Annotated in this window: 52 protein-coding genes, 1 tRNA gene and 2 pseudogenes (1 of these 55 only partly in view); 16 read left to right on the top strand and 39 right to left on the bottom strand. The window is 66.0% G+C overall.

Going from position 1 to position 55,209, the window contains the following annotated elements:
* The 9 genes from ACFQ4E_RS11245 to ACFQ4E_RS11205 all read right to left on the bottom strand — a co-directional run.
* Positions 1 to 2,313, bottom strand: partial view of a baseplate multidomain protein megatron gene (locus ACFQ4E_RS11245; protein ID WP_386803554.1) — the 5' portion only. Its footprint begins 1,653 nt before the window's first position; only the first 2,313 of its 3,966 coding nucleotides appear in the window; its start codon is at positions 2,311 to 2,313; the stop codon falls past the left edge of the window.
* 9 nt (positions 2,314 to 2,322) lie between these two features.
* Positions 2,323 to 2,757, bottom strand: coding sequence for an NlpC/P60 family protein (locus tag ACFQ4E_RS11240; RefSeq protein WP_386803553.1), 435 nt, complete (start codon positions 2,755 to 2,757; stop codon positions 2,323 to 2,325).
* Complete coding sequence (locus tag ACFQ4E_RS11235) at positions 2,754 to 3,638, bottom strand: DUF2163 domain-containing protein (protein ID WP_386803552.1); 885 nt, start codon at positions 3,636 to 3,638, stop codon at positions 2,754 to 2,756. The genes ACFQ4E_RS11240 and ACFQ4E_RS11235 overlap by 4 nt, the downstream gene beginning before the upstream one ends.
* A complete protein-coding gene (locus ACFQ4E_RS11230) occupies positions 3,635 to 4,261 on the bottom strand; it encodes a phage distal tail protein, Rcc01695 family (RefSeq protein ID WP_386803550.1) in 627 nt (208 codons plus the stop codon). The genes ACFQ4E_RS11235 and ACFQ4E_RS11230 overlap by 4 nt, the downstream gene beginning before the upstream one ends.
* Positions 4,261 to 6,678 (bottom strand): phage tail tape measure C-terminal domain-containing protein, encoded by a 2,418-nt coding sequence (locus ACFQ4E_RS11225; RefSeq protein WP_386803548.1) that lies wholly within the window; start codon positions 6,676 to 6,678, stop codon positions 4,261 to 4,263. Before ACFQ4E_RS11225 ends, ACFQ4E_RS11230 begins: the two co-directional genes overlap by 1 nt.
* The gene (locus tag ACFQ4E_RS11220; RefSeq protein ID WP_154449671.1) at positions 6,671 to 6,829 is read right to left on the bottom strand and encodes a DUF7697 family protein; all 159 of its coding nucleotides are present in this window, start codon (positions 6,827 to 6,829) and stop codon (positions 6,671 to 6,673) included. The genes ACFQ4E_RS11225 and ACFQ4E_RS11220 overlap by 8 nt, the downstream gene beginning before the upstream one ends.
* Before the next feature lie 68 nt (positions 6,830 to 6,897).
* A complete protein-coding gene (locus ACFQ4E_RS11215; protein ID WP_386803545.1) occupies positions 6,898 to 7,335 on the bottom strand; it encodes a hypothetical protein in 438 nt (145 codons plus the stop codon).
* 2 nt (positions 7,336 to 7,337) lie between these two features.
* Positions 7,338 to 8,279 carry a phage tail tube protein gene (locus tag ACFQ4E_RS11210; RefSeq protein WP_386803543.1) on the bottom strand — a complete coding sequence of 314 codons (942 nt, stop codon included), beginning with the start codon at positions 8,277 to 8,279 and terminating at the stop codon, positions 7,338 to 7,340.
* Positions 8,280 to 8,303: 24 nt separating this feature from the next.
* On the bottom strand, positions 8,304 to 8,723 hold the full coding sequence (locus tag ACFQ4E_RS11205) for an acyl-CoA transferase (RefSeq protein WP_386803541.1): 420 nt from the start codon (positions 8,721 to 8,723) through the stop codon (positions 8,304 to 8,306).
* Between the two features lie 238 nt (positions 8,724 to 8,961).
* Between ACFQ4E_RS11205 and ACFQ4E_RS11200 the strand changes: the two genes are divergently transcribed.
* Positions 8,962 to 9,567, top strand: a complete 606-nt coding sequence (locus ACFQ4E_RS11200; RefSeq protein WP_386803539.1) for a hypothetical protein — start codon at positions 8,962 to 8,964, stop codon at positions 9,565 to 9,567.
* A 33-nt stretch (positions 9,568 to 9,600) separates the two neighbouring features.
* On the opposite strand, the gene ACFQ4E_RS11195 is transcribed toward ACFQ4E_RS11200, so the two are convergent.
* From ACFQ4E_RS11195 to ACFQ4E_RS11160, 8 genes are all read right to left on the bottom strand, one after another.
* Positions 9,601 to 10,230, bottom strand: coding sequence for a DUF6441 family protein (locus tag ACFQ4E_RS11195; RefSeq protein WP_386803537.1), 630 nt, complete (start codon positions 10,228 to 10,230; stop codon positions 9,601 to 9,603).
* Positions 10,227 to 10,538, bottom strand: coding sequence for a head-tail joining protein (locus ACFQ4E_RS11190; RefSeq protein WP_386803535.1), 312 nt, complete (start codon positions 10,536 to 10,538; stop codon positions 10,227 to 10,229). The genes ACFQ4E_RS11195 and ACFQ4E_RS11190 overlap by 4 nt, the downstream gene beginning before the upstream one ends.
* Complete coding sequence (locus tag ACFQ4E_RS11185; RefSeq protein ID WP_386803534.1) at positions 10,538 to 10,873, bottom strand: DUF2190 family protein; 336 nt, start codon at positions 10,871 to 10,873, stop codon at positions 10,538 to 10,540. Before ACFQ4E_RS11185 ends, ACFQ4E_RS11190 begins: the two co-directional genes overlap by 1 nt.
* A gap of 77 nt (positions 10,874 to 10,950) precedes the next feature.
* Positions 10,951 to 13,005: a prohead protease/major capsid protein fusion protein gene (locus ACFQ4E_RS11180; RefSeq protein WP_386803532.1), complete on the bottom strand. Its 2,055-nt coding sequence runs from the start codon at positions 13,003 to 13,005 to the stop codon at positions 10,951 to 10,953.
* 4 nt (positions 13,006 to 13,009) lie between these two features.
* On the bottom strand, positions 13,010 to 14,557 hold the full coding sequence (locus ACFQ4E_RS11175; RefSeq protein WP_386803531.1) for a phage portal protein: 1,548 nt from the start codon (positions 14,555 to 14,557) through the stop codon (positions 13,010 to 13,012).
* Positions 14,557 to 14,766: a phage head-tail joining protein gene (locus ACFQ4E_RS11170; protein ID WP_386803529.1), complete on the bottom strand. Its 210-nt coding sequence runs from the start codon at positions 14,764 to 14,766 to the stop codon at positions 14,557 to 14,559. Before ACFQ4E_RS11170 ends, ACFQ4E_RS11175 begins: the two co-directional genes overlap by 1 nt.
* Before the next feature lie 2 nt (positions 14,767 to 14,768).
* A complete protein-coding gene (locus tag ACFQ4E_RS11165; RefSeq protein WP_386803527.1) occupies positions 14,769 to 16,775 on the bottom strand; it encodes a phage terminase large subunit family protein in 2,007 nt (668 codons plus the stop codon).
* Entirely contained in the window at positions 16,723 to 17,319 is a 597-nt protein-coding gene (locus ACFQ4E_RS11160; RefSeq protein ID WP_386803526.1) for a hypothetical protein, read from the bottom strand. Before ACFQ4E_RS11160 ends, ACFQ4E_RS11165 begins: the two co-directional genes overlap by 53 nt.
* Before the next feature lie 110 nt (positions 17,320 to 17,429).
* Between ACFQ4E_RS11160 and ACFQ4E_RS11155 the strand changes: the two genes are divergently transcribed.
* Both ACFQ4E_RS11155 and ACFQ4E_RS11150 read left to right on the top strand, forming a co-directional pair.
* Positions 17,430 to 17,702 (top strand): hypothetical protein, encoded by a 273-nt coding sequence (locus ACFQ4E_RS11155; protein WP_386803525.1) that lies wholly within the window; start codon positions 17,430 to 17,432, stop codon positions 17,700 to 17,702.
* A 95-nt stretch (positions 17,703 to 17,797) separates the two neighbouring features.
* The gene (locus tag ACFQ4E_RS11150) at positions 17,798 to 18,370 is read left to right on the top strand and encodes a DUF3489 domain-containing protein (RefSeq protein ID WP_386803524.1); all 573 of its coding nucleotides are present in this window, start codon (positions 17,798 to 17,800) and stop codon (positions 18,368 to 18,370) included.
* 53 nt (positions 18,371 to 18,423) lie between these two features.
* Here ACFQ4E_RS11150 and ACFQ4E_RS11145 read toward each other — a convergent pair whose 3' ends face one another.
* The 19 genes and pseudogenes from ACFQ4E_RS11145 to ACFQ4E_RS11055 form a co-directional block, all read right to left on the bottom strand.
* Positions 18,424 to 18,813: a hypothetical protein gene (locus ACFQ4E_RS11145; RefSeq protein WP_386803522.1), complete on the bottom strand. Its 390-nt coding sequence runs from the start codon at positions 18,811 to 18,813 to the stop codon at positions 18,424 to 18,426.
* A gap of 74 nt (positions 18,814 to 18,887) precedes the next feature.
* Positions 18,888 to 19,106, bottom strand: coding sequence for a DUF7220 family protein (locus ACFQ4E_RS11140; RefSeq protein WP_386803520.1), 219 nt, complete (start codon positions 19,104 to 19,106; stop codon positions 18,888 to 18,890).
* Complete coding sequence (locus ACFQ4E_RS11135; protein ID WP_386803589.1) at positions 19,103 to 19,585, bottom strand: hypothetical protein; 483 nt, start codon at positions 19,583 to 19,585, stop codon at positions 19,103 to 19,105. The genes ACFQ4E_RS11140 and ACFQ4E_RS11135 overlap by 4 nt, the downstream gene beginning before the upstream one ends.
* 202 nt (positions 19,586 to 19,787) lie before the next feature.
* Positions 19,788 to 20,297 (bottom strand): annotated as a pseudogene (locus tag ACFQ4E_RS11130) (DNA cytosine methyltransferase); the annotation flags it as partial.
* Between the two features lies 1 nt (position 20,298).
* Entirely contained in the window at positions 20,299 to 21,675 is a 1,377-nt protein-coding gene (locus ACFQ4E_RS11125; RefSeq protein ID WP_386803519.1) for a site-specific DNA-methyltransferase, read from the bottom strand.
* A gap of 416 nt (positions 21,676 to 22,091) precedes the next feature.
* Positions 22,092 to 22,472 carry a DUF6362 family protein gene (locus ACFQ4E_RS11120; RefSeq protein WP_018303644.1) on the bottom strand — a complete coding sequence of 127 codons (381 nt, stop codon included), beginning with the start codon at positions 22,470 to 22,472 and terminating at the stop codon, positions 22,092 to 22,094.
* Positions 22,465 to 22,665, bottom strand: a complete 201-nt coding sequence (locus ACFQ4E_RS11115; protein ID WP_386803517.1) for a hypothetical protein — start codon at positions 22,663 to 22,665, stop codon at positions 22,465 to 22,467. Before ACFQ4E_RS11115 ends, ACFQ4E_RS11120 begins: the two co-directional genes overlap by 8 nt.
* A complete protein-coding gene (locus ACFQ4E_RS11110) occupies positions 22,662 to 23,201 on the bottom strand; it encodes a hypothetical protein (protein ID WP_386803515.1) in 540 nt (179 codons plus the stop codon). The genes ACFQ4E_RS11115 and ACFQ4E_RS11110 overlap by 4 nt, the downstream gene beginning before the upstream one ends.
* Positions 23,202 to 23,541: 340 nt before the next feature.
* On the bottom strand, positions 23,542 to 25,863 hold the full coding sequence (locus ACFQ4E_RS11105) for an AAA family ATPase (RefSeq protein ID WP_386803513.1): 2,322 nt from the start codon (positions 25,861 to 25,863) through the stop codon (positions 23,542 to 23,544).
* Entirely contained in the window at positions 25,860 to 26,627 is a 768-nt protein-coding gene (locus ACFQ4E_RS11100) for a PD-(D/E)XK nuclease family protein (RefSeq protein ID WP_386803511.1), read from the bottom strand. Before ACFQ4E_RS11100 ends, ACFQ4E_RS11105 begins: the two co-directional genes overlap by 4 nt.
* Entirely contained in the window at positions 26,627 to 26,833 is a 207-nt protein-coding gene (locus ACFQ4E_RS11095; RefSeq protein WP_045683641.1) for a DUF6511 domain-containing protein, read from the bottom strand. Before ACFQ4E_RS11095 ends, ACFQ4E_RS11100 begins: the two co-directional genes overlap by 1 nt.
* A gap of 207 nt (positions 26,834 to 27,040) precedes the next feature.
* Complete coding sequence (locus ACFQ4E_RS11090; protein ID WP_386803508.1) at positions 27,041 to 28,729, bottom strand: DEAD/DEAH box helicase; 1,689 nt, start codon at positions 28,727 to 28,729, stop codon at positions 27,041 to 27,043.
* 13 nt (positions 28,730 to 28,742) lie between these two features.
* Entirely contained in the window at positions 28,743 to 29,366 is a 624-nt protein-coding gene (locus ACFQ4E_RS11085) for a hypothetical protein (RefSeq protein ID WP_386803507.1), read from the bottom strand.
* Between the two features lie 101 nt (positions 29,367 to 29,467).
* A complete protein-coding gene (locus tag ACFQ4E_RS11080) occupies positions 29,468 to 30,343 on the bottom strand; it encodes an ATP-binding protein (protein ID WP_386803506.1) in 876 nt (291 codons plus the stop codon).
* Positions 30,343 to 30,678 (bottom strand): hypothetical protein, encoded by a 336-nt coding sequence (locus ACFQ4E_RS11075; RefSeq protein WP_386803505.1) that lies wholly within the window; start codon positions 30,676 to 30,678, stop codon positions 30,343 to 30,345. The genes ACFQ4E_RS11080 and ACFQ4E_RS11075 overlap by 1 nt, the downstream gene beginning before the upstream one ends.
* The gene (locus ACFQ4E_RS11070; RefSeq protein ID WP_090734972.1) at positions 30,678 to 30,872 is read right to left on the bottom strand and encodes a hypothetical protein; all 195 of its coding nucleotides are present in this window, start codon (positions 30,870 to 30,872) and stop codon (positions 30,678 to 30,680) included. Before ACFQ4E_RS11070 ends, ACFQ4E_RS11075 begins: the two co-directional genes overlap by 1 nt.
* An 84-nt stretch (positions 30,873 to 30,956) precedes the next feature.
* On the bottom strand, positions 30,957 to 31,679 hold the full coding sequence (locus ACFQ4E_RS11065; RefSeq protein WP_386803503.1) for an RNA polymerase sigma factor: 723 nt from the start codon (positions 31,677 to 31,679) through the stop codon (positions 30,957 to 30,959).
* A 99-nt stretch (positions 31,680 to 31,778) separates the two neighbouring features.
* Positions 31,779 to 32,024, bottom strand: coding sequence for a hypothetical protein (locus tag ACFQ4E_RS11060; RefSeq protein ID WP_386803501.1), 246 nt, complete (start codon positions 32,022 to 32,024; stop codon positions 31,779 to 31,781).
* Between the two features lie 78 nt (positions 32,025 to 32,102).
* On the bottom strand, positions 32,103 to 34,352 hold the full coding sequence (locus tag ACFQ4E_RS11055) for a hypothetical protein (protein ID WP_386803499.1): 2,250 nt from the start codon (positions 34,350 to 34,352) through the stop codon (positions 32,103 to 32,105).
* Between the two features lie 378 nt (positions 34,353 to 34,730).
* Here ACFQ4E_RS11055 and ACFQ4E_RS11050 point away from each other — a divergent pair, with 378 nt between their 5' ends.
* Genes ACFQ4E_RS11050 through ACFQ4E_RS11040 form a run of 3 tightly spaced genes read left to right on the top strand, consistent with a single transcriptional unit; the run spans position 34,731 to position 36,891 of the window.
* Positions 34,731 to 35,186, top strand: a complete 456-nt coding sequence (locus ACFQ4E_RS11050) for a DUF2924 domain-containing protein (protein WP_386803498.1) — start codon at positions 34,731 to 34,733, stop codon at positions 35,184 to 35,186.
* Positions 35,186 to 36,511, top strand: a complete 1,326-nt coding sequence (locus ACFQ4E_RS11045; RefSeq protein ID WP_386803496.1) for a recombinase family protein — start codon at positions 35,186 to 35,188, stop codon at positions 36,509 to 36,511. The genes ACFQ4E_RS11050 and ACFQ4E_RS11045 overlap by 1 nt, the downstream gene beginning before the upstream one ends.
* Entirely contained in the window at positions 36,508 to 36,891 is a 384-nt protein-coding gene (locus ACFQ4E_RS11040; protein WP_386803495.1) for a hypothetical protein, read from the top strand. The genes ACFQ4E_RS11045 and ACFQ4E_RS11040 overlap by 4 nt, the downstream gene beginning before the upstream one ends.
* A gap of 3 nt (positions 36,892 to 36,894) precedes the next feature.
* On the opposite strand, the gene ACFQ4E_RS11035 is transcribed toward ACFQ4E_RS11040, so the two are convergent.
* Both ACFQ4E_RS11035 and ACFQ4E_RS11030 read right to left on the bottom strand, forming a co-directional pair.
* A complete protein-coding gene (locus ACFQ4E_RS11035; protein WP_386803493.1) occupies positions 36,895 to 37,731 on the bottom strand; it encodes a DUF3883 domain-containing protein in 837 nt (278 codons plus the stop codon).
* A gap of 388 nt (positions 37,732 to 38,119) precedes the next feature.
* A tRNA-Ser gene (locus ACFQ4E_RS11030) sits at positions 38,120 to 38,209 on the bottom strand.
* Between the two features lie 314 nt (positions 38,210 to 38,523).
* Here ACFQ4E_RS11030 and ACFQ4E_RS11025 point away from each other — a divergent pair.
* From ACFQ4E_RS11025 to ACFQ4E_RS11000, 6 genes and pseudogenes are all read left to right on the top strand, one after another.
* Positions 38,524 to 39,807: a hypothetical protein gene (locus ACFQ4E_RS11025; protein ID WP_386803491.1), complete on the top strand. Its 1,284-nt coding sequence runs from the start codon at positions 38,524 to 38,526 to the stop codon at positions 39,805 to 39,807.
* 343 nt (positions 39,808 to 40,150) lie between these two features.
* Entirely contained in the window at positions 40,151 to 43,417 is a 3,267-nt protein-coding gene (gene hsdR, locus ACFQ4E_RS11020; RefSeq protein WP_386803587.1) for a type I restriction-modification system endonuclease, read from the top strand.
* Positions 43,399 to 44,915 (top strand): annotated as a pseudogene (locus ACFQ4E_RS11015) (N-6 DNA methylase). The gene hsdR and the pseudogene ACFQ4E_RS11015 overlap by 19 nt, the downstream one beginning before the upstream one ends.
* Positions 44,912 to 46,264: a restriction endonuclease subunit S gene (locus ACFQ4E_RS11010; protein WP_386803489.1), complete on the top strand. Its 1,353-nt coding sequence runs from the start codon at positions 44,912 to 44,914 to the stop codon at positions 46,262 to 46,264. The pseudogene ACFQ4E_RS11015 and the gene ACFQ4E_RS11010 overlap by 4 nt, the downstream one beginning before the upstream one ends.
* The gene (locus ACFQ4E_RS11005; protein ID WP_386803487.1) at positions 46,261 to 46,983 is read left to right on the top strand and encodes an HNH endonuclease; all 723 of its coding nucleotides are present in this window, start codon (positions 46,261 to 46,263) and stop codon (positions 46,981 to 46,983) included. The genes ACFQ4E_RS11010 and ACFQ4E_RS11005 overlap by 4 nt, the downstream gene beginning before the upstream one ends.
* Before the next feature lie 127 nt (positions 46,984 to 47,110).
* Complete coding sequence (locus ACFQ4E_RS11000; protein ID WP_386803486.1) at positions 47,111 to 47,776, top strand: DNA-binding protein; 666 nt, start codon at positions 47,111 to 47,113, stop codon at positions 47,774 to 47,776.
* Between the two features lie 115 nt (positions 47,777 to 47,891).
* Here the strand turns inward: ACFQ4E_RS11000 and ACFQ4E_RS10995 are convergent, their stop codons facing one another.
* A complete protein-coding gene (locus tag ACFQ4E_RS10995) occupies positions 47,892 to 49,580 on the bottom strand; it encodes a hypothetical protein (RefSeq protein ID WP_386803484.1) in 1,689 nt (562 codons plus the stop codon).
* Between the two features lie 455 nt (positions 49,581 to 50,035).
* Here ACFQ4E_RS10995 and ACFQ4E_RS10990 point away from each other — a divergent pair, with 455 nt between their 5' ends.
* The 4 genes from ACFQ4E_RS10990 to ACFQ4E_RS10975 all read left to right on the top strand — a co-directional run bounded on the left by ACFQ4E_RS10990 (position 50,036) and on the right by ACFQ4E_RS10975 (position 54,916).
* On the top strand, positions 50,036 to 50,386 hold the full coding sequence (locus tag ACFQ4E_RS10990) for a hypothetical protein (RefSeq protein WP_386803482.1): 351 nt from the start codon (positions 50,036 to 50,038) through the stop codon (positions 50,384 to 50,386).
* 248 nt (positions 50,387 to 50,634) lie between these two features.
* The gene (locus ACFQ4E_RS10985) at positions 50,635 to 50,994 is read left to right on the top strand and encodes a hypothetical protein (protein WP_386803480.1); all 360 of its coding nucleotides are present in this window, start codon (positions 50,635 to 50,637) and stop codon (positions 50,992 to 50,994) included.
* Between the two features lie 379 nt (positions 50,995 to 51,373).
* On the top strand, positions 51,374 to 52,498 hold the full coding sequence (locus tag ACFQ4E_RS10980) for a tyrosine-type recombinase/integrase (protein WP_386803478.1): 1,125 nt from the start codon (positions 51,374 to 51,376) through the stop codon (positions 52,496 to 52,498).
* 69 nt (positions 52,499 to 52,567) lie between these two features.
* Positions 52,568 to 54,916 carry a hypothetical protein gene (locus ACFQ4E_RS10975; protein WP_386803476.1) on the top strand — a complete coding sequence of 783 codons (2,349 nt, stop codon included), beginning with the start codon at positions 52,568 to 52,570 and terminating at the stop codon, positions 54,914 to 54,916.
* The last annotated feature ends 293 nt before the right edge of the window (positions 54,917 to 55,209 follow it).

The following is a 55,209-nucleotide window of genomic DNA, read 5'->3' as shown; positions in this document are numbered from 1 at the left end:
CGACACGGCACCCAGCCGCCCTGTCAGCCAGTGGCCGAGCCGCCAGTTCGCGCCGTCCGTCCAGACGTCGGTCAGCGCCGGGAAGAACGGATACGGTCGCGCGTCCCAGGTCCAGGCGGCACACTCGGGAACATGCACCATGCGACCACCGTAGACCGAGGACAGCGGGTTGTTCGCGGCATCGCCCCACCAGAGATACGTCGCCTCCAGATAGGCGCGCTGGATCGCATCGTCCCGCCAGCCCCGCGAGAAATGCGGCGTGAAGCTCTCCGACGATTTCGGGTCGAAGAAGACGTTCGGCTGGTTCGTACCCCGGTCGATTGCCGGGCAGCCGAGCTCGGTGAACCAGATCGGCTTGGACTCGGGCGCCCATGCGGTCGGCGTGCCAGCCTCGATGCCGCCCGGGCGGTCGTAGTGCGAATTCGACCACCAGGCGCGCAGATCCTTGTAGCGGAAGACCCACGGCTTAGCCGCCGAACCATCTGTGATCGGGGTCCGCACCTGCGCGGAGCGGTCCGCTGCGCTGGCATAGAACCAGTCGAAGCCTTCGCCCCCGGCGATGTTCGCCTGCAGATAGGCCCGGTCGTAGATCGCGGGCCAGCCTTCGGCCGCGTCCGCATGCTCGAAGCCGTCGCGCCAGTCCGACAGCGGCATGTAATTGTCGATCCCGACGAAATCGATCTCGGGATCGGCCCAGAGCGGGTCAAGATGGAAGAACACGTCGCCCGAGCCATCGCTCGGCTGGTGCCCGAAATACTCCGACCAGTCGGCGGCATAGCCGATCTTGGTGCCGGGCCCGAGGATGGACCGCACATCGGCGAGCAGGTCCCGATAGGCCTGCACCGCCGGATAGGCGCTGGCGCTCGAGCGGATCGTCGTCAGCCCCGGCATCTCGGTGCCGATCAGGAAGGCTTCGACACCGCCCGCCGCCGCGCAGAGATGGGCGTAGTGCAGCACCATGCGGCGCAGGCCCCAGTCGCCGGGCGATCCGGTCCAAGTGACGCTCTCGCCCGAGACGCTGAAGCTGGCAGGCGTGGCCGCGCCGAACAGCGCCGCGACCTCGCTTGCGGCCGTGGTTGTCTTGTCCACGGTCCCTGCGACCCCCGCTGCAGGCGAACAGGTGATCCGCCCCTGCCAGGGGAAAGCGGGCTGCCCCGTCTCGGCGGCGTTGTCGGAGTACGGGTTCGGCAGCGTGTTGCCGGGCGGCACGTCCATCAGGATGAACGGGTAGAAGGTGACCCGCAGCCCGCGCGCCTTCATCTCCTGGATCGCCTGCACCACGGCGAAGTCGGACGGCGTACCGCCATAGACGGGGCGGTCCTGGTCGTCGCGGCTGACGAGGAAGGCATTGGCGCGGCTCACGCCGTTGACCGACCAGCTGGCGGGCGTGGTGGATTTGGCCGACACCTCGACGCCCGGCCGGACCTTGCAGGAGCCCGCGCGCAGGTCGTCGCCGAACCACGCCACGACGAGGCTGACGCTCTCGACCGCAGGCGCCATCGCCTGCAGCCGGTCCAGCGCCTCCACCATGTCGGTGGAGGCGGCGAGCGCATTCAGGTTCTCCGGCACCGTTGCGCCGCCATCGGTCTTGCGGATCGCCTGCGTAGCGTAGGTGAATTCGCCGGATGCCGGGATCATGGTGACGGCGCGGGTCAGCCCTTCGGCAGTGTCGGGGTCGGCGAGCGGGCGGAACACCTCGAAGGAAAGCTGCGGCAGGCGGTTGCCATAGGTCGAGAGCGCCAGTTCCTCGAAGACCACATAGGCGGTGCCGCGATAGGCAGGCGTGCCGGCCACGCCCATCCTCGTGGCGATGAACGGATCGGCGGTCTGCGCCTCATCGCCGGGATACCAGCGCCAGGTCACGCCGGAGAGGTCCATCGGCTTGCCGTCGGCCCAGATGCGGCCGATGCCGGTAATCGGGCCTTCGCACAATGCGACCGCGAAGCTGGCGTAGTAGAGATACTCGGTCGTCTTGACCTTGCCGCCCCCGCCGCCCTTGCCGCCGCCCTGCGTGGTGGTCTTGGTCTCCTCGCGAAAATCCGTGGCCCAGATGATGTTGCCGCCCATGCGCATGCGACCGTAGAGCCGCGGGATGACCGCGCCTTCGGTGGCCGAGGTGATGCGCAGCGTGTCGAGCCGCGCGCCCTCAATGCGCTGCGTCGGCGCGAGCGACGAGATGATCCAGCTGTCGACGACAGAGCCGATGCTGGAGCCTATGAAGCCGCCGATGGTCGCGGCGCTGACGCCGAGGATCGCGCCGCCGATGCTGCCGCCAATGGCGGTGCCTGCGGCACCGAGGACAAGCATTGCCATGTCGGGGTCTCAGCGTTGCGGAAACAGGAAGGCGAAGGCGATGCGCCGCCGCCAGAATTGCGTGAGCGGCTCCTCGATTACGCCGAGCCGCTCATAGGCGTGGAGGAAGGTATCGGGCCCGGTGAGGATCCCGACATGCTTGGCGATGGCGCGGGGCTTCATGCGGAAGAGCACCAGCGCGCCGGGACCAGCCTCGGCGGGCGACTCCTCGACCATCATGCTCCGCGCGCCCTCGGCCAGAACCTCGCGCGGCCCGGTCTCGCCCCAGTCCCGGCTGTAGGGCGGGATCGGGAACGGCTCGGGGCCGACGACATCGCGCCAGATGCCTCGCGCGAGCCCGAGGCAGTCGCAGCCGACGCCCCGAAGGCTGGCCTGGTCGTGGTACGGCGTGCCGAGCCAGGACCGCGCTATGGCGATGACGCGGGTGGGATTAGCGGAGGTCACAGCACGGACCCCTCGTGGCCGCCATCCTTGGTGGCGTAGCGCAGCACCGCGTCCTGGCCGGGGATGTGCGGGAAACCGCGAAAGTTGGCGGTGTTCGCGAACTTCGCGCCACAGGTCTCGATCCGCTTGTCGCAGCCCGCACGGATTACGAAACCGTCGCCCTCGGTGATCGCGCGCACCGGCGCTTCGAGCAGCGTCAGCACAGCGATGCCGTCGGTGACGTCATGGCCCAGCACCTCGGTGCGCCGCCCCCCGTTTGCACCGCTCGTCCAGTCCAGCGTCCCGAATGTGAACCAGCTGGGGGTGAATGCGCCCAACCCCGAGGCGGTGAAGGCGCGGTCACGCAGGAGATCGATCACCGCGCCCGTGCCCTTGAAGGCAGGTTCTTCCAGATCGACGCCGCAGCGCGCGTCGCCGAGCGCAGCGTCGCAGGTCGCCTGGAAGGTCCGCCCAACCGTCTGGCCCAGCACATGCGCGAGCGAACGGACCTCCGCGACGAAGGCCAGACGCCCGCGCCGGATCTGCCCGATGGCCCCGCGTGGCATCAGTACGCGCTGGGACGTATCGGCCCAATTCACCCGCCAGACCTCGACCTCGGCATTGTCCCAGCGGCCGTCGAGGATGTCAGTCTCGGTGATCCGGTCGGAGGTCAGCACGCCCTCGGCGTCCTGCGCATCGACCGACAGGTCCGAGCCCGTGCGCACCTCCGACGCCGTGAGCCCGCTCTCGGGCTCGAAGTCGGTCCCGTCGAAGCTCAGCGTCCGGTCGTGATCGGTGAAACCGAAGGTGACGCCATCGGCGCGCGTGATCCGCCAGCACCAGGCGAGCATGGTCGTGCCCTCCTCGAGATGGGCCTGCAGGGCGGGATCAAGTGTCTTCATCGGCGCAGTTCCAGAAGCGGAATGGAGGTGATCGAGCCGAGCCGCTCGAGGTCGAGCGTCACGTCGAGCGCGTCCGTGTCGAAGCGGACCGGCACGTCGAACTCGAAACCTGCGGTGACCGTGACGCCGGAGCCCGGCGCGGCGGCGAAGGTGATGAGGCCGGTCGTGGCGTCGACCGACCAGCCGGAGGGCTGCTCGACGCTCGACAGCGCGATGCGGACGCTGCCTGCCACCGGCTTGGCGATGGCGCGCGTCCAGGATTGCGCCCCGGAGGCGTAGCGCTTGACCAGCTGGAAGGCGGTCATCGCGCCGTCGCCGGTGCCGATCGCCTGGTCGGTTGGCGATGGCGTGGCCGAGGGCAGGCAGGACTTATGGTCGCCCCAATCCTTGAATCGGAAGCCATGCAGCCGCCCGTTTCGTGCTTCAAAGAAGGCAACGACCGCCGCAAGATCGTCCGCGCGGCGGATGCCGTAGGCGACATCATAGCGACGGCGCGAATTGGCCCAGCTCGCGTTGCGCTCCTCGTCGCCCGAGGCGAGCTCGACGATCTGGGTGCGCCGCTCCGGCCCGCCCCGCGCGCCGCGGCTGATGTTGTCGGGAAACCGGACCTCGTGAAACGCCATCACATGCCCCTCCGCCCGAGCGACACGGCGCGGGCGATATCCGCCGCGACCTGCGTGCGGGACTGCCGGAAACTCTCGGCGTCGCGGGCCATGATCGTGACATTGACGCCGCCGCCTGCGCCGTAGCTCTGCGCTTCGCGTCGCGACAGCACCCGCTCTCCACGCTGCAGGATCGCGGGCACCTCGTCGTGACGAAGCCCAGCCATCCCGCCGCCATGCATTCGCGGGGCAGCGGCGAAGGCCATGGCCGGGACCATGCGCGAGGGCCCGGCAGAGCCGACCATCCCGCCCGCATGCAGGACGTTCGCGAAAATGCCGCCCGCCCCGGAGAACACGCCAGAGAGCGCGTTGGCGATCGGCCCGAGGATGAACCGCCGCGCCGCGAGCTGGGCCAGATCGGCGAGCAGAGTGGTGACGAGATCGCGGAAGTTCAGCTTCCCGGTCTTCACGAACTGGCCCACCGCGTTCTCGGCCGACTGGAAGGCGCCGACGAGGCTCTGGCCGATGTCGCCTCCGATGTCGCGGGCCTTGCTGGCGAAGTCAGACAGCGCCGCCGTGACCGCCTGCCAGCCGGTGACCGCCGTCTCGACGTTGGGCTCGGCCGCAGCAGCCGCAGCACCCGCGGCCGCACCGGCATTGGTCGCCGCCTGTCCGGCCCCATCGAGCGCGGTCTCGAACCGTTCCGCCGCAGTCATTGCCTCAGTCAGCGCATCGGTGCCGCCCTCGGCGCTGCCCTGCACAGCGTCACGCAGGGCCTGCCAGCTTGCAAGTGGCGCACGAGCACCTTCGGCCAAATCCCGCGCGGCGCCGCGATACGTGTTGGCTGTGGCCAGTGCAGAATTGGCCGTCTCGGTGAGCCCGAGATCGGGGTTTGTGAGCGGGTTCTCTTCGAAGGCCCGGTCGAACGCCGTCTGCGCGGCAGTCGTCGCGGCCCTCGCAGCACCCTCAAACCGGTTCTCAATCTGGCCCAGCTCAAGATCCGGGATAATCGAGATCCGTCGTTCGGACCCGAGCGCTTCCAGGCCCTGATTGATCCCGCCGATGAACGTGTTGATCCGCGAGACCACCCCGTTCAGCATCGCTTCCACGCCGTCGATCAGGCTGTTGGCGGCCTGGAACGCCAGGTCGCCGATGGCGGCGGGCAACAAGCCCCAGATCGCCTTGATCGCCTCATAGGCACCCTCGAAGGTGTTCGCGGCGGTGTTGCCGAAGGCCACGACGCTCTCGATGGCGCTCTGCGTGGCCAACGCGGCGTCCGCCTTCAGGTCGAAGAACATCGCGGTGGCAGCGGCCCCAGCCGCTGCCGCGCCCATGCGGATCCGCTCCCAGACCTCGACGGCGAGGTCCTTCAGGAGCGACATCGCCTCGCCGAACCCGCCCGCGCCGGAGACGAGGCGAGTGAACTGGTAGACGAGCTCACCCGCACCGACGATCAGCGCGCCGATGCCGGTCCGGATCAGCGCGCCGCGCAGGACGACCAGTGCTGTGGCGAGGCCCCGGACCGAGAGCGCCGCAGCGGCCATGCCGGCGACCCAGCGGCCCGCGAGGAAGGCGGCGAAGGTCGCGGCGTAGGTGGTCAGGCGGCCGATGTTGTCGAAGAGGCCGCGGATCGCGACGCCAAGCGGCCCGGTGCGACTGGCAAGCGCTGCCATGGCGTCCGCAACCGCCTCCAGCGCGGGGGCTGCGGCGACTGCGAGCTGGTTCGACAACCCGCGCCAGATCAGCCCGAGCCGGGAGATCGCGTCGTTCGTCCGCTCGATCTGGTCGGCATCCTGTTCAGAGACGACCACACCAAAAGCAAGCACGTCCTCTGTCGCCTGGCGCAGCGTCGCCGTGTCGATCCGCGACATGGCGATCGAGCCTTCCTCGCCGAAAAGCTGCCCCGCAACGGCGGCGCGCTCGGCGGCAGGCACGAAACTCTCGATGGCGGCGTTGATCGCACCAACCCGCTGGTCCAGCGGCAGCGCGATCAGCTCGTTGGCCGAGAGCCCCAGCCGGTCGAGCGCGTCGGCGGCGGGGCCGGTCCCGGCCGCAGCTTGGCTGAGACGGCGCGTCAGGTCCTTCGTCGCCTGCTCGATACCGGACATCGACACGCCCGCCAGCTCGCCCGCGCGCTCGAGCGTCTGGATCGAGGCGACGGTGGTGCCGAGCGACTGCGCGAGCTTGGACTGCGCGTCGACCGTCTGGAGGCCGGAGCGGATCATCGCCACGCCAGCGGCGGCTGCGGCGGCCACCGCAGCGGCGGCCGCGACCCGGACCCGGCGCGAGAAAGCCGCGAGCCGGGCGTTCACCGCCTCCATCTCCCGGCTCAGCCGTCCGAAGCCGCGCGACCCGGCTTCGCCGACACCTTCCAGCTCGGCGCGCACCTGCCGTCCGCCGAACGCTGCGAGGCGGACGCTGACCCTCTTCTCAGCCATGGGAGTGATCCATCTGTTCGTTGAGCTTGGCGACCATCACCGCTTCGATGACGGGCAGCAGTTCGGCCATGGCGAGCGGCGGCACGCCGAGCGCGTCCCCGAGGGCCAGCGCCGCCGACATGTCCCAGCCAATCACGGCGCCCGGCAGCACGCGCAGCTGACCGCCAAGGCGGCCGACGAGATCCCAGACCTGCCAACCTTCCGGCGTTTCCGGACGGTTCAGCCGCGCCGGGCAGTCCGGGCAGGCTCGCTCGCAGGCTTCGCAGTAGCGCTCGCCCCCGCCGAAGGACCATTCGGCGAGAGCGAGGAGGAGTTTTTTTCCTGTTCCAGCAGCAGGCCCTTCGAGACATAGGTCAACTGGAAGGCCTCGAAGATCGGCCAGAGGTCGAGAAGGGCATCGACGGCGTCCGGACTCGGGTCAATGGGCTTGCCGTCGGTATCGCCGATGCCGTCCCAGGCGAGCACGGCACGCCGCGCGAGCGCTTTGGCGAAGGCGACGGCGCGCTCCTCGTCAGAGGCGTCCTCGGGCACCGCTTCTACGGCGGGATCGCTTCGCGTCGCCACCATCAGCACCGTGGTCAGCGGGCGCAACTGCACCCGGACGCCGGGCGCGAGGTCATGCCAGCGCGGGGCATTGGTCAGGTCGAGCGTCAGCATCGTCAGTACACCTCGATGTCGTTGATCAGGGTTGCTGTGCACATCCGGCCGACAACGCTGTCGCGGGCGGCCTGCCAGTCGAAGGTGGCCTGCACGCCCTGCGGCCCGGAAATCTCGATCCGCGGGCGCGGCAGGTAGACGGCGTGCACGGTGAAGGTGAAGCTCTCGCCGGACGGCAGGACATAGGCGAATTCCATCTCGCAGGCCTCGCCGTTGATCGCCTGCGTCACCAGCGTCTGGTCGGCGAAGCGCACCTCGATCCGACCGGTCAGCGCGGCGATGGACGGGTCCGCACCGTCGATGCGGCCGTCCGAGCGGATCGTCTCGATCCGGTCGAGATTGTTGGCATAGGTGATCTCCGCGGAGACCACGTTGCCGAGCGCTGTGCCGTTGCGGCTGATCGCGCCGTTGAAATGGCCGAAGCGCTTCAGCTCCAGTGCGGCGGGCGTTCCGGCGCTGGTCGTGGTCCCGACCGTCTCGCCCTGCGCCACCAGCCGCGCTGTGGCCGTCAACAGGCCCGATCGCTGCATCTGCCAGGTGATCTGGTCGAGCACGCAGCCCGAGTACATCGCGTATCGCGGCACCTCCGGCATGCCGGTCTCGATCGCCATCGAGGGCAGCGTCCAGGACCCCGACTGGAATTCGTGGCTGTACGGTGCTTCCACGCCCGTGGTCGTCGGCGCGCCGAAGGCCGCCTTCAGCCAGAAGCCGAAGGCCTCCGCGTCGAGCGGCACGACGATGTCGCCGTCCGCCGTCACCGCGTCCTTGATCGGCGCCAGCGGATCGCGGCCGTAGCCGAGAAGCTCGGAATTGAGGAGCGGCTGCTCCGCGCCGAGCGAGGTGCTGGCGAAGGGCATGCGGGTGAAGCCGCTCGCGGGCGGCGTTCCATAGGTCGTCTCGAACGCAAGCGCCATCAGCGCCCGCGCCCCCTGGGCTCGTGCCATGGTGTTCTCCTCGGGTTGTCGGGGTCAGGCCAGAGCGTCGGCCGTGGAATAGTGCAGCACCACCGGGATCACGGCGGCCTTCAGGTTCGCCGCGCCTTCGACCGACAGATCCACGGGCCGCGGCGCTTCGGCCTCGACCCAATCGCAGAGCCCGCCCAACGTGCGGTCAGCGGCAAGCCTCGAGCCGATGCTGGCGGTCAACGTGTCGAAGGCAGCGTCACGGTCGGGGCCCTGCACGACCGCCTCGATCTCGGCGCGGTGCTGGTAGTGGTACTGCAGCGGCGACAGCGTCACTTCGGGCTCGCCGGGTTCGCCGTCGCGCAGGATCAGCAGGCCCTCTGCGGGCACGCGTTCGGGCAGCACGTCGCCGCGCAGGGCCGTGGCGGGCAGCGCCGAGAGCCGTGTGTGCAGCGCGGCGAGGATGGTTTCACGAGAGGTGGGCATCTTGGAAAGCCGTTCGCTTACAGATACTTCATTGATCGTCAGTGGAGGATCGAGATTGCAGCCTGTTCTTTTCCCGAAATACCGACATGTAATTGAGTCACGAGGCGCTTCGGCTGCAAATGATCCAGCACTCGTGGTGGATCAACGAGGACGAGATACCGTCTTCTATATGCCATTCGAGTACGTAAATAAGTGCGCCAGAATCGTGATTGTCGGCATTACGCCGGGACCGCACCAAATGCTGCTCGCATACGATGAAGTGAAGGCGCTGTCCTCCAGAGGAATGAACGAAGATCAGATCCTTTATCAGGTGAAGAGCCTCGCGGCGTTTGGGGATGAATCGATGCGCCCCAACCTTGTGAAGATGCTCAATGCAACGAAGATCAACGAGTTGCTGGGCGTCCGAGACGCGGGTGAGCTGTGGTCAACTTCGTACGATGCACTCCATGCCACCTCCGTCATTCCGCATGCAGCGTTCAGAAATGGGAAGATGTTCGCTGGCAGCTTTGACCAAGTTCTACGATCCGAGGCCTTCGCTGCCGGTTTCCACAGGGATTTCCTGCCATCCTTGCAAGCCTTGCCACATAACGCCTTTTTCCTTGCGCTTGGGCCCACGCCCCTTGATGCGCTCCACTGGTGCGTCGCGCAGGGGCATATTCAGGAGGAACAACTTCTCGGAGCACTCGCGCATCCCTCACGATCCAGCGGAAGCCAAGTCGACATCTATCTTGGCCTGAAGGATCCGCAGGATCTGAACCCGAAGGATCCAGTCCGTTATCGCGTCGACTGGCTGCAACACGCATCACAGTCGTTGAGACAGAAGCTTCGGAAACTCGCTCGGTAGGCCCTTGCCAAGGACCCGGCTCGTTGAAGTTTCCTACAGCTTCGCCTCCACCCAATTCGCCACGATCAGCCCCGGCACGCTGTCCAGCGCACGGTCCGCGTCCCGCGCCAGATCCAGCCGCTTCGGCAGCTTGACCTGCGGCACCAGCAGGAAGATCGACGCGGTGACCTTGCCGCGCCCGGTCTTCGAGCGCGACACCACCGCCTGACCCTTCGTGTTCAGCCGTCCCTCCGCCACCAGCAGGCTCGGACCTGTGCGGCGATAGACGAAGCGCAGGCGCAGCCCACGTCGCCGTTCCCATTCGCCGGGGGTGATCCGGCCGCCGCGCAGGGACTTGCCTGCGGCGGGCAGCGGGATCGCCAGCCAGAACCCAATCTTCGAGCGGATCAGCGGCCCCGTGTCATGCGCGCCGACGATGACCGGCGCTTTTGACCAGACCAGCGCCGCGGCATCCAGGCTTTCGCCCGACCTCGGGAAGTTCTGGTTGCGGATCGAGTTGGCGAGCCGGGGCCCAAGCCCCGCACTGGTGATCTGGGTGCGCCAAGCTGTCTTGAGCTCGGTCCCGGCCTCGCGCATTGCGGCGGTCACAGCGCGTTCGCCCGCCGCGACCTCCGCCGCCATCATCGCGACGATGTCGGGATCGATGTCGAGCTTCAGTTTCACGCGGGCCTCAGATCCACGGTCCAGACCAGCCGCTCGCGGTCGCGGACGGGCTCTCCCTGGATGAGGAAGGCGTCGCCATCGATCTCGATCCTGTCGCCGGGGCGCGGGTTCGCCACCTCGGCCACGCGCAGGTCGATCCGGGTGGTTTCGGACCAGAGCCGCGCGTCGCCGAAGTCGGTGACCGCGTCCGCACGCCGGGCGACGGTACGCACCAGCAGGGGCGCGCCGCCGTCGGCGATGTAGACCGCGTCCCGGCCGATGTTCGGATCGCCGAAGAGCGCGCCCACGGCGGCGGCGAAGGCGCTCATCAGAAGGCCGCGTTCAGGCGCACCCGGCCGATGGTGTCGCCCGCGCCGCTCGCCACCGCCTCGACGGCCACGCCGATGAGGGTGTTGTCGGTCGCGACCGTGGTGCAGCGCTTGTTGGTGTCGTCCCAATAGACCTTCGCGCCGACGGTCCAGGCCTGGGAGCCGACCTTGATGATGTCGAAGACGCCGACGAGCGCGGCCTCGACGGGCTCGCCGAGGGCGGCCGCCCCGGCGGCAATGCCGAAGATGGAACCGACGAGCAGGCCATCGCCGGAGGCGACGGCATAGGGCGCGGTCAGGGTGATGGTGTTGCCGGGCTGGACGTAGGTTTTCATGGGGAGGATCCTCGTGGAAAGACCAAGGGCGGCCCGTCAGGACCGCCCGCATGTCAGGGTTCAGCATGGGGTGCGGGTTACGCGCCCGGGTTCTTGTAGAGGCCGCGCCAGTCGATGGCCTTGGCGCCGAAGTCGAGGCGGCACTTGATCTCGACGCCATCGACGTCGAAGCCGTTGCGCGTCTCGATGTAGGCGCCCTGCTGACCCTCGAGATAGGCGTACTCGATGGTGTCGATCTGGTTCGGGCTGGCGGCCAGATACCAGGCGGTCTCGCTGGCGGCGTCGAGGCGGGGCTCGCTGATCGGCGCCAGCGTCCGGATCGACTGCGGCACCACGCTGGAGGTCGCGGCGGGCACGAGGTTCTGGGCGACCAGCTGCTCGGCCTTCAGCTCCAGCGAGGCGGGCACGATCAGGAAGGCGGGGCGGACGTTCAGCACCGTCTTCTTGTCGAGACCGGTCTGCTTGGCCATCGCCGCTCGGGCCGCACCGACGCTGCCGACGTCGAGCGCAGCGCCGGTCCCGGCGAGGTTCTTGTGGGTGGTGTGGAACAGCGCGTTGCCATCGGCCATCGCCGGGTTGGCGGTGATGATCCCCCAGACCACGTCCGACTCCAGCTGAGCGATGGAGTTGCCGTACATCGCCGGGATCCGGGTGAAGGCGTCCAGATCGTCGTTGATCAGCGTCTGGCGGGTGATCGCGACCACCCGGCCATAGGTCTTGACCTTGTAGCTCTCCTTGCTCTCGCCGAGCGTCCCACGCTTGAACTCGCCGCTCTCGCCCACCTCGAGCAGCTGCGGGGCCTCGCCGAGCTGGACCCGGTGCATGGCCTTGAAGTCGGTGGCGAGCACCTGGCGACAGAACAGCATGAAGGTGCGGGGATAGGCCTCGTAGGCCTGCCGCAGGGTCTTGTTGGTCACCGCCGACAGGATCTCGGGGAAGTCCGAAGTCGAGTGCAACGCCCGCGTCGCCACCTCGTCGCGCGACAGACCGCGGGTGTTCACCCCGGCATTGCCGAGGCTTTCGCGGGCGAGCTCCAGCAGCGTCATGCCGCGGTACTGGCGGGCGGCGTCCTCCAGCTGGAACAGCGTCGGGCTGTAGCGGTGCAGCAGCGCATTCGCCACCGCGTCGCGGCGGGCGATGCGCTCGTCCCTGCCGCCGAGGGGGACCGAGACATGGGGGAAGGTCCGGGTCTCGTCGGACTTCGCCGCGACCTGATCGAGGATCAGGCGGCGGGACTCGTCCACGCTGACGCCACGCTTGACCAGATCCTCGGCGAAGCCGCGCTCGAGGTTCAGCCGCCCGGCCAGATCGTAGATGGTGGAGACCCGGTCACGCTCGGCCTCGCGGGCGCGGGTGGCGACCGCTTCGGTGTCGGGCGCCGGCGTTGCCTGCGTCTTCGGCTGCGCGCGCGTCTCGCTGGCGGCGACCTTCGGGTCGGGCGCAGCCGCATTCGGCTCGGTCATGGTGGTGTCCTCGGTTTCGACCGGCTCGGTCGGCTGGGTGGTGGCGGGGGTTGCGGCGTCGCGCGCCGGGGTCTGGGTCTTGTCCGTCATCGGGGATGCTCCTTGCTCTGTGGGGGCGTCCCGGCGGTGGAGGACGCAGTCGTGAAGGGGATGCTGGGCGCGGAAGCCCGCTGCCGGGTCTGCTCCGACGGCGACGGCGGAGACCTCGAACGGCGTCCAGTCCACCGCGCGCCAGAGCTCGCGGGCGGCCTCGGGCTTCGAGACCTCGAAGCGGTGGACCTGGTAGCCGATGGAGACCGCGCGGATGTGCCCGGCCTGAATGTCGCGCCAGATCGGCTCGACATCGGCGCGCTCGCTGATCCGCACCAGGGCGATACCGCGGCCGTTCTCGATCCGCGCCGAGCCTGGCACGACCGAGCCGATCACCGCGTCGAGCGTGTCGAGCTCGTGCACCTTCAGGAACGGCGCGCCCGCGTTCAGCCGGTCGAGCCGCACATGGGCCGGATCGAGGCTCAGCTCCTCGTCGTAGGGCTCACCGAAGAAGGTGGCGCGCCGCACGCGGGCCCCGGCCGACCAGACCACCTCGACGGTGCGGCTGTCGGCATCGGCCGTGTTCGGCGCAAGCTCCGCCGACCGGCGCATGGCCGGCAGTTCGATCATCGTGTCCATGGGGTCAGTCCTGTTGGTCGGCCTGCGCCGGGTCGATTGAATCCGCGTCAGCGTTGGTGTCGTCGGCGGCAGGGTCGTCGTTCGCCGGATCGCTACTCTGCGCGCTGCCGGTCTTGGTCACCCTCCGCGGATCGCTGTCGAGCACCAGCCCCAGCGCATCGAGCTTCGCGTTGGTCGCGGCGATCTCGGCCAGCACCGCGTCGGGTTTGCGGCCTTGCCGGGCGATCACCTCCGCCAGCGTCATGGTGCCCGACCGGATCGACAGCAGGTTCGCCATCGCGTCCTTCTGCGGATCGACCGCCTCGAACTTCGGCGGCGACCATTCGACCGGCACGGTCGGCGACGGGATCTGCCCCGCCGCCCATGCGGCTTCGGTGAACCAGCGCCACACTGGCGTGCAGAACATCGGAATGAACAGCTGCCACTGCACCGCGTCGATCTGGCGGCGGAACTCCACGAGCCCCGCCCGGATCGAGGAATAGTTGACCTGGCTGAGATCGCCGGTCAGCAGCTCGTAGGGCACCCGGAACCCGGCCGAGATCGTGTGCAGGCTGGCGCGCTTGTATTCGCCGTAGCCGCCGGTGGCCGAGGGCTGGTTGAACCGGATGTCCTTGCCGCCCCGCGCATAGGCGATCAGCCCTGGCTCGAACTGCTCCACCCGGTTGCCGTCGGCGTCGACCACCGAGGGCGCGATGCCCTGCTGCGCCTCGTCGTCGCCGAAGACGATGGCGGTGACGCAGGCCTCCGTCTTCTTGCGGACCAGTTCGGCCACCTCGTAATCGTCGAGATCGCGCAAGCTGCGGATCACCGGCGCGCCCCAAGGCACGCCGCGTGCCTGCGTCCGCTGCTTCTCGTAGACATGGGCGATCTCGGTCGCTAGCACCGGGCGCGATCCAAGTCCGCCGTTCAGCGCGCCCCAGGCATCGCCGGGGTGCTCGGCATTGAGCCAGTAGGCCCGGCGCTTGCCGAGCTGGTCAAACTCGATCCCCTGCACAAGGCGGCCCGCGCCGAGCGCGCCGGATTTCGAGGCGTCGAGGAAGTCGGCCTCGAGCACCTGCAAATGCAGCGGCACCGGCAGACCATCTGACGCCCGCCGCAGCCTGCGGCGCACCAGCACCTCGCCCGCTTCGACCATCTCGCGGCAGATCAGGGTCTGGAGCCCATAGAAGTCGAGCTGGCCGTCGGCATCGCACTCCGCCGTCCAGCGTTCGAAAAGATCATCGACCTTGCGGTCCAGCCTTTCGTCGCCACTGGCGGCGCGCGGCATGATGCCCGCGCCGATGATGTTGTTGACCAGCACCGCCACGGCCTTGGCCGCATGCGGATTGTTGCGCACGAGATCGCGCATCCGGTCGCGCAGGAGCGCCCCGGCCACGCCGATCTCGGTATCGGCCGAGGATCCCGGCGCGCGCCAGCCGTCCGTCCGTCGCCCTTTCGCCGCTCCGTCATAGCCCCGTGTCATGGTCTCGAAGGCCTGACGGGCCAGCACGCGCCTGGCGGCGGCCCGAGGGGCGACGGAGGCAATGGCCCTGTCGAACCAGTTTGCCGACATCAGCGATCCCCGCGCAAGAAACCCGCGAGCCCGGCCACCGGCAGCGGCCGCGTGGTCCCGGCAATGGCGCGCTCGATGGTCCGGATGCGGGCGAGCAGGTCCTCGGCCGAACCATAGTCGACGGACTTGCCGTCGTAGCTGACCCGGGTCGTGCCGCTGGCATAGGCCCGGCGCAGCGCCGAGAGCTCGGTTTCCGTCCAGTCGGTCATGTTCAGAACCATCCTCCGCGCCGCCCGAGCCAGTCGGAGCGGCGCTTGCCCTGCGGGGCCTGTCCCTGCCGGTTGATCTGTCCGGCGGGATCGGTGTCGGTTGGAGCGGCCCCGAGCTGATCCTCGAGGTCGCGCCATTTCTCGTCGGGCCAGCGGTCCGCGCCCGCAATCCAGGCGGCGGCGCGGGCGTAGACCCGGCAATCCAGCGCCTCGTTGCGCTCGCGCAGCTTCTGCCATTCCAGCCGGGCGAAGCCGCGCTTCGTGCGCACCGTCACCAGCTGTTCGGCCACGAACTGCTTCAGCCATTCGTTCTCGACCCAATGCGGCAGATGCACCGAGCCGGGTGGGAACGCGGCCCCGTCGGCCATCTCCTCCTCGGTCGGCCGCGCCAGCCGCAGGAAGCGGTAGGTCTCGGCCTTGAAGGTCGAGACCGCCACGGTCCAGAGCCGTGCCTCGCGCCGCAGACGTTTACCGCCCTCGGTCGCATCGACGAAGGTCGGCCCCGACACCGGGCTCGAGCGGTTGAACCCCTCGACACCCTTGACCGGCGACACCTGCCCAAACCCCTGCGCCCGCGACCAGGAATAGACCGCCGGGGCCTCGTAGCCGGTGTCGATGGCGAGCCGCGCGATCCTGAGATGCGCGCCGCGTTCATGCGGCCACGACCGATCCAGCAGCGCCGTCAGCTCTGACCACGCGTCGTGCCGGTCGGGCCCGCCCTCGATCACGACGTGATCGACGAGCCAGCTTTCCAGTCCCCGCCCCCAAGCCCAGACATCGACCTCGATCCGGTCCTTCTGCACGTCGGCCCCGGCGGTCAGGAACAGCCCGCCCGCAGGAACGGTACCCGGTTTCCATACCTCGCGGCGGTCGTAGAGCCGTTGCCAGTCCGGCGCTTCCCCGGTTTCGACCCATGTCTCGCCGAGGATGGTGTTGCGGAATGCCTTGATCGCCTCGTCCGACCCTTGGGCCGCCTCACAGCCGCGCGCGATGCGGACCCAGCTGAGCCAGCCCACCGGCGAATAGAGCGCCGACAAATGGTAGCCGACCGTTGCGGGATCGGCGGCCGTGGCGGTCGCCCGCCATTCGCCGCCCTCCAGCATCGCCGTCTTGTGGTGTTCCGCGATTGCCGCGTCGCAGCCCTCGCAGTGATATTCCGCCGTCTCCGGCTTGCCCTTCTGCCAGCGCAGCCGGTCGAACTTCAGCCACTGCATCGCGCCGCAATGCGGGCACGGCACGAAGTACCGGCGCTGGTCGCTCGCCTCGTACTCGCGCTCGATCCGGGAAAGCCCGCGGATCGTAGGGGTCGAGACCAGCAGCACCTTGCGCCGGTGCGCGAAGGTCAGCGACCGGGCCTCGGCCAACGTCACCGGGTCGCCTTCCTCGTCGGCCGAGGCCGGATAGGCGTCGACCTCGTCGAGGAAGATGTAGCGCGCCGGGGTCGAGCGCAGCCCGACCGCCGAGTTCGCCCCGGTCATGATCAGGATGCCGCCCGCGAATTCCTTCGACAGCATGGTGTTGCCCGCGTCGCGCGACCGGGCCGGTTTGACGCGGTCCCGCAGCTCGGGGCTCTCATCGATCAGCGGGTCGATCCGCTGGCGCGAATTGCGTTTCGCCAGTTCCACCGTCGGCTGGACCGCCAGCATCGGACCCGGCGCCTGGTGGATCGCGAACCCGATCCAGTTGTTCCCAGCCTCGGTCGCGCCGACCTGCGCGGCCTTCATGAACACGATCCGCTGCGTGGGATCGCCGGGCGACAGCCGGTCCATGATCTCGCGCATGTAGGGCGTGCGCACCGTCCGGTACCGCCCAGGCTCGGCCGAGGCGCGTCCCGAGAGCATCCGGTGCCGGTCCGCCCATTCCGAGACGGTCAGGTCCGGGTCGGGCCGCAGCCCGCTGCCCCAGGCGCGCAGGATCTCGCCCGCGCCGTCGAAGTCCGTCAGGCCATCGCCGCTCTCACCGGAAGTCGGGCCGGACCTCGGCGAGTTCGTCGAGGTGGGCGCGTACATGTTTTTCCAGGACCTTCTGCATCGCGGCTGGCTCCACGGTGATCTGCTGGCCCGTCGCGTCGCGGCACGAGGCCGAGAGCTCGGCCGCCATCAGCGCCGCCGCACGCGCAGGCCAGTTCACCCACGCGTCCCGTTCCTCCCGCGCCAGCCGGAACACCAGCGCCAGCGCGCGGGCCCGCTCGATCAACTCCCCCTTCAGCTTCTGCAGACGGATGCGCCGCTCCTGCGCCTTCAGCACCTCGTTGGCCGTCTTTGCCTGCAGGAAGGTCGTGCCGCCGCCGACGGCGGGCACGGCCAGCCCCTGTTCGCGCAGCGTGTCGCCGACGGCGGCCACTGCAGCCTCGGGAACAGGCTTCAGCTTCGGCCCAGGCGGCATCCTCGTCTTCGACGGGTCCGTCATCTCGGCACGCCGGGCGTCGCTGGCGGCCGCGTTGATGCTGCCGTCGGGATAGAGGACCAGCCGCTCGGCCGCCTTCGCCTTCTGGATCGCGCCCCGCGACAGCCCGACATGGGCGGCGTACTGGCGCTCGCTCATGCCCTGCATCGACAGCTCCGATTATCATTCAAGATCATGTGCTTATCGAGTTGATAAGCCTCGCGGACAGAGGGAATGTCACTCCAACGAAGCGATGCAACTCACCCGGAGCCACCACGATGACCACCCGCCTGAACCCGATCACCACCCCGCGTCACGAACTCCGCGCCGAGAAGGCGCGCCGGAACAAGGAAGCCGCGCTCGCGGCCTTCATCGGCAAGAAGGCCGAGATCGACGAGATGCTCGCCCGCCTGCAGGCACTCAGCGACGACCATTTCAACTGCGCCCCCGACGAGGCGGGCTGGGCGATGGTCGGCACCCTCGAACACTACGCCAGCCTTCTGAGGCGCATCACCGACAGCGCCTTCGGCGAGGGCGAACACGCCCGCTGATCTCCGGCACTGCCGGAACTCCCGCCGCGCGCCCTGCGCGGCTCGGGATCGTAGAAGGCGCCGCATGACGCGGGCCCGAATACGGAGACGACCCCATGACCAAGCTTTCTGACACCCAAGCCATCATCCTCAGCGCCGCCGCACAGCGCGAGGACCGCATCGCCCTGCCGCTGCCCGAGAGCCTGCGCGGCGGCGCTGCCGCCAAGGTGGTCGGCGCGATGCTCGCGAAGAACTTCCTGCAGGAGGTCGACGCCGACATGCGCATTGGCGAGCCCGTCTGGCGCGAGACCGGCGACGGACACGGCGTCACGCTGGTCGCCACCAACGCAGGCCTCGCCGCCATCGGGATCGAGCCCGAGGACGCGAACGCCGCGCCTGCGGGCGCGACGGACGCGCCGACCGAGGAGCCTGCGCCGGACACCCCCACCGAACCGAAGGCTTCGCCCAAAGCGCGCACGCCGCGCGAGGGTACCAAGCAGGCCACCCTGATCGCCATGCTGCGCGCGCCGGACGGCGCGACCATTGAGGAGATCATGGCCGCGACGGGCTGGCAGTCGCACACGGTGCGCAGCGCGATGGCCGGGGCGCTGAAGAAGAAACTCGGGCTCGAGGTGACCTCGGAGAAGGTCGATGGGCGCGGGCGGGTCTATCGGCTTCCGGCAGCCTGATCGCCCGCGCAAGAACTCAGGCCGCCGCCCCGACTGGGCGGCGGCATGCATGATCATTCAAGAAGCGAAATGACCCCAAGCACGATCCCAATTGCGCCAAGGCCTACCGACCAAACAGCGAGCCACGCCGGGATATAGATCCGGGGATCCTGCGTCCGAAGGTACCAGCGCATCTTGCCAAACCATCCGAGCGCTTGGAGATCGAAATTCAGGCGTTCGCCCTTTTCCACTCCGAGCGCCTGCCTCGCATCAAAGGCCATGTAGATCGCGCTGTCGTCATCGTGGCCAAGAATAACCGTATCGTATGACCTCGATCGATCAGCCATGTTTGTTATTCGAGCGACACCATATCGACCAATTCCGCTTCGATGTGAGTGATGCACTCGAACAATCGAATTTCCCCATTCGCTTCGATCAAGCCCTTTGACTTCAAGTTGCGGCATGCTGCTGTCCCTACTGAACTTGGCACACCATACACGTCATGCGCGGCCGGCAAAAAGATCGTAACTGCCCGAAGCTATGTGTTCCGCCGCAGCCGTTCGAACAGCCGCCGCAGGACGTAGGACCGCGCTATGCTCACCACGGTGAACACCGCGCCCATCTTCAGGTTCTGGGCCAGCGTCGTGTGCAGCCCGAAGATCGGAAAGATCAGGAATTGCGTGACCACGGCGACGCCGTAGCCGACGATCACGTTGGCGACGGACTCGACCAGCGACATGAGGCGGGACTGCTTCATGCCGCTGCCTCATCCATCGGCCAGCAATTCAGTCGCCAGAGTTCGCAGCGCATGCGCCGCAACCAAGGGGACCACGCCGTTGCCACAGAGCCGAAGCCGGTCCACCCGGTGGGCCAGCCCATCAGCGCCTCGACGAACAGCGGGTTCAAGGTCCGGCGCGGCTCGGAGGTATCGCTCCCAGCCATCGGCGTCACCAGGACCTGGCGGCCAAGCAGGCCGTTCACCGGCGTGTTCGCCAGTGTCGTCGCCCCATCCTTGTGATCGCGGGCCGTCGGCGTCATCCACATCCCCGCCGCATGGGTCAGATCGGCTGTCTTGCGGTTGCCAGCGCTCGGCTTGCAGCCGTCGTTCGCCATCGGCGTCGGCCAGTCCCGCGCCATTCGGTCCAGACCCTTCTCGTCGCGCCTGTCGCCACCCCGGCTGCGGAAGCTGTCGGTCTGCGGCGTCGGCCACATCGCGGCTGTCGTCGCGAGGTTCATGCCGTGCTGGCCCGCAGCCTGCGATGGCGTCGGTTTCGTCTGCCGGTTTTCGTTGGCGCTGGCCCTCGGCGTCGGCCAGAGCCGCAGCAGTTCCGTCCGGTTCCCGCCACTCGACCGGGTGCCAGAGCAGGCGCGCGGGGTCGGCCAGCTCGTCCCCCTCGCGGATGGCGAGGATGAACAGGCGCTCGCGCTTGTGCGGCGCGCCGACTTCCGCCGCCGTGAAGAGGCCTGCCGCAAGGCGGTAGCCCATGCCGACCAGTCCGCTGGCGACCTCGGGGAATCCGAGGCGGAGATGATGGGCGACATTCTCGAGGAACACGAAGGGCGGCTCGACCTCGCCGACGATGCGGGCGACATGCGGCCAGAGGTGGCGCGGGTCGTCCGCGCCCCGGCGCTTGCCCGCGACCGAGAACGGCTGGCACGGATAGCCCGCAGTGACGATGTCCACCGCGCCGCGCCACGGGCGGCCGTCGAAGGTTCCAACGTCGTCCCAGACAACAGCCTGATCCAGGGACGCGTCTTCCATCCGCGCCACGAGAGTGGCTGCGGCGAAGGTTTCCCGTTCGACATGGCCCACAGCACGATATCCGGGGATGGCGATGGCGAGCCCGAGGTCGAGCCCGCCCGCGCCGGAGCAGAGGGAGAGGCCGAAGAGGCATGCGTCTCCGGCTCCGGAAGCGCGTCCGGAGGAAGGTAAAGCCAGGTCATGCATGTCACGCGGCGGTCTTGCGCTTGCGCGCGGGTTCGGGTGCGGCGTCCGTGTCGGGCGTATCGACCGGGGATTCGGCATCGTCGCCCAGCCGCTCGGTCCTCACCTCAGCGAAGGTCCGGCCATCGCCATCGAGGATCGCGTCGCGCCCGGTCTCGGCCTGCCACCGCTCCACGGCGACATCGACATAGGCCGGGCTGATTTCCATCGCGAAGACGCGGCGGCAATTGGCTTCGCCCGCCATGATCTGCGAGCCGGAGCCGGAGAACGGCTCGTAGCAAAGCCCGCCCCGCGCCACATGCTGGCGCATCGGGATCCCGAAGGCGTCGAGCGGTTTCGGCGTCGGGTGGTCGGGCCGGTCGTCCTTGGCGAAGGACGGCAGCGCCCATGTCGAGGCCAGCGTTTCCTCGGCCACCTTCGGCGGGCGGTTCGGACGGCGCCAGCCCATGAAGCAGGGCTCGTGTTTCCAGAGGTAATGCGACCGGGTCAGGACACCGCGGTCCTTCACCCAGATGATCTGCTGATGGACGAAGGCGCCTGCCTTTTCCCAGCAAGCCTCCAGCATCGCCTGGCGGCGCGAGGCGTGCCAGCAGTACCAGGCGGCGTTCTCTGCGATCGCCTCGGCGACGGCGGCGGCAATGAAGCCGTCGTAGAGTTCCGCGCCTTGAGAACTGTCATCCCAGGTCGTGCCGTAGGACGCGGACCAGTCCTTGTTGCGGGTCGGATGGTTCGAGCCGTCGTAGTCGACGAGATACGGCGGGTCGGTCGCGAACAGGATTGCCCGCTCGCCGTTCATCAGGCGGCGTACATCGGCCGCGCTGGTGCTGTCGCCGCAGAGCAGGCGGTGGTCGCCGAGGATCCAGAGATCGCCCGTCCGCGAAGCCGGGTTGCGCGGCGGTTCGGGGATGGTCACCGGCGGCACGGAGCCCCCGGCGCCACCTTCTTCACCGTCGTCTTCCGCGACGTAGGCCAGCAGCTTGTCCAACTCGCCGTCGGAGAAGCCGACGAGCGACAGGTCGAAATCTTCGGCCAAGAGGTCGTTCAGTTCCGCCGACAGCAGCGCCTCGTCCCAGGTGCCCAATTCCGTCAGCTTGTTGTCGGCGATCCGGTAGGCCCGCCGCTGCGCCTCGGTCAGATGCCCGAGCACGATCACCGGCGCCTCGGACAGCCCGAGTTGCGTCGCCGCCAGCACGCGCCCGTGGCCCGCAATCAACTCGCCGTCGTCGGCGACGAGGCAGGGCACGGTCCAGCCGAACTCCGCCATGCTGGCCGCGATCTTCGCGACCTGGTCCGCGCCGTGCGCCTTCGCGTTCCTCGCGTAGGGCTGGAGGCGCGACAGCGGCCACATCTCGATCGCGTCCGGGGCGAAGCTCAGCGTCATGACAGGCAAGGTTCCTCGGTCGGGTGGATGCCGGTGGCTTCCGGACTCCGGATGCCGCGCTGGACTCCAAGCGGGGTCCAGCGGCTACCGGCGGTCTCCGGTCGGAAGGCCAGCGTTCATTGGTGTTTGCGCGGGGCGCGCGTGGCTCCGGCTTCCGGGTGGCTTCCCAAAAATCCGGCCCTGTCGCTGGCGAAGTCCCGCGCTTCGCCCGCCAGCATACGAATGTCGCCAGGAAGGAACCGGAAACTGCCGTGGGCTGGACCCCGGCCGGACCCTCGCTGAATACCGGGGTCCAGAAGGCCCCCGTCAACGCAAAGGGGAGAGCGAGCCTTCCAGCGCACTCTCCCCATCTTGCCTTCGGAATAGCATGGATCTGTTGCAGATGTCGAAGGGAAAAGTGTTGCAACACATTGGAGTCACTGCGCATTCAGGCGCGCAGCGATCTTGGTCAGCGCCAGCTGCCAGCGACGCCAGGCGGTCGTGCGGTCGCAGCCGAGTTCGCCGCTGATCTGCTTCCACGGCACACGGGCCGCGCGCGACCAGACCAGCTTGCGTTCCGCCTCCTCGATCCAGAGCACCCAGTCGAAAGTCTGCTCGAGCCGAGTGATCGCGGCGGCCGAGGGCCAGACCCGCATCGGCTGGGGCTCCATCGCGGCGATCTCGCGGCTGGTGCGCACGATGTCAGGCCAAGTGTTGAAGTAGCCCTGGGCCTTCACCGGCGGCAGCTTGCGCAAGGTGCGGAACGCCTCCTCGAAATGATCGGCGACGCAGTCGGCGGTCCATTCGCGATCAGCCATGGTGCGCCTCCCTGTCGGAAGAGCGCGGCCCGTAGAGCTTCTCGCCAAGCTGGCGGACCAGTTCACGCTCGGGCCAGGTGAGGCGGTCGTCATCGGCGGAGACCGCGAGGACGCCCTGTTCCCGCCAGCCCTCGCGTTTGACCTGCTCGGGATCCCGGCGTCGGCCGCCGTAGCCGTGGGGATGCCATCTCATGCGACACCCCCGTTCGTCTCGATCGCCCAGAGCAGGATGGCGATGGCGTCGGCCTCGTTGTCATCGGCCGGGCTGAAGCCGCGGGCGCGGACGGCGGCGACCATCGCGGCCTTGTCGGCATTGCCCTTGCCAGCGGCGTGGCGCTTGATCGTGCCGACAGGGACGCCCTCGTAGGGCACGCCGCGCAGCTCAGCCCATGCGGTCAGCGTGGCCATGAGCCCGCCGTAGATGTGGCTCGCGTCGGTGCCCGCGTGGCGGCGGACTTCCTCGAACCAGATGGCGGCGACGGGCCCGGACAGCCGGTCGATCTCGGTCAGCCAGTTGGTGAAGCGCAGGTAGCGCATGCCGCCGCCGTCGAAGCGGCCGGGACGCAGCGAGACTGTGCCGCTGGTGATCAGGTCGTCATGGCCGCGGATCGCCCAGCCGGTCGAGGTGCCGAGGTCGAGCGCGAGGATGCAGCGGTTGCGGGGCGTGTCGAGCGGCAGCGATTCAAACCTTGCGCCGTCGCAATTCGGGATCAGAGTCGGCTGAGCCATGATGGGTCTCCTTTGCCGGTGGCCTGTGGTGGTGGAAGACGACGGCGGTCTGGTGCTTGGCGGTACGGGGCCGCCGTCGTCGGATCGGGAAGCACAACAGACCGTCACGGCGGCGCGCGCGGCTGACCCGGACGTATGGGAGGAGTGGCCAACCCTGTGGGGTGGCCCTCCCATACGTAGTATGGGGGTTTGACACCTAACTGTTCCGGGGAGGACAAGTGGCTGAAATCATTGCGGAATAGGACTTCATGAAGTCTTCGGGCATGAGTTAGGGGCCTAACTCTTATTTGCCCGTAACCCATTGATTTCGTTGAGTGCGCAGTTGGCGCTGTCATATGAGTCAGGCCTCACTCATATGAGTTGGGTCGTCATCCAGCCCCTCCGGGTAGACCCAGACGGCGGGGTTTTCGACCTGCAGGCAGAGCCCGGATTGGGGGCATTTGAAGTGGCTGGGCAAGACCGGACGGGCAATCGTGGTGACCTCGCCCGTGTCCGGATCGACATGCTCGTCGGGCGCGCCGAACTGCATGCCTTCCACGCAGAGGTAGCCGAACCGGGACCGGGTGACGGGGAAGCCGAACCCCGAGGGGTCGCGGAGGAACTTCACAAAGCCCTTGGTCGCCAGCACGCTGAGGCGCTCGCGGATCGTGTGCTTGCTGCCCAGACCGCCCCGGTTCTCGAAGTTCTCGGCGAACTGCATGGCGGTGTAGAGGCGCTCGCTCGCCGCCTCATCCAGCAGCATGCCGAGGATGACATCGTGCTTGCGCAGCCGCTCGGCATCGAGCTTGGCGCCGACCTCCTTGCGTACCAGGCGCTCGTTCAGCGGGTTCAGCTCGACCCACTCGCCCTTCACCTTGTCGATCAGCTTGCCCGGCAGCGCGGGGCCATTGCGCAGTTCGATCTCCAGCCTGCGGACACTGCTGTCCTCGTCGGGGCGATGCATGAGCAGCCCCGAGGTGTAGAAGCCGCGCAGCGCGCTGGCGCCGGAGAGCGCGAGGAAGGGATCGTCCTTGACCTGATGCTTGGTGGCCTTGCGGGTGTGGAGGGCGAGGATGACGCCTGCATCCGGATTGACCGCCTCGCGCAGGAGCTCGACCCGGTCCTTCAGGAAGAACATCATGGCGGTGTTGTCGTTCTCGCCGCCGCCCTCTGGGCCGCCGTCGAAGAGATTGCGGATCGGGTCGATGACGAGGATGTCGGGCGGCGCGTCGGCGAATGCGGCCCGGATCGCCTCGGCCACGCGGGCGACGCCCTCCGCGTCGAGCAGCAGCTTCAGCTTCGGTGTGGCGATGAAGGTGTCGCGCGCGGCGGCGATCACGGCGGCGGGCAGCGCGATCTGCTGCATGCGCTCGCGCAGGTAGTGATACTGGATCTCCGCCTGAAGGTAGAACACGCGCAGCGGCCGGGGTGGCGTGAAGCCGAGGAACGGCACGCCGGCCGCCATATGGACGAGCCAGCAGATCAGGAAATCGCTCTTTCCGACCTTGGGTGCGCCACCCAGCACCAGGAGCCCGCCCGGCGTCAGCACGCGCGGCCCGATAATGTCCTCGGGCATGGGGCTCGTGTCGTCCAGCAGCGCGCCGAGGGTGAAGGTCGGCAGCGGGCTGGCCGGGGCACCCGCGTGGGCCGCGCGCAGGAGCGGCGGGCCGTTGCGCTTCACATGCAGCGCCCAGAGGCGCTCGGACTCGGCCATCAGCCGATCGAGCGGCCAGGACGGGCGCAGCATGGCGGCGTTGTAGCCGCAGATCGCCTCCCAGCCCGCGAAGGGGTCGAGGCGGCCCTCGTGCACCAGGCGAACGTAATGGCCGATGGCGGCGCTGGCCCCCTGGAAGCGCGACCAGTCGTCGACCGCGCCCTCCCGCACCGGTGTGGTGAGCACAGCGTCGATGCCGGGCTTCGCGGTCGGCGCGGCAACGTCGCTGGCGAAGCCCACGCCCGGCAGCGGCGGCATCTCGGCGACCTTTTCGGCGAAATCCGCAAGATCCACCTCGACGTCGCGATGTTCGCGGATCTGCACGAGGCGCTGGTGGCCGTGCTTGTGATAGACCGTGCCGGGCACCCGGATCGGCTGGTGTGCCGAGCGGAAATGCGTGTCGCCGCCGACCTTCACGGCGATCTCGCCGCGAAGGCGGCAGAGGGTGACCAGGTCGTCGCCCTCGGCGGGCTCGGTCAGTTTCCACCAGACATGAAGCTTGGCCGCGCCCTCTGGCGTGCGCCCGCCGCTTTCGATGATCAGCGTGGGCGGGCCGATGTGGCGGGTGACATGGTCCAGCTTGGCCGGGATGTCGCCCGCGTCGAGATCGACGACGAGGGCCTGCATCTGCAGCACATCGGCGGCGCGGGCCTGGCCCTGTTCCTCGACCGTTCCGGGGATGACATAAACCGCAGCGCCTTCACGGTTGGCCCATGCGGCAAAGGTCGCGAGTTTCCCTGGTGCGCTGCCGTCGGCCGCGATCCAGATATTGTGCGGCTTGCCGTCCCGGCCCTGACCCTTGTCGACGAAACCCCGGAGCGGGATCAGCCCCTCGCACCAGCTGAACACGGTGTCGAGGAAGACGGCGATCTGCTGGGGATCAGGGTCGCAGCCGAACGGGTTCTCGGACGGTGGCCCGTCATTGAAGTCCATCCACGGGTTGAAATGCAGGACGCCGTCGTCGCTCATGCCGGCAGCCCCCAGCAGCGCTCGGACCAGGGGCAGAAGCGGCATTCGAAGAAGTCAGGCGTAGTGGCGACGCGCGGCAGCAACTCGCCCGCATCGGTCGCCTGCAGGATCCGCACGCCCCGGTCGGACATGCGCTGCGCGAGGTCGGCGTCGAACGCGACCTGCTCGTGGTGCATCTCGGCCGTGTCCTTGTTGATCGCGGTGAACACAGCAGGCGCGGCGCTGATGCCTGGCACGCTGGTTTCCATGTAGGCCTGATAGAGCGCGATCTGGGCGGCGTAGACCGGCTTCGACTTGGTCACGCCGTCCTTGACGCAGGCGCGCCAGTTCTTCGCGTTCATCGTCTTGCATTCCCAGAGGGCCGGAACGGCAAGACCGAAGCCCTCGGGCCCGGCGGCGATGATGCCATCAACATGGCCCCGGATGCGCCCGCCCGCGACCGAGAAGCCGAACTGGCCGCCATCGGGCCGGTTGCCCTTGCGGGTGTAGAGGTCGAAGCCCGCGCCGCGCAGCCAGGCGACGGCCAGATCCTCGAGCTTGTGGCCGATGGCGAAGATGCGCAGCGATTGGCCCGAGAAGTCCTGGCCCTCGTCCTTCGGCGTCGCGGTGAACTCGAACTGCAGCGCCCGCTCGCAGGCATGGCCGAGGCGCGAGCCGCCGAGATAGTCGCGGGGCGGCCGCGTCGCCTGATCGGCGGTGAGCGCCCGATCGACGGCGGCGTTGACCCGGTCGGCGAAGCTGGGGCGATGGTTGTAGTCCAGCATCAAAACGGCACCTCCGGCGTCTGCGCCCGGGCGATGTCGGACATGGCCTCGCGGAAGCCCTCGACGGCTTCCTCGATCAGCGCGCGCACCTGCGCCTCGGTCAGGTCCGCAAGCGGAGTAGCCCAGCCGATCTCGTCCATCAGCAGCGCCACGCGCTTCATGGTGGCGGTGATCGCGGCGCGCTCTTCCTCGGTCAGGTCAACCATGGCGAAACGCTCCCGCGCCAAGCGCGTCCAGAAGGACTGGCAGGGCATCGAGCAGAACCAGACCGATGGCCGGGGCTGCTTCGACCGGTGCGGATCGAACCAGCCAAAACCACGGGTGGGTTGTCGGCAGACAGCACAGAGCGTTCCACGCGGATGCCAGAGCCGCCGCCGGTCCGCGGCCGTGATGGGGGTGGATGTGGACATGGGTCATGCCGCCCTCCGTTCGGGCCGGGCGGCCGTGTCGATCAGCTGGCGGATGGCGCGCTTGTTGAAGCCGAAGGTCATCAGCGCCGAGGCGCGGTAGCGCGTCAGGCCGAAGTCGTGGCGGCACTCGGGCGGCAGGTACTGCAGCTGCTTTTCGGTCGGCGGCTGGCGCAACCAGGAGCGGGTCTTGAAGGCGCTTTCGTCGGTCTCATGGCTGTTCAGCCAGTCGTCGGCCTGCGCGAGGCAGACGGCGCGCTCACCGACACCCAACAGGTGGGGGCGCTCGCCCTTCGCCCCGCCGATGGCGTACCAGACCCCATCCAGCCAGAAGATGCCGCCCCAGGCGGCGAAGCCCGTGGCCATCAACGCGTCGTCCGTGCCGTAGAGGTCGACCCACGCGAAGCTGGACCGCTTCAGCAGGTCGATCTCGGTCATCATGAAGCCCGAGAGCGGCGCGGCGTCCCCGCCTTCGCCCGCATCCAGATCCTCACGCGGGAACGCCTCGCCGCAGAGCGGGCATTCGGTGGCGGCCAGCGGGATGTCGGCGCCGCAGCCGGGGCAAGTTTTCGTCGGGGCTTCACCAACCTCGGTCTGGCCGTCGAGATCGACATCCTGCTCCAGCGTGCCGTGGATCAGGCTCGAGGTGCCGAAATCCAGCACAACGCAGTCGGTCGTCACGACGCCAGGATGTTCCTCGGGATCGACGGTGCGCAGACCGCGCCCGACCATCTGGATCATGGTGGACTTGTAGGAACTCGGTCGCAGCAGCACGACGCAGGAGGTAGGCGGATGGTCCCAGCCCTCGGTCAGCACCGCCACGTTGACCACGACGCGGATGTCGCCCGCCGCGTAGTCGGCGAGGATCGCCTTGCGGGTCTCGGCCGCCAGGTCGCCATGGATCAGCGCGGCGGAAACGCCCGCCGCCCTGAAGGCGTCGGTGACGTGTTCGGCGTGCGCGACGGTGGAGCAGAACACCACGGTCTGCCGATCGCCCGCCTTCTCCTTCCAGTGGCGGATCACCTCGTCGGTGACGGGCGCACGGTCCATGATGCCCGCCACCTCCGCCATGTCGAAATCCGACATGGTCTTGCGGACGGACCGCAACTCGTCCTGGACACCGACATCGATGACGAAGGTGCGTGGCGGCACGAGATGGCCGGATGCGATCAGCTCGCCCAGCCGGACCTGGTCGGCAACATTGTCGAAGACCTCGCGCAGGCCCTTCCTGTCGCCCCGGTTCGGCGTCGCCGTGACCCCGAAGATGCGGGCGTCGGGATTGGCCTCGCGCACCCGGTCGATGATGCGGCGATAGCTGTCGGCGACCGCATGGTGCGCCTCGTCCACGACCAGCAGGTCGAGGCGCGGCATGTCGGCGAGGTTCGACGCCCGCGCCAGCGTCGGCACCATGGCGAAGGCGACCTGGCCGCCCCAGGATTTCTTCGTGGCGTCGATGACCGATGTGGCGACGCCCGGAACCACGCGCTGGAACTTGGCGCGGTTCTGCGCCGTCAGCTCGTCGCGATGCGCCAGCACGCAGGCCTTGGCCCCGTCGCCGATCATCTCGCCGGTGACCGCCGAGAGCATGATGGTCTTGCCCGCGCCGGTGGGCGCCACGCCCAGCGTGTTGCCGCGGGAGGCGAGCGCAGCCACGCTGCGCTCGACGAAGGTCTTCTGGCGGGGGCGCAGGCGCATGGCCGGTCTCCCCTTACTGCGCCCAGCTCGGCCGACCGGCGTTGCCGGGGGCGGACGCGGGCTGGCTGGGCTGGGTGGCCGTGGCGGGCTGCTGCGGGGCGTGGCCCTGCGCCGGGGCGGCGGTGAACTGCGGTGCGACCGTGCCCATCAGCGCGGCGTAGTCGCGGTGATCAGGCGTGACGGCAGCGCGGATCTCGTTCTTGTCCTCGCCGTTGGTGTCGGTGCCGATGTCGATGCGGGCGACGAATTCAACGCCGTCGAGATCGCTGAACCCGTTGATGCGGCGGCGCGCCTGCGCCTCGGGCGAGTTGTCCTTGTCGGACACACCGCGTGCCGAGTTGAGGATGCCGCGGATCAGGCCGCGCCCCATGTTCGCCCAGTCGGGGCCCTTGGGGCTGTAGAGGCCGATCAGCGACCAGATCTTGCGCCGGGCATAGGGCCCCTCGAGCACCGTGTATTCGGCGTCGAGATAGACGGCGCCGGTGGCGGCGCGGCGCGCCCAGCCGCCGGTCCAGCCTTGTGAGGGGTCGTCGAAGCCGCCCGGGCGCAGGGTGAGCCGCACCTTGGCGAGCGTGCCTTTCGGGATGACGTTGGTGTTCGATTGCGCGGAGTTGAAGTCGTTCCAGGGTCCGGACATTGCGCGGCTCCTTTCAGTTGGAGGTTGGGACGCGCAGCGGCGTCAGTGGGGAAAAGCCACCCCGGCGACCGGATCGGGACACCAGGCATGGCGAGAGGCGCTCAGCCATGGCTGGGCTCCTGCGCGGGGACGGGATCGGCCGGGGTCACCGGCGGCCAGGTCAGGCGTTCGGAGGCAGGCGCCGCGGGGCGCTGGATCTTCTTCATCAGCCGGCCGAGATGCGGTGGCTCGACCCTGTCGAGGCGACCGGAGCGGTCCTTGGCGGGATAGCCCCAGGGGTTCAGCGTCTGGCAGACGAAGGCGCGCTGCGCCTGGCCGTTGGCATCGGCGATGTCGGCCATGGTTATGACCTGATCGACGATCCCGGGCAGCTCGAGCCCGGTCTTCGAGCCGTCGATCTGCGGCTGGAAGACCTTGCGGTTGAAATCGTCGAGCCGCTCGTCGAGGATCCCGACGAACCAGACGTGCTTGCCGCGCGTGTGCTGCAGATGGGTCAGCCAGCCTATCATCTCGCGGCCATGCAGCCCGTAGGCGCCGCGGATGTCGGGCTTGCCTGTCTTCTCGGAGAACGCCTCGGGCTGGCCGCGGCACCACTGGAAGCAGAGCCGCCCGGCCACGGTAATCGAGTCGATGAAGACGGTCTCGTATTTCCCGATCACCGTGGGATCGCCGTAGCGGCCGCAGACCTCGTCGAAATGCGCCTGGCTGTAGGGTTGGTCCTCGCGCAGCGCCGGGTTCGGCCCGCCGATGAACACCGCGAAATCGCGGCATTCCTTCCAGGTGCGGGGCCGGAGCGTGTCGATCTCCAGCCCCTCGACCGCCAGATCGCCAGCCTCGAGATCGAGGAAGAGCGTGGTCGAGGCATTCAGCGTCCAGAGCAGGCTGGTCTTGCCGATGCCGGACCGGCCGAAGATGACGCCCTTGATCCCCTTGCGCTGGGCGAGCCGTTCGTCGGCGCCGATGATGGGAAGGGCCATCACTGGCCCTCCTTCTTGATCACGGCCGTGGCAGCGCGGTCGGCGCCGATGCACCCCGCCTCGCGGGCGATCTTGTAGAGCCGCTTCAGCGCATCGGCCCGGCGGTAGGCGGCCGTGCTCTCGCGCTCCGCCTCCACGATCGCGAAGGCGATCTCGTCGACGGTCGCCTCGACGACCGGCAGCGGCTCGCGCGGCTCGTCACCGGCGCGCTGCGGGAGGGCGATGGTTTCGGGGAGGTCTTCGAGCGCGTAGCTCGCCTTGCGAAGACGGGTGATGTCGTCCGGCTGGTCCGGCATGGCTTTTCTCCTTGAGATGATGTGATCGAGCAGGCCCATCAGGCGGCCTCGCGGACGTCGGGCGCGGGCTCGGCGACGTAGATCGCCAGCAGCGGCGTCCCGTCGGCGTGCGTGCCGGCGTCCTCGATCTGATAGTTGCGGTTGGGCTCGCAGACCTCGGTCAGCTCCCAGCGGCGATAGAGCCCCGGAAGACGCCTGAAATCCTCGAGCGACAGATCGGCGGTGCGGTTCATGCGTGTCTGCTTTCGGTTGGAGGGAAGGCGCTCGGGGCGCTCGAATGGGAAAAGCCACCGGCGGGACCGGATCGGGACATCCGTTCAGGGGATTTCCTCGAGGGCGTCGTGCAGACGGCGCATGGCGCGCTGGTACCGCTTGCGGGCGGCGGCCTCGGTCAGCCCCAGTTCGACGGCCACCTCGGCTTGTGAGAAACCCTCGATCGCCACGCGGATCACCAGCAGCGCGTCATCGCCGAGAAGCTTCCGCACGGCGCCATTCAGCCGTGCGTACCCGTCCGCGCCGATGCCGCTGTCGCCGCTGTCCGCCACCTCGTCGGGGTCGGCGCCGCTGGCGAGATGGTCGCGCGCCTGGTCGCGTTGGCGCATGCGGATCATGTCGCGCTCGACGTTGCGCAGGACCGTGGCCGCGATCCAGTTGACGCGGCCGAGGTCGAGGCCGCGCACCGCCTCGGTGGTGCGCGCCAGAACGTCGGACGCGACCTCGTCGGCGGTGCCGATCCTGCGCCAAATCGACCGGCGTCGGATCGCATCGAGGCCGGGCCAGAGCGCCAGCAACAGCAGCGTCAGGGCGCAGTCGGACGCGGGCCCGTCGCCCTGCGCCGCCCCGACCAGCGAGGAGAGGATCACGTTCTTGCGGGCCGGATCGCCGGTCGTGCGATGCAGCCCGTCCAGCAGGGCCGCCGGATCCCGGAACGGCGCGAGCGGGGCCTGCGCACGCCGGACGGCGTCGAAACTGCGCTGGAAGTGAAGGTTCGTGGATGAATGCATGAGGTGATCACGGATCTCGTGCCACGCGAAGGACATCGGGCGCCTGCCTTGCGGCCAGGCGTCCGGCGCCTTCTCGTGGCCAGGTCAGGACGTCGCGCGTCTCTGGGATTTCAGGGGGTCGGGTGAAGGCGCGCGTCAGCGCGCGGGTGCGGTCGCGTTATTCAGCGTGCCGCAGCCGCGGCAGGTGGCCTGAACCGGAAAGCCCACGAGATACTCGTGCCCCCGCGCGAAACGCAGGTGCATGCGGCCGTCCCGGCAGACGCCGAGCAGCTTGTCACAGCGCGTGCAGCGCCATTCCGAGTTGTGGGTGGTGGGCTTGGTCTTCGCGGGGCCGGACCAGCTCGTCGGGGCTGCCTGGCGCGGGGGGAAGGGAGTCGGCATGGAAGTGCTCCTTTATGTGGAGCCTTTCCAGTAATCAGCGGTTTGTTAGACCGTCTCCCATCGCAAGTTAGACGGTCGTTAGACGACCTCGTCCTCGGAGCCTTCGGCGACGTCTTGCGTCGGCTGCGCGGTTAGAAGCAGCCGCCAATACCCCTTCTTCGCACCCTTGGCGATGTAGACATCCACGATGTCCTTCCACATTTTACTGCGGAACGCCTGTTGTGGACTCCGGGCCGAGAAACCCTCCATCAGATCCCCGACGTAAACGTCCGCGGTGCCGGCTGCATGGGCAGCGACAAGGCGCTCGAACACCGTAAGCTGATCGTTTCCGGCAAGGTACAGCGGTTCGCGACCAGGGATGTAGAGCGTACCCGATTGTGTCCCGCTGCGGACGACGCGCGGCGACCCGCCGCCGCGCGCGAGCGAGTGACTATCTCGATATGCGATTTCTATGCCGTCGCGCGCGAACAGCATTTCGTTGTCCGCCGCTGCGAGATGGGACAGGAGCGGCATGACGACGTTCGGTCCGAGGTGTGACGGCATGTCCTCGCTGGCGGCGAAGACGATCCCCACCCCAGGGGTGTTCCGCGCGCGCAGCAACAGATCCAGCCTCTGTGCGGTTTTCGGGTCATTGAGGCGCCGAGCGAAATAGACGGGAACCTCCGCGCCATTTATCTGCGTCGCGCCGACGAGGGTCAGGTCTGGATCGAGGATCTGGGCTGCCCGCTTGCTCAGCAGCGGCTTCATCAGGCGCATGAGCGTCTCGTGAAGCCACTGAGCGTTGACCGCGAACATCTCGACATCCGACGCGGGGCGCTTGCCGACATCTTCGCCGAAAGGACCGACCGCCTGGACCATGCCTTCGGTCGCCGACGGTTTGAGGGCGCCTTCCCCGTCGACTTCGTCGTACTCGATGAGAACCACATCCTGACGGTCGCGGCGCTCGAGCAGGCCACCTTCGATCAGACGCTTCTGGTCAAGCCCGAGTTCCAGCAAATAACTTCCGCTGACCTCGTCCTCGATCCGGTCGTGGAGTTGAACAAGCTGGGGAAATATCGCGCGAAGGTCATCATGCGCGATTTGCCTGAACGCGCTCAGGATTCCCCATTCCTTGAGCAGCGCGAAGCCGAGGCTGCGTTCCTCCGGATCGGGCTTGCTCTGCAGGTTGCAGCTCTTCGTGCCCGCAATCGTGATATTGAGCGTTCGCTGCTTCTCATCGCCGATCAGGTTGTAGGCCACCGCGATGGTGATCCGGCTGAACGCTTCGGCGCGCCGAAAGATGTTCCGCGCCCCGAGATATCGGTCGGCAACCTCCTGGATGTCATCGTCGACCGTCACCTTGAGCTGAAGCTTGCGGCGCCAGGTTCCCAGCCGGATCTCTGCTTCGATGACGCGCGCGAACTCGAACGCGTACCCTTCGATCTCAGGGGGCTGCAGGAGAAGCGAAGAGCGGAAGCGCGAAAGATTATAGCGCTTCCAGGTCAGAGGTTTCTGGGAGATGTCGTGACCTAGCGCAACTTCGGCGAAGGAGTCGCTGACCGTCTGGCGCACCACGGGGCTGTCCGCGCAGACCTCGATCTGCCGCATCGAGGGCGTGTAGATCAGCGTCGCCTCGTTCGGCGGTCGGTAGTAGATGGTTCCCCACCTTCCGTCTTGCCGGTGATCGTAGACGCTCGAAAGCGGGCCACCGTGCCGGACGATCAGCATGATGGACGCAGGGTGCGTATCGGTGGCAGGCAGATCGAGCGCCTTGACCGTGCAGGATATCTCGGGCTTCAGCTCGAGCATGCCCTTGATCTTGGACGCCAGCGCCTTTTCGTCGATGGCCGCCGCGTCGAGGGCTACCTGGTTCTCCAGTTCGACCTCGAAGGCGTCGTAGAGCTTGCCGTGGTCGCGGAACTGTCGGGCGAAGTGAAAGCTCTCCGCATCCTCGAAGGTTTCGCGTTCATGGAGATATGCCCAGATGCTTCTGCAGAGCTCATCTGGCTGCCGGTGAAACTCCTGCGACCGTGTCTCATCGAGTTGTTGCTCGACAATGGTGGTGAGCGAGGTGACGCCCTTTTTCTCGGCGAGGGCCCGGATCCTTCGTGATCGCTGCTCCGCAGGTCGCAGGTCATCGCGGTCGAAATCCGACAGCGTCTCGACAAGTGCTTGCCGAAACGCCTCGACCGCTTCTTCGTCGGCGAGGTCGGGAACGTCCTCGGGCAGCTTGAATTCCGGCTCATTGTCGCCCTCGCGCACGGCAAGGGCAGCTCGGGCGAGGTCGACGCGCGCATCCTCGATCAGCGCCAGAACATGCGGACCGATCGGGGATGCTTTGCGCGCCATGAACTCACCTCAATGAACTACTGCTCTCGATTGATTCAACCTGCGATAATCATGGACAAATCCGTGATCGGCAAGCCCTGATGTTCTCTCCCTGTTCGCATTTCCACATCCCGTTCCGCTGAGATGTCCCACCTCGGACGGCTGGGTGGCTTTTGATCGGTAGCACACCATCAAACACGGCCACCGAGACATGAACCGCCCCAATCCGCTACCTCCCGACCAGATGACCGCCGCCGAACTGTGCGGCCTGCTGGCGCTCGGGCTGGTTCGGCTGCTCGGGCAGGATGGGCGCGAAGTATCTGACAATACTGGAGAACGTTGCCTACACTATCACGACGACCAATGCCGTCATGCAACTCCAACTCACCGGAGAAACGCATGACGAAGCCCGATCCCATCTCCGCGCGCCTGGCCGCGCTGAAGTCCATGTCCGTCACCCAGCTGAAGTCGGAGTGGCAGACGATCTTTGCCTCGGCAGCGCCGAACAACAGCCGGGCGTTCCTTGAGAGCCGGTTGGCCTACCGCATCCAGGAACTGACGTATGGCGGTCCTGATCGCGAAACCCGGCGCATGCTGGACCTGCTGGCCGACGAGGTCAGCGGCACCCTGACACGCAAGAGCCAGATCGCCGATCCTCGCAACCCCGTGGTCGGCACGAGGCTGATCCGCGAATGGAACGGGGTCGAGCACACGATTACGGTCTTGCGCGACGGGTTCGAGTGGCAGGGGCGCCCGTACAAATCCTTGTCCGCGATCGCGCGAGCGATCACCGGGACGCGCTGGAATGGCTACCGCTTCTTCGGTTTGCGCGAACGAAAGCGGGGGAATGATTGATGGATCAACGCGCAAATCCCATCCGCCGCCAACGCTGCGCCATCTACACGCGCAAATCCTCCGAGGAAGGGCTGGAACAGGAATTCAACAGCCTGCACGCCCAGCGAGAGGCCTGCGAGGCCTATATCGCCAGCCAACGCTCCGAGGGCTGGGTGCTGGTCCGCGACCAGTATGACGACGGCGGCATCTCGGGCGGGACGCTGGAGCGGCCCGGCCTCAAGCAGCTTCTGGCCGACATCGAGGACGGCCTGATCGATGTGGTGGTCGTCTACAAGATCGACCGCCTGTCGCGGTCGCTGATGGACTTCTCGAAGCTGGTCGAGGTCTTCGATCGCAACGGTGTGACCTTCGTGTCGGTCACGCAGTCCTTCAACACCACCACGTCCATGGGGCGGCTGACGCTGAACATCCTGCTCAGCTTCGCCCAGTTCGAGCGCGAGGTCACGGCCGAGCGCATCCGCGACAAGGTTCGCGCCTCCCGCATGAAGGGCATGTGGATGGGCGGATATGTCCCGCTCGGGTACGATGTGAAGGACCGCAAGCTCGTGGTGAATGAAGACGAGGCTGCCACTGTGCGGGGCATCTTCGAGAGGTTCGTCGAGGTCGGATCAGCGACCGTGCTGGCCCGTGAACTGCGCCGCAAAGGGCTCCGCAACAAGCAGGGCACGTTGGTCGACAAGGGATATCTCTACAGAGTGCTGATGAACCGCGTCTATCGCGGCGACGCCGTCCACAAGGGCAAGGCCTATCCCGGCGAGCATCAGGCCATCATCGACGAGCAGCTGTGGAATAAGGTCCATGCCATCTTGCGGCAGAACCCGCGAAAGCGCGCCAACAACACCCGCGCGCAAGCGCCTGCGCTGCTCAAGGGTCTGATCTTCACGGCCACGGGCGCCGCCATGACCCCGAGCAGCACGAAGAAGGGCGCGCGGCGATACCGGTACTACGTCTCGATGGACGTCATCAAGAATCGCGAACCCAGCGATGAGGGCATCCCGCGCCGCCTTCCTGCCGACCTCGTGGAAGCGGCCGTGGTGACCGAGTTGCGGCGGGTGATGCGCGCGCCCTCGATCACGGCGCAGGTCATCGCCCATTTGACGCGCGAGGGTCACGCCTTCGCCGAGGCCGACGTGATCTCCGCGCTGCAGACGTTCGAGGACGTCTGGGGCCAGCTGTTCCCGGCGGAGCAGACCCGGATCGTGCAGTTGCTGGTGCGCCGGGTCACCGTGACGTCCGAGGGGCTGGTCATCGATGTCCGGACCGACGGCGTCTCGGGCGTCATGCGGGACATGATGGCGCCACGAAAGAAGGTGGCGGCGGAATGATGAAACCCGACGAGTCCATCCAGATCTTCGTGCCGCTCAAGGTTCGCAAGCAGAACGGTCGGCCAAAGATCATGCCGCCCGCCACCTATCTGCCGAGCGAAGACCGGACACAGGATCCGCATATTCTGCGCGCCATTGGTCGGGCGTGGGGCTGGCGGCGACGCATGGAAGCTGGCGAATTCAACACGGTCATCGATCTGGCGAAAGCCGTGGGGCTGGCCGAACGCCATGTCAGCCGACAGCTCCGGCTCGCCTACCTCGCGCCGGGGGTCCTCAAGCGCTTGGTCTACAAGCGCGAGGTGCCCGCCGTGACCCTGCTGAAACTGACCGATGTCGCGGCTTTGCCGTGGCACGAACAGCCGAAGCGGGTGTTCGACTGAGCCTCAGTGAAAGCTCGCCTGAAACGTCGTCGCGGTCAGCGAGACATGCGCGTCCAGCGGCGGGTGCAGTTCGAACCCCTTCGGCTCGCGTGAGAAATTCCGCAGCCGGAACAGGCGCCATTCCGACCGGCGCTCCTCGGCCACCGCCAGCTCGTTGTGGGTGATGTGAAAGGGCGTGCGCTCCCATCCGTTCGTCGTCTTGACCTCGATTAGCCGGGGCAGACCGTCCGGGGCGAAACTCGCGATGTCGTAGCCCACGCCATCGCCATCCTCCTCCGACACCCAGCGCACCTTGCGGGCCAGATCGTCCCGTCCTGCCGTCCGCAATGCCGCGCGCTCATGCGCCAGCACGCGCTCTTCGCCAGCGCGGCCAAGGGCGCGGTTGCGCTCGTCCCGGCCCGCCACGTCGAACTTGCGGGCGATGTGCAGCATCTGCTCAAGCTCCTGCGGAGTCGGCTGGTTCGACAACGTGGGCGGCGGCCCGATCCAGATCGGCCGTGCCTCCCGGAGGCCTGTCGGCGCTCCTGCACCCGAATGGCGGCCGAGCCACGCCGGGTTCAGCGCCAGCCATCGCGCCACCGCGTCGACCAGCGTCATCTGGAAGTTGAACGCGGGCTTGTAGCCGGGGATCCAGTCCTCGCCGAGCCCCTTCAGCACCGCGCTGATGTTCTGGTGCTTGAACTCGACGGACCCCTCGGACCGGTCGTTCAGGAGCGGGAGGAGTGCGCGGCGATGCTCGGCCTTGCTGTAGCGGCGCGCCGAGATGTCGTCGGCCAGCATCGCGAAGTAATCCGCGACGATCAGGTCGTTCTCTTCATCCGTCCAGGGCCCGTTCGACATTGCGCCAGGCTATGGGCACGAAGTCTGTTTGTCATCAGAGACTTCCGGCAGGGTCCTGGCTCGCTTCGAGCGCTGCCGCCTGACTTCGGGATCGGCCGCCACGGAGCCGCCCTTCTGGCCGCCCTGCGCTTTCGTGTCAGCCTCCGTCACCGGATTATCTCGCGAACGGGGCGAACCCATGAACGCGGCAACCCACTGGAAATGCGAGGATGTTTCACGCCGTCCCGCCGCCATCAAGGGGCGCTCGAAGAGAGACACGGGCCATTCGGAGACCCATTCTTCGGCAAGCGCCCAGTCTCCGGAGGGCGGATGGGCCTGCCAACGCCCTTTGAAACAAAAAGAAAAAAGGCCCCGATCGGGGCCACTGGTCGGATTCAGTACCTGAATGTGGCGGAGACGAAGGGATTCGAACCCTCGAGACGGTTTCCCGCCTACTCCCTTAGCAGGGGAGCGCCTTCGACCACTCGGCCACGTCTCCGCCGACCCGTTTAGAGGCGCATTACCCGAGAAACAAGGTGAAAATCGCGCGGTCTCCACCGCTCATGTCAAATGCCTAATATTAGATATGTTCACGAATTTCGCCGCAAAGCCCCCAGCGTTTGGCAACGATTTGTCAACGGCGACAGCCACGGCCCCACGGGTTCTTATGCCATGGGAAAACATATGTTCTGACAACCTCGTAAGGAAGCCGGAATAAACAAGAGAGGATTTCGTAGCCTCAGAAGACCGGCGCTCGACCACCCCATCCTGGGGCAGTTTCCGTGGTGACTCGCAGGAAACCAGTTCCTTGCGATGGAACACTCATCACCTGCATCCCGCCGAAATTCGCCTGCCGCCGCCGACCTATCTGCGGCCGATTACGTCCGACTGCTGCACCCGCCAGGAAGCATCGGAAAGGTCTCATTCACCATCATCCGAAGCCGGGACGAAGCGATCACGCGCACGTATTCGGTCGAGACCGCGCCGATGATCGTGGAGTCGCTTCTTGACGAAAGCACCTATCTGACACTCAATCGATTCAACGGCCCTCGGGATGGCTGCCGCCTGGCGCAGCTCAACGCTCTCTATCTGGATCTCGATGTACACCGCCTTCCGGGCAGCAACCAGCCCCATGAGCACTGGGTCGAGAAGCTGCATATGGAGCTTGATGCCAAGAGCATACCTCGTCCGTCAGTTGTGATCTTCACCGGCCGAGGGCTCGCAGCAATCTGGCTGATCGATCCACTTCCCAAAAAGGCGCGGGCCAGATGGAGCGCGTGCCTTAGCTGCCTAATCGGCCTGTTCAAGCACCTGGGTGCGGACAGCGCGTGCAGCGATGCGCCGAGAGTGTTTCGAGTCCCCGGCACCACAAACCTAAAGGCAGGCGCAGAGGTGCGGACGATCGACGGGACGCTTCTCCGATACCCTTTCGACGCTCTTGCAGACCGGATATTCGAGGCCGCCGGCCGTCCGACGCGTCGCCAGCTCTCGAACCAGAAAGCTGCGCAGGCTGGAAAACCCCGATCCGGTGAGCCTCATGGCCTCGCCCCCCGCAAGCGCTTCGCAATGATCTCAAGCGATCTCGACAAGATCGTGAGTCACTGGGGAGGACATGTTCCCGAAGGCAAGCGCAACACTTTCCTTCACCTGGTCGCAACTTGCCTGACTCACACAGCGCCGGAGGCAGAGATTGAAAATGAAGTCTTCAGAACCGCCGCCATCGCTACGCCAGGCCTTTCCGAGCGCGAAGTGGTCGGGATCATCAGGAGCGCCGAGAGACAGGCGCAGAAGGCCTGTTCATCGACGCCTGCGCTCGATGGAAGGCTGCACTACACCGGCGCGCGGATCGCGGAGTTGCTGGAGATCTCCGATGATGTCGCTCGGACCCTGGGACTCGAGCAGGTTTTCTCAAAGGAGGAGCGCGCCCGCCGCAAGGCATCGCGCGAAAAAGAGCGACGCATGGCTTCGGGGGCAACATCCCGGGAAGAATGGCTCTCGCAGAATTCGGCATCGCGAGAGCAACCCTGGAAGGCAGGCGGCATGTCGCGCACGAAATGGTATGAACTGGGCCTGCACAAGGCGCTCCGGCCGACGTGAACGTGGCCTGGACAGGTCCGTGCCCGCTCCAAGGGCGTAAGCCCCGCCGCAGGCCAAGGCCTGGAGCCCGTCTCCGGGCCACATGGCCCCTGTTCCAGCAAAAACCCAACCGCTCCCGACCGTCCGAACAACCCGCGAAACCACCAGACGACAACCAGTCGAGGAGTCTTGCGCACCGAAAACGCGAGGAAAATCAGCGTGATCTATTGCATTATGCAGTAAGTCCAGAAATTCTGAAGGCGAATAGAGATCGCGAGTAATCAACCAGAATGACCAGTCAGAATTTCGATCACCTGAAGGACATTGATCGCCCCTTGGCAATTCTGGCAACTCACGCCGAGAAATACTTCATCGCGATGCAAATACGGCCCTGATCAAGACCCGGCAGTTTGCTGAGCGAATGACCAAGGTCGTCGCGGAGAACGCCGGAGCAGACATCTCGAGCGGTGACACATTCTCCGACATGCTCCGCAGTATCCGGCGCGACGACCTGGTGCCGGCTGAGATCCTCGATATTCTCCACAGACTGCGTATCGACGGAAACGCAGCTGTCCATGGCCACTATGGCGAACGCCGGATGGCCTTCGAGGCAATCAAGCTATGCCATCGTCTTGTCGTCTGGCTTCGCGCTTCGGCGTCAGGTCAGCCACGGCTGACCGTGCCTTTCATTCCGCCAAGGCTCTCGGAGGGTGATGCACCCGATCTCAAGGAGCAAGTGGCGGCCCTGAGATCAGAACTGGAGGCGAGGTCAGCGGAGGCCGCACGCCTCGCCGACGAGGCGGATAATGCAAGAAGCGCCGCCTTGGATGCCGAGGATCGCGCCCGCCTCGCCGAAGAAGAGAGCGCGATATATGCCGAGTTGGCCGAGGAGGCAGAACGACAGGCGACGAAGCCCGTGGAGCGCGTCAGGGCCCAGATGTTCATCAAGGCCGCTTTCGACTCGGCCAAAGACATGGACTTCGACGAAGCCGACACACGCCTTCTGGTCGACGAGCAGCTCCGCCAGGCAGGATGGGATGTGGACAGCGCGACCCTGCGGCATTCCAAAGGCACATGGCCTGAGAAGAACCGAAACATGGCCATCGCCGAGTGGCCGACATCCTCGGGTCCGGCAGACTATGCTCTCTTCGCCGGTCGGACATTGGTCGGACTCGTCGAGGCGAAGCGAAAACGCAAGAATGTGATGTCTGCGGTAGACGTCCAGGCGACGCGGTATTCGCGAGATATCCAGCCGGAGGAGAGTTTCGACCTGGCGGGTGGGCCGTGGGATGGCCACAAGGCTCCATTTATCTTCGCTACCAACGGGCGAAGTTTCTATCCGGCGATTGCGACGCAGAGCGGGATATGGTTCCGGGATACACGCGACGCGAAGAATGCATCCCGGGCCCTGGAAGGGTGGTTCACCCCCAAGGGCCTCGTTGAGCGGCTCGAGGTCGACCGTCGCGCCGCGGAGAAGGAGCTCGAGGACAAGCCCTTCAATTTCGGCTTCGACCTGCGCCCCTACCAGAAGAAGGCAATCAAGACCGTCGAGAAGGGTGTTTCCGACGGTCAGCGGGAAATGCTCATCGCGATGGCCACCGGCACCGGCAAGACCAAGTTGGCCATCGCCATGATCTACCGCCTCTTGGAGGCCAAGCGCTTCCTGCGCGTCTGTTTCGTCGTCGATCGCAGTGCCCTCGGCGAACAAGCAGAAAGCGCCTTCGAGACGACGCGTATGGTCGGCGCGAAGACGTTCGCCGAGATCTTCGGCCTCCGCGGTCTTGAGGACCAGGACATCGACCGAGACGCGAAGATCCACATCTGCACTGTCCAGAGCCTCGTGAAGCGTGTGCTTGAGCGGGAGCCCGGGGACAGGCCCCCGGTCGACCAATACGACCTGATCCTGATTGATGAGTGCCATCGAGGCTACCTGCTCGACCGTGAGATGAGCGAGGCAGAAACGACGTTCCGGGACCAGAACGACTACGTGTCGAAATATCGGCGGGTCGTCGAATATTTCGATGCCGTGAAGGTTGGGCTCACGGCAACGCCGGCTCTGCATACCGCGCAGATCTTTGGTGACCCGATATACCGTTACAGTTATCGCGAGGCCGTCATCGATGGATGGCTGATCGACCACGATCCGCCTCACCTGATCAAAACCGCGCTCAGCGAGGCAGGGATCACCATCGAGGCAGGCGAGACGATCGATGTGCTGGACCCGCGAACCGGCGAGATCGACACAGCCACACTCCGCGACCAGTTGGACTTCACCGTCGAGCACTTCAACCGGAAGGTACGCGCACCGAAATTCGACCAGGTCGTCGCAGCAGAAATTGCGCGCAGGATCGACATCATGTCCCCCGATGCCGGCAAGACGCTGGTCTTCGCCACCTCCGACCCTCATGCCGACGAAGTCGTTCAGTATCTGCGGCAAGCCTATAGGGACGAGGGCCTCGAGATCCGCGACGACATGATCCAGAAGATCACCGGGTCGGTCGACAAACCCGGCAAGCTGATCCTGAAATACAAAAATGAGACCAACCCCAGGATCGCCGTGACGGTCGATCTGCTGACCACCGGCATCGATGTCCCGGCGATCACCAACCTTGTCTTTCTCCGACGGGTGAATTCCCGGATACTCTACGACCAGATGATCGGCCGCGCGACCCGCAAGTGCGACGAGATCGGCAAGGAGGCTTTCCAGATCTACGATGCGGTAGACCTCTACCCGAACCTCCAGGCCATGACAGAGATGCGCCCCGTCGTGGTCGACCCGAAGGTCTCTTTCGAAACCCTGTTCGATGGCTTCGAGAACGCTGAGGATCCCGACCACCAAGAGGAAATTCTCGACCAGATCATCGTCAAGCTGTCCCGCAAGGTCCAGCGCATGAATGCGGACATCCGGGAGCAATACACCGCCCAGGCGGGCGAGACGCCGGAGGAGACACTCGATCGTTTCCGGAACGGCCCCGCACCCGAGGTCCGTCGATGGACCCAGGCTCGCCCCGGGCTGGGTCAGTTCTTCGACTTCAAGGGCGACCGTGGGGCCCCGCCCATCATCCCCATCTACACCGGCGACGACACCGTCACCGGTGTCACGCGCGGCTATGGCGAGGGCGTCCGTCCGGCCGACTTCATCGACGCTTTCCAGACCTTCGTGCGCGACAATGCCAACAAGATCGACGCCCTCAACCTCGTGGTCACGCGCCCGCGCGACCTGACCCGCGACAGCCTTCGTGAGCTTCGCCTGGCCCTCGACGCCCGCCACTTCACCGAAAGCGCTCTGCGCACCGCCTGGCGAGATCGCACTAACGAGGACATCGCCGCCTCCATCATCGGCTTCATCCGCCAGGCGGCCCTTGGCGATCCCCTGGTTCCCTACGCCGACCGGGTCGACGCGGCCATCAGAAAGGTTGCATCGACTCACGATCTCGACGATGTCCAGCGACGCTGGCTCGATCGCATCGGGGACGAGATGAAGAGCCAGGTCGTCATCGACCGCCAGGCATTCGATGACCCGCCCTTCGCGCAGCAGGGCGGCTACAGACGCCTCAACAAGATCTTCGGGGGCGAGCTCGACGCCATCCTCGAAGAGATAAGAACCGAGACATGGGAGCCCGCCGCATGAGCGCCACGCAGGACATCGTCGCCAAGCTCTGGAAACTCTGTGACGTCCTCCGCGACGACGGCGTGACCTATTCCGAATACGTCACCGAGCTCACCTTCCTCCTCTTCCTGAAGATGATGGCCGAGACCGGGCAGGAACGCCGCATCCCCGAGGAATACCGGTGGGACACGCTGGCGCGGCGCGAGGGGCTCGACCAGCTCACCCACTACAAGCACCTCCTGACCTCGCTCGGTGACCCGGACGAGCGCGACGCCGACGGCAAGCCCAAGGCCGCCAAGGATCCGCTCGTCCTCGCCATTTTCGAGAATGCCCAGACCCGCCTGCGCAAACCCGCCAACCTCAAGAGCCTGACCACCGCCATCGACGACCTCGACTGGTTCGACGCGCGGGAGGAAGGGCTGGGCGACCTCTACGAGGGCCTCCTCCAGAAGAACGCCGAAGACAAGAAATCCGGCGCCGGGCAATATTTCACCCCGCGCCCCTGATCGACAGCATCATCCGCCTGACCAAGCCTCAGCTGGGTGAGCGCATTCAGGATCCGGCGGCCGGGACCGGCGGCTTCATCGTCGCCGCGCACCGCCACATCTATGAAGAGAACAACCAACTCTACGGCCTGCCCGAGGGCGCCGCCGAGAAGCAGATCCGCGACTGCTACACCCTCGCGGAACTCGTCCCCGACACGCACCGCCTCTGCCTCATGAACATCATGCTCCACGGCATCGAGGGTGACGCGCAGTCCATGGACACCCTGACCGACGAGGGCGCGGGCCTGCGCAAGGCCGATCTCATCCTGTCCAACCCGCCCTTCGGCACCAAGAAGGGAGGGGGGCGGCCGCAGCGGGGCGACTTCTCGACCACCGCGGGCACCTCGAACAAGCAGCTGGCCTTCGTCGAGCACATCATCCGCGGCCTCGCCCCCGGGGGCCGTGCCGCCGTGGTCGTGCCAGATAACGTGCTCTTCGAGGACGGCACCGGCCGCGCCCTGCGCCGGATGCTGATGGGCTGGTGCGACCTGCACACCATCCTGCGCCTGCCCACCGGCATCTTCTACGCCCAGGGGGTCAAGACCAACGTCATTTTCTTCACCCGCAACGCGGACAAGGCCGAGAGCGGCGGGACCGAGGCCGTCTGGGTCTACGATATGCGCGCGGGCGCGCCCTCCTATGGCAAGACACGACCCCTGCGGGCCGAGGACTTCGCCGACTTCGAGGCAGCCTTCGGCGACGATCCCAAAGGCCGCGCCGAGCGGCAGGACCAGGGCGAGGAAGGCCGGTTCCGCCATTTCACCCGCGAGGACTTCGCCGCACGCGGAGACAACCTCGACATCTCCTGGCTGCGCGATGGCGAGGAAGAGGCCGAGGACGGCCTGACCGACCCCGATGACATCACGGCCGCCATCCTCGGCCACTTGCGCGAAGCCACGCGCGAGATCGAGGCGCTGGTGCTGGAGCTGGAAGGCGAAGAGGAAGAGGCACCGGCACCGGTGGCTGCGGAATGACGAATACGCCGAGAGGTTGGTCAATCGATGTTCTTGCGAACCTATGCGGTTTTGACGGGCTCGTTTCAGATGGCGATTGGATAGAAAGCAAAGATCAAGATCCGGACGGAAACGTTCGGCTGATCCAATTGATGGATATCGGGGACGGCAATTTCCTGAATAAGTCAGCTCGTTTTCTCACGACCGAGGCGGCAGAGCGTCTACGCTGCACCTTTCTCGAATCGGGTGATGTTCTGATCGCGCGCATGCCGGACCCTCTGGGTCGAGCCTGTATCTTTCCGGGTGTTAATCAACCAGCAGTTACAGCAGTTGATGTGTTGATCTGGCGCCCCGGTTCCGAGGGCGTCTCGCCGGAGTGGATCGCAACGGCGATCAATAGCCCAGAAATCCGCCGACGTATTTCGGCAGAGTCGAGTGGCACCACAAGAAAACGGATTGCGGGCGGCCGTCTGAAGAAGATGGAGTTGGCCGTCCCCCCACTCCCCGAGCAGCGGCGGATCGTGGCGAAGCTGGACCGGCTCTCGGCGCGCTCGGCCGCCGCGCGCGACCACCTCGCCCGCACCTCCAAACTCGCCACCCGCGCCAAGCAGGCGGTTATGGACGCGATCTTCGGCGAGAGCGCTACATCGTCATGGAAGGATGTAGCGCTGGGATCAGTGGTATCCGACTCCCTCGTTGGGCTGGTTCGATCGAAGGTGCAACAATCCGATCAGGGCACTCCCTACATCCGGATGAACCACTACGACTACGCTGGTTCGTGGAACTCCGAGAATCTGACCTGCGTGACAACGACCGACGCAGAACTCGAGCGCTACGAGCTGCATGCAGGCGATGTTCTGTTCAATACGAGGAACAGCGCCGAACTCGTCGGAAAAGTCGGCCTCTGGCCCGCCGAAAGGCCCGGTCACGTCTATAACAACAACCTGCTACGTCTTAGGTTCTTCGAGGGCATCGACCCGAACTTCGCATACTACTTCATGACGTCCCCAGTGTTCAGGCGGTATCTCGCCACGGTGACAAGTGCAACGACCAGTGTCGCTGCGATCTACCAGAAGAGCTTGATGAAAGCCCCGTTCCGGCACCCCGGTATCGAGCATCAGCAGGTAATCGTCCGCCGCATCGAAGCCGCCTTCGACCGCATCGACCGGATGACCGATGAGGCCAGCCGCGCCGCCCATCTCCTCGACCGGCTCGACGAGCGCCTGCTGGCCAAGGCCTTCCGCGGAGAGCTCGTCCCCCAGGACCCCGAGGACGAACCCGCCGAAGCCCTCCTCACCCGCATCCGCGAAGCCCGCGCCGCCGCCCCGAAGGCCAAGCGGGGGCGCAGAAGGAAGGCGGCCGCCGAATGATCAAGCTCCGTTGCAAGCCTCTCTCAGATAACGATCTGAACAAGAGGGGCATCATCCGCTTCGGCAAGGATGTCCGCGCGCATTTGCCGCCCGGCGCCGTCGGTGGATCGAGCCTCGATGCGTTCGCGCCGGACCCGGTGACGTTCCACTGGCGCGGGGACACAAGCCAGATCGACATGCCGCTCGACGACCAGGGCAGAAATCTTCGCTGGTTTTTCCGTTCTCGGGAGCGCGGCTTCCTGTTGAGGTTCCTGAGGGAGTCAGGCGCCGAGATGCGTGACCTTGTCGTGCTCGAACAGATCGGCCCGCGTGACTACCGCCTGCAGATCGAGACGACGGACACGGAGAAGGCTCGGGTCGCGAGATGGGCGCTCCGGGAAACGCGCCCGGAGCAGCAGAAATTCCGGCGCGAGATCGCGGAACGCGATGGCCTGAAATGCGCGATAACCGGCTGTGCGATCCCGGAGATTTTGGATGCCGCGCACATCGCTCCACGCGCACCGGGTGGGTCGGATGACCCGGCGAACGGCATGATCCTTCGTGCCGACATCCACCGCCTCTTCGACGCTGGCCTCCTGTCGATTGACACGGCCGGCACTGTCTCGATCAGTGTCGCGGTGACCGACATCGAGTATCTCCGCCTGCAAGGCGAGGCCGCCTCGACAAGTGCGGATCTTGCCAAACTCGCGGCCCGCGCAATTGCCACCGCCGGCGCGTAGATTTTTCGTCCTCCAGATTTTTTTGCCTACGTAGAAAAGATCCATCTTCTCACCACCACCCCGTCGGAGTGGTAGCGCGAGGTAACGGTATTACCGGCGCTTACCATTACCAAAATGGGAGCCGAACATGGCCCAAAAGAAGAACAACACGTCCCTGGAAAAGCAGGTCCGTGACGCAATCCAACAGCTCACCGCCGACGGCAAGCCGGTCACAAACCAGGCGGTGCGCGACCTCCTCGGGGGCGGATCTTTTCGCGATATTTCGCCAAAGGTGAAGCAGATCACCGCGGAGATCGCGGCGAAGGAACAGGCGGCGCGGGCCGCTCCTGAGATGCCCGAGGATTTTCGCGATGCCGCAGCCGCGATGTGGCAGATGTCCTGGGAGCTCGCCGACGAGATCGCAGCATCGGACCGTCGGGCACATGCCGCCGAACTCGAGCGCGTGAAGGGCGAAGTCGACGAGGCCCTCGCGAACTGCGCGCTGGTCGAAGACGAGCGGGACGACGCGGAGATGCGGGTCCAGGACCTGGAAAAGAGGCTCGACGAAGCCCGGGGCCTTCTGCACGACGCGCAACTCGAAATCGCGCGCCTCGACGGGCGTCTGATGGAGCGCGAGAAGGACATCGCCAGCCAGGTGAAGCGACCGAAGGCGCCTCGCACGACCGAGCACCCGACCGATGATCCCGACGACACGCCGTCTGTGGCCAAGGACGACACCCAGCTGGACATGTTTCCCAACGACAAGCCTGGCGAGAAGAAGCACGAGGATCCCGAACCCATCGCGGCCGAGTGAATTCGTTTGGGATCTCTGCTCTGGTCCCAGGTCAGGAAACCGCTGGCGGACTCTCAGCTGGCGACCGGGCGGCAATCCGCCCGGTCGCGGCTCCAATAATGCTCCCCGGGTGATCCTACCGGACGAGTTGGCGAACCCGAACCTTGCGTTTCACCCGTATCGGCTTCGGCGGCGTATCGGTGTGCAGGTGGGCGCGATCCTTGCTCAGAGCCTTCGCGGGATCATGGCGCCCGGTTTCCAGATCCAGACCGCGCTGCTTCGCCTCGTGGATGAGTATCCTGACGCCGGTCGCGAACGTGCCTTGCAGCGCACCATCGCTGTCTCCGTCGGTCAACAGATATGCCTCCTGTGTCGCGGAGAAGCAGTTCGAGAGAGATGCGTTTGTCATGTCGTCCAGCTCGCGCTGCAGCGCATTTCGGTCCGCATTTTTCGGGATGCTCCAGGCACCTGGGAAGGCTTCGGCCGTCTTCTCGGCAACCGGGTCCTCTCCGCGCTCAAGCGCGTCGACGACGAACTGTACGGGTTTCGGCACCCAGCCCCTCATTGAGCTCACGACCTTCGCGAGAGCTCGGGATCTCCAGTTGATTAGGGCCTCAGAGCGATCCACCGCGATCTCGCGGTCTTCGACCTGCTCCAGATTCGCTCGAGCCTTCTCGAGCATAGATTCAGCAACGGCCAACCTTCTGTCGGCAGAAGTCTTGATCTGGTTCACCGACGCCAGCTTCTTTGCGAATTTCACGACGACATCGAAGGCCGGCTGAATTCGCCGCGCGAGTTGATTGCGGTCATTCGGGTCGGAGGGCGCGTTCCGGCCGAATTTCAAACCTTCGGGCTTCGCCGATGTCGCAGGCCTGTATGCGATCGTCTCGTCGAGAACGGCAGCTGTGCCTGCGTCGATCGCCTCCGCTTTCTGCTCCGCCGTTGCGGTGACGGCCTTCGCGCGTTCGAGTTCGTCGATGATGCGCGCCTCGGCATTTTCGAGTTCCGCGCGCCGTTGTTCGTCCAAGGCCCGCAGCCTCGCCGACTCCTTCGCCCGCTTGTAGCCTGGCGTGCTCAGGCGCTCACGTCGCGGTCCGTATCGTAGGAGCCCGGCATCCTTGAAAACGGCCGCGTAGAAATCGTCTTGCCATCCGCGCATGGCTTCGCAATAGGCAATGTTCCCCAGCTTGTTGACCTGGTCTTTCGAAAGCTTGCGACCTTCGGCTTCCATGGAAACCCGACCCTTCGCGGCATGTCCGGGATGCAGATGCTTCACCGAACCGCGCACGGGGTCCAGCGCCATGATGTGAACATGCAGAAATTCTTCGTCCCAGTGCGTCACCGCCATCATGAACCGCCCACCGGCTTTCTCGATCCGGTCGCGGTCGTGCTTGATCGCCTTTCGGAGAACCTTCACCGCGCGAGCACGCACCACGGGATCCGAAAGGGCTTCCTCTGTGCGAACCGGCAAGGACACGACGCTTGCATAAATCGAGGCGGTGTCCGAACGGATCTTGCGTTCGCGCAGTACGACCGATCCGTCAGGCTGTGCATAGGAGACCGTGGTCTTGACGGCCGCCGCCCTTTTTTGTGCCGTCCGTAGATCGACGAAATTGTCGACGTCGCCGGGAATGATCTCTGGGCCCGGACGACCGGGAATCACATGCTGGGATGCGTGCTCGAGCCGCTCGAGTTCGTCGACGATCTCTTGTGCCGTCCAGGCCTTCTGCCCATTCTTGCGCTTGCCGAAGAACTGATCTGGACTGGAGGCCGATCTGCCCTTCGCCGAATAGGTTTCGATATGCGCGAATTGAAACCCTTCCATATTCTCCACCTCCTGAGGTCCAGGTGAAGTGGAAATGGGTCCCGCTGGCGCGGGCGGGCGGTGTTCAGGCGAACCGGGATCGGCCTCATTGATACACATAGGGATCGACTATGTGTATTGCGCCGCGCTGCGCTTGCTCCATACACGCCGCCGGCTCTCCGAGGGCCGCTCGCCTCGGGGCCTCCTGCTCGGAGGGCGGCCAGGCGTCGTTCGCCACTCCCCGGCACCCCTGGCGTCTCCGACGGGCCGGGGAAGGTCGTTCCGCACTCCTTCCCCGACACCCCATCCTGCTCGCGCCCCGCGCGGCCAGGCAAGGGCACCCCTCTCCTGAACCTCTCCCTGTCTTGCATCGCACATGAACCGAACCGGGATGTTCTCTGGCGGGTACAGAGACCATCGTCTTCCTCCGTGTTGCGGCGTCTTCGTTGTGAGACGCCGCAACACGGAGACAACGTATGGCAGGTAGTTCGAGGGCGAGTGTGAACGGTGAAGGTCTTTCAAGAGACCTTGGTGCGGTCCAGGAATGGTGCCGCCATGTCCATTCAGAGGCGCCAACTTTCGACATCTGTGCCGTCGCGAAGATTTGCAGGAAATCGAGCGTTCTGCTCGTTCCTCACATTCCGAACGACCAGACCCCAATTTTCGAAGGCCCGATTCTCGAAACAGCCCGACGTGCCATTGAGGCACTGGGATACATGACCGAGATAGCGGGTCCGGCGACCGCTGGCGCAATGGTCTACCCGTGGCCGTTGACCGCGCATGAGCGAATGACGGCGATCAGATTGCTCGGGGATAAAGTGGAGTGATCGACCTCCAGGCCGCGGTTTTCGAAGTCGGTTTTTGATCCGAAACCGCCTTTGAAAGCCGCGGCCCGAATTCACAATGAAAGGCGTGCAACAGAGCGGACCGGAACATCCGCACATGACCTTTCGGACCGCAGGCTCTATCGCCGCGGTCCAACCGGCGCGTCCTCCTGCGCGCCGGTCTTGACGAGACAGGCACCGATTGTTCCGGACGACATCGGATCGTCCAGCGGTTGCTCAGGAGTTCTCTCATGCAACATCATCCGTTAACAATCGGCTCCAAGACCAACATTCCGCAATCCACCGCGGCGCGCCTGGTGAAGAGTTTTCTGGACCGGCACGGCCACGGCCTCGATGACCTGCTCCGGCGCTTCCCTGATATTACGGGCCCGGCATTTCGATCAGCGATCGAACGACATCTCGCACGCGGTGAGACGAAGGCCGGGCTGGCAATCTCGCTCGAGGAAGCATGCGATACGCTTCTGGCGCTACGCGACGAAGACTTTCGCGCGCTACCGGTGGACGCAGGAAAGCGTGTGAATGTTGATGCCGGGCTTCGCTGGTATGCAGCCCGTTTCCATGACCTCGCTAAGGCCGCCCGCGACATGTGAACGTTCTCAAGCCTGCGTCGCACGCTCCGGCGCGGGCTCTTTCGACCGATCCAGACCGCGGTCACATGGAGATATCGAACCCTGGACAAAATTTCGGCCGCCCGTTTTCGGGCGAGCCCACCTCCTCAGCGGGACCCGGAAAACCTTCCGGTGCGCCCTTAACTGAAGACCCTCTCGAGGAGCGCAGCATGACCAGACAGGAATGGGCAGTCATTCCCCTCAGACAGAAGGAAGCTGCGGCCGTAATCGGCCACAGCTACGGTCGCTTTTCCGCGGTTCTGCATGATCTGGAGGACGACGGCATCGTTACCTGTGCGTACCGCGGCACTCGGCGGGTCTTCTATCCGCAGCACATCCAGAACATCAAGGAAGCACTGGAATGCAGGACACCCCCAAAAAAACGCGCGGGAAAAACCGCGAAAAACGCAACCCGTGGGACCCGTACTGGGTCGAAAAAGCAGGCGACTGGGCCGTCGACTTCGTCATCAACGGACGACGTTATCGCCGCCGCCTTGGCATTGGCTCGGAAGAAATGAAGAGCCGTGCGAACGAAGAGGCAAAGCGCCTCTGGTCTCAAGCTTGGGATCAGATGAAGAATCCCAATGATGCTGAGGCGCCGGCGAAGACACCGTTTTGCCTGGCGGCCCTTCGCTATATGGAGCAGGGAAAAGAAAGGCGGTTCCTCGCGCGCATCATCGAGTATTTCGGTGAGGACATCATGATTGAGGATATCGACACGATGACGATCGCGGCCGCCGCATCTGAGCTTTACCCGCACGCGAAGCCGGAAACGGTCAAGCGTCAGCTGAAGACGCCAATCAGGGCGGTGATCAACTTCGCCCAGGGAACCGGGCGTGAGAAGGGCCACGACACCAAGAGGACCCGCTGGCTCACGCCCGAAGAAGTGGAGCGCATGCTCTTTTTCGCAAGCAATCCGGAAAGAGCCGGACTGCATGACCCGCACCTGAGGACGCTCCAGAAGATCGCGTTCATGCTCGGTGGCGGTGCTGGACCGGGCGAGACCTTCGCCGCGCAAGCTGAAAACTGGAATGCCGCCACCTCGGAATGGTGGCTGGACGGCACCAAGACCGCCTACCGGGCCCGTTTTGTCATACTCCCGCATCGGTCGATCGACCTGATGGGGGATCTCCCCGCAAGCGGTCCGGCCTTCTTGGCACCGGACGGGCAGCCCTACGTGGCTCGCCAGAATGGCGGCGGGCAGATGGCGGAGGCATTCGGAAAGATCCGCGACGCTGCCGGTTTGGGAAAGGACGTCGTGCCCTATACTCTGCGCCATACCTGGGCCACGTGGTTCTATGCACAAACCAAGGATTTCCGCCGCCTTGTCGATCTCGGTGGCTGGAACAAATCGGACACCGCGAACCGGTATTGCAAGGTCGCCCCGAAGGATCTCGGGAATCGCCCTCTCCAGCACGGGTGGGATTTTCGTGAGGATGTCGGAGGCCCCGTCAAATACGGCGAACTGGTGACCGTTCGCAAGTGATTTCAATTCGCCCGGGGGATGTCCTTCGGGCGATTGTCATTTCCTCGCCTGAGACGCATTGTCCACGGCATGTCAGATGAATTGCCCGCATATCCGGTCGGTCGCACCGTCGACATCCTTGCCGGCCTCGGACATCTCGAGCGGGCTGAGATATGCCAGATCATTGCTCTCCTCGAATGTGTCGATGGCCTCTTTCTCGCCAAGGGTGCCGTGGCAGGCGTGAGCGCCAGGCTCGGTCTCAAAAAAGATGCGGCCGCAGAACGCCTTCAGACTTTTCAGAATGACCTTGCAGGATCGCGTGCCTCAGATGCAGCCCTGCGCTTCCGCCTCTGGTCGCGGCTGAACGAGGCCATCGCTTTGCCGTCGGTACCTCCCCTCTCGGCGAAGTCCGCCACGCGATCGGCATCCGCCATAGCGGTTCGCGCCTCCGAGAGGTTGACGCCGTCGATCCGCGCCCGCCACCGGAAGGCCGTTCGCAAGGAGCCTGATGGCGGTATTGCCGGACTGGTTGGAGTGAGGGCCGCAGACTACTGGAAATCTGCAAAGGCTGCCGTCATTTCAGAGCCACCTCTGCCGTTTTTCCAGATCGTAGCCGAGGAGATGTTGGCGCTCCTCTCGAACGACGAGGTTGTCGAGGTCGCTGCGAAAGGAGCCGATCCCGAAATCGCTGAAGCTCTGCGGCAAGGACAGGCGCGAGCGCGCAATGCCATGGCCGCCGGCGGGGTCTGGATCGGCGGGGCGGCCGTCGTGGCCAACGCCGGTTTCTTGCCCTACATGCTGGCTGCACAGCTCAGCGCGATCATCCCGTTGGTCGGTGGTCCCACTCTGGTCTCGCTTCTGGCGACACTTATCAACCCCGTAACCGTCTTCGCGGGCGTTGCCGCGCTCGGATGGCTCGGAATGGGACGGGGTTCACGCGTGGTGCGCAGCCAGCTGGCTGCTCGCCTTGGGGTTCTCATGGCGGCACAAGGCAGCCAACACAGCGAGGCAGGTCTGGATCGGTTCATCGCCGACATGCGCAACCTGGACCGGGAACCCACCGGTTCGTTAGACTGGATGCCCTCGAAGGATCGCGCAGTCGTCCGCAACCGCATTGCCGCGCTCACTGGTCGCCTGCCCGGGCCACTACCGTCGCCAGCCGGGCGACCTCCAGAGCCTTGGTCGTCGAAGAAAATGACGACCGATCTCGCGGATGCCACGGCCGTGCTCGGGCTGACCGCTGGCGAGATGCTCTGGCACGCCGCCGCGCTTGACCCCGACGTCATGAAGGCCGCCGACTTCTCCCGCTCTGAAGACCTCGGTGATCCCATGGCCTTCGCCTGTCGCGCTTCTGACTTCCTGACCTCAGGCGCGGGATGGTCTCTGAGGGGATATACGGCCGAGCGACTGGTCATGGACAAGCTGATCGCTGACGGTCACGACGTCCGCCTCGCCGAGGTGACCAACACGCCCGGCCTGGACCTCATGGTCGACGGGATGCCCGCCCAGGTGAAATGCGGGACCTCGCTTTCGAACTTAACCGAGCATTTCGAGAAATACCCGGACATCCCGGTGATCGCCAATGCAAGTCTTGCCGAGGAGGCCATGGAAAGCGGGGCGCCTTGGGCACATCTCGTGACGACCATTCCGGGCTTCGAGATCGCGAATATCGAGGAGCAGGTCGCTGAGACACTCGGTCATGCCGTCGATCTGGCTGACCCGGACATCCTGCAGTTCGCGCTCTCCGTAGGTGTGCTGCGCGGGGGCATCGAGGTCGCTCGGGGGCGGATTCCAATTTCCGACCTTCCCGCCTGGCTCATTCTCGATGGCGCTTCGCGCGGCCTGCTCGTCTTTGCTGGTGGCAACGCCGGGGCCTGGTTCGGTCTGATCGCGATCGGTCCGGCCGGCGCGCTCATCCTCGGTCCCGCGATCGGCGCGGCGGCTCTTCTGGGAAACAACACGGTGAAGGGCTACGCCCAGAAACAACTCATGGCAGACTGGCACGAAGAGCTGCTGCGAGCCGCGAGGGCTCTTCATGGAAGTATTATCTCGGCCGTCGAGCGCCGTATCGTCCTTCTGGAAGACAGATCTCGCACCTTTGCCAGCAACGCATCACAATCCGATCTCGATGCCTGGTTGGCCATACGGGCCCAAGACGACTTGATCGCGACACTGGAAGACCGTGCCAGCCTCATCGCGTCTCGGCCGAAGGCCGAAGTCGATGCAATCCAGCTGCTGTTCAGTGCGCGTGAAATTGCGCCAATCGACGCTGACGTGTTGTCACGGATTCACGAAGTCGAACAGGCGATGGCCCGCAAGCCAGGTCTGAAGACTGTCATGATCGAAGCGGGGCTCCCCGCCAGAGACATGCTACGGTCGCGTCTGAAAGGGCGTTGGTTCAAGCGCAGAAAAACGGAAACGAGCGACGGCCGGCCGTAGACAGAGTTGGCAAGGATTTGTCAATTCCGGGCTTGCACGTATGGAAGCCGTTTATTTTCAGCGGCTTACAGTCCCTTAGCAGGGGAGCGCCTTCGACCACTCGGCCACGTCTCCGCCGACCCGTGTAAGGATCATGACGGGCGGAAACATGGGCAATTTCGCTGCCCTTGAGACGTCCAGTGCCGACCGTGCATTGCGCGCGACGCGGGGGTCGCAACTGAATAGCCCCGCGTCTCTTAGACGCCCTCGTGCCTCAGTTTCTGCTGCCGCTCGAACTCGAGGGGCGACAGCAT

It is taken from the genome of Litorisediminicola beolgyonensis (assembly GCF_042679605.1).
Classification (GTDB): Bacteria; Pseudomonadota; Alphaproteobacteria; order Rhodobacterales; family Rhodobacteraceae; genus Litorisediminicola; species Litorisediminicola beolgyonensis.
This window is presented reverse-complemented; position numbering and strand designations above follow the sequence as displayed.

What these genes read in the sequence shown, in the direction of transcription:
- ACFQ4E_RS11105 (WP_386803513.1), bottom strand. Translation starts at nt 25,863, where the DNA reads ATGAGCGACGACGGCGTCCTGCATTTCAACCCGTGGATGGACTTCAAT.
- ACFQ4E_RS10975 (WP_386803476.1), top strand. Translation starts at nt 52,568, where the DNA reads ATGTCAGATGAATTGCCCGCATATCCGGTCGGTCGCACCGTCGACATC.
- ACFQ4E_RS10985 (WP_386803480.1), top strand. Translation starts at nt 50,635, where the DNA reads ATGCAACATCATCCGTTAACAATCGGCTCCAAGACCAACATTCCGCAA.
- ACFQ4E_RS11080 (WP_386803506.1), bottom strand. Translation starts at nt 30,343, where the DNA reads ATGGCCCTTCCCATCATCGGCGCCGACGAACGGCTCGCCCAGCGCAAG.
- ACFQ4E_RS11145 (WP_386803522.1), bottom strand. Translation starts at nt 18,813, where the DNA reads ATGCCGCAACTTGAAGTCAAAGGGCTTGATCGAAGCGAATGGGGAAAT.
- ACFQ4E_RS11165 (WP_386803527.1), bottom strand. Translation starts at nt 16,775, where the DNA reads ATGTACGCGCCCACCTCGACGAACTCGCCGAGGTCCGGCCCGACTTCC.
- ACFQ4E_RS11215 (WP_386803545.1), bottom strand. Translation starts at nt 7,335, where the DNA reads ATGCTGACGCTCGACCTGACCAATGCCCCGCGCTGGCATGACCTCGCG.
- ACFQ4E_RS11060 (WP_386803501.1), bottom strand. Translation starts at nt 32,024, where the DNA reads ATGCCGACTCCCTTCCCCCCGCGCCAGGCAGCCCCGACGAGCTGGTCC.
- ACFQ4E_RS11000 (WP_386803486.1), top strand. Translation starts at nt 47,111, where the DNA reads ATGGCCCAAAAGAAGAACAACACGTCCCTGGAAAAGCAGGTCCGTGAC.
- ACFQ4E_RS11085 (WP_386803507.1), bottom strand. Translation starts at nt 29,366, where the DNA reads ATGTCCGGACCCTGGAACGACTTCAACTCCGCGCAATCGAACACCAAC.
- ACFQ4E_RS11150 (WP_386803524.1), top strand. Translation starts at nt 17,798, where the DNA reads ATGACCAAGCTTTCTGACACCCAAGCCATCATCCTCAGCGCCGCCGCA.
- ACFQ4E_RS11025 (WP_386803491.1), top strand. Translation starts at nt 38,524, where the DNA reads ATGGAACACTCATCACCTGCATCCCGCCGAAATTCGCCTGCCGCCGCC.
- ACFQ4E_RS11180 (WP_386803532.1), bottom strand. Translation starts at nt 13,005, where the DNA reads ATGGACACGATGATCGAACTGCCGGCCATGCGCCGGTCGGCGGAGCTT.
- ACFQ4E_RS11140 (WP_386803520.1), bottom strand. Translation starts at nt 19,106, where the DNA reads ATGAAGCAGTCCCGCCTCATGTCGCTGGTCGAGTCCGTCGCCAACGTG.
- ACFQ4E_RS11110 (WP_386803515.1), bottom strand. Translation starts at nt 23,201, where the DNA reads ATGGCTCAGCCGACTCTGATCCCGAATTGCGACGGCGCAAGGTTTGAA.
- ACFQ4E_RS11160 (WP_386803526.1), bottom strand. Translation starts at nt 17,319, where the DNA reads ATGCAGGGCATGAGCGAGCGCCAGTACGCCGCCCATGTCGGGCTGTCG.
- ACFQ4E_RS11170 (WP_386803529.1), bottom strand. Translation starts at nt 14,766, where the DNA reads ATGACCGACTGGACGGAAACCGAGCTCTCGGCGCTGCGCCGGGCCTAT.
- ACFQ4E_RS11175 (WP_386803531.1), bottom strand. Translation starts at nt 14,557, where the DNA reads ATGTCGGCAAACTGGTTCGACAGGGCCATTGCCTCCGTCGCCCCTCGG.
- ACFQ4E_RS11045 (WP_386803496.1), top strand. Translation starts at nt 35,186, where the DNA reads ATGGATCAACGCGCAAATCCCATCCGCCGCCAACGCTGCGCCATCTAC.
- ACFQ4E_RS11230 (WP_386803550.1), bottom strand. Translation starts at nt 4,261, where the DNA reads ATGGCGTTTCACGAGGTCCGGTTTCCCGACAACATCAGCCGCGGCGCG.
- ACFQ4E_RS11200 (WP_386803539.1), top strand. Translation starts at nt 8,962, where the DNA reads ATGCTGCTCGCATACGATGAAGTGAAGGCGCTGTCCTCCAGAGGAATG.
- ACFQ4E_RS11100 (WP_386803511.1), bottom strand. Translation starts at nt 26,627, where the DNA reads ATGCTGGACTACAACCATCGCCCCAGCTTCGCCGACCGGGTCAACGCC.
- ACFQ4E_RS11040 (WP_386803495.1), top strand. Translation starts at nt 36,508, where the DNA reads ATGATGAAACCCGACGAGTCCATCCAGATCTTCGTGCCGCTCAAGGTT.
- ACFQ4E_RS11210 (WP_386803543.1), bottom strand. Translation starts at nt 8,279, where the DNA reads ATGGCACGAGCCCAGGGGGCGCGGGCGCTGATGGCGCTTGCGTTCGAG.
- ACFQ4E_RS11225 (WP_386803548.1), bottom strand. Translation starts at nt 6,678, where the DNA reads ATGGCTGAGAAGAGGGTCAGCGTCCGCCTCGCAGCGTTCGGCGGACGG.
- ACFQ4E_RS11205 (WP_386803541.1), bottom strand. Translation starts at nt 8,723, where the DNA reads ATGCCCACCTCTCGTGAAACCATCCTCGCCGCGCTGCACACACGGCTC.
- ACFQ4E_RS11125 (WP_386803519.1), bottom strand. Translation starts at nt 21,675, where the DNA reads ATGACGCTGAGCTTCGCCCCGGACGCGATCGAGATGTGGCCGCTGTCG.
- ACFQ4E_RS11095 (WP_045683641.1), bottom strand. Translation starts at nt 26,833, where the DNA reads ATGGTTGACCTGACCGAGGAAGAGCGCGCCGCGATCACCGCCACCATG.
- ACFQ4E_RS11075 (WP_386803505.1), bottom strand. Translation starts at nt 30,678, where the DNA reads ATGGGCCTGCTCGATCACATCATCTCAAGGAGAAAAGCCATGCCGGAC.
- ACFQ4E_RS11235 (WP_386803552.1), bottom strand. Translation starts at nt 3,638, where the DNA reads ATGAAGACACTTGATCCCGCCCTGCAGGCCCATCTCGAGGAGGGCACG.
- ACFQ4E_RS11155 (WP_386803525.1), top strand. Translation starts at nt 17,430, where the DNA reads ATGACCACCCGCCTGAACCCGATCACCACCCCGCGTCACGAACTCCGC.
- ACFQ4E_RS11090 (WP_386803508.1), bottom strand. Translation starts at nt 28,729, where the DNA reads ATGCGCCTGCGCCCCCGCCAGAAGACCTTCGTCGAGCGCAGCGTGGCT.
- ACFQ4E_RS11115 (WP_386803517.1), bottom strand. Translation starts at nt 22,665, where the DNA reads ATGAGATGGCATCCCCACGGCTACGGCGGCCGACGCCGGGATCCCGAG.
- ACFQ4E_RS11185 (WP_386803534.1), bottom strand. Translation starts at nt 10,873, where the DNA reads ATGAAAACCTACGTCCAGCCCGGCAACACCATCACCCTGACCGCGCCC.
- ACFQ4E_RS11070 (WP_090734972.1), bottom strand. Translation starts at nt 30,872, where the DNA reads ATGAACCGCACCGCCGATCTGTCGCTCGAGGATTTCAGGCGTCTTCCG.
- ACFQ4E_RS11010 (WP_386803489.1), top strand. Translation starts at nt 44,912, where the DNA reads ATGACGAATACGCCGAGAGGTTGGTCAATCGATGTTCTTGCGAACCTA.
- ACFQ4E_RS10995 (WP_386803484.1), bottom strand. Translation starts at nt 49,580, where the DNA reads ATGGAAGGGTTTCAATTCGCGCATATCGAAACCTATTCGGCGAAGGGC.
- ACFQ4E_RS11035 (WP_386803493.1), bottom strand. Translation starts at nt 37,731, where the DNA reads ATGTCGAACGGGCCCTGGACGGATGAAGAGAACGACCTGATCGTCGCG.
- ACFQ4E_RS11055 (WP_386803499.1), bottom strand. Translation starts at nt 34,352, where the DNA reads ATGGCGCGCAAAGCATCCCCGATCGGTCCGCATGTTCTGGCGCTGATC.
- ACFQ4E_RS11050 (WP_386803498.1), top strand. Translation starts at nt 34,731, where the DNA reads ATGACGAAGCCCGATCCCATCTCCGCGCGCCTGGCCGCGCTGAAGTCC.
- ACFQ4E_RS11190 (WP_386803535.1), bottom strand. Translation starts at nt 10,538, where the DNA reads ATGAGCGCCTTCGCCGCCGCCGTGGGCGCGCTCTTCGGCGATCCGAAC.
- ACFQ4E_RS10990 (WP_386803482.1), top strand. Translation starts at nt 50,036, where the DNA reads ATGGCAGGTAGTTCGAGGGCGAGTGTGAACGGTGAAGGTCTTTCAAGA.
- ACFQ4E_RS11120 (WP_018303644.1), bottom strand. Translation starts at nt 22,472, where the DNA reads ATGGCTGATCGCGAATGGACCGCCGACTGCGTCGCCGATCATTTCGAG.
- ACFQ4E_RS11065 (WP_386803503.1), bottom strand. Translation starts at nt 31,679, where the DNA reads ATGTCCTTCGCGTGGCACGAGATCCGTGATCACCTCATGCATTCATCC.
- ACFQ4E_RS10980 (WP_386803478.1), top strand. Translation starts at nt 51,374, where the DNA reads ATGCAGGACACCCCCAAAAAAACGCGCGGGAAAAACCGCGAAAAACGC.
- ACFQ4E_RS11135 (WP_386803589.1), bottom strand. Translation starts at nt 19,585, where the DNA reads ATGAACCTCGCGACGACAGCCGCGATGTGGCCGACGCCGCAGACCGAC.
- ACFQ4E_RS11005 (WP_386803487.1), top strand. Translation starts at nt 46,261, where the DNA reads ATGATCAAGCTCCGTTGCAAGCCTCTCTCAGATAACGATCTGAACAAG.